Origin of the sequence: Marinobacter sp. F3R08, assembly GCF_018860425.1 — a bacterium.
Lineage (GTDB): Bacteria > Pseudomonadota > Gammaproteobacteria > Pseudomonadales > Oleiphilaceae > Marinobacter.
Window position 1 is genome coordinate 1 of sequence record NZ_JAHKPI010000008.1, and the last position, 57671, is coordinate 57671.

Genomic DNA, 57671 nt, shown 5'->3' on the forward strand with positions numbered 1-57671 from the left:
TCCATTAACCAGGTTGCCGGTTTTATTGCCAGAACGGTGCCGACGACCACCAGACCAACAGGAAGCGTTGCATACTCAGGCGCAGGCGCGAGCATGCGCCCCTGAATGCTACCGATAAAAACAATAAAAGGCGCCGTGCACATCGCCAGCGCCTGCGCGGCGACCAGGACCCAGACATTAAGGGGCATGGGCTACTTTTTCCTGTAGATGATACCCGGATGGCACTGAACCATCTCATAGAGGTGAGGTAAACCGTTGAGCGACTCGGAGGCACCAAGCACAAGGTACCCGTCAGGATTCAGCGCGGTGTTCATCCGGGTCAGGATATCTTTCTTGAGATCTGCAGAGAAATAGATGAGAACGTTGCGACACATCACGATATCGAATCTGCCAGGCATGTAACGCTCAAGCAGATTCAGTTCCTTGAACTCGACCATACTTTTGATCTGCGGCTTGATTTGCCAGCCACCGTTAAGAGACGGCGTGAAGAACTGTTTCTGCCGTTCTGGCGACAGCCCGCGACCAATGGCAAGCATTTCATATTCGCCCTTGCGAGCCACTTCAAGAACGCTTTTGGAAATATCTGTGGCAGTAATTTTCACATCACGGAGCTTCCCGGGCTTGGTCCGTCGAAACTCTTCCACAATCATGGCAATGGAGTATGGTTCCTGACCGGTTGAGCACGCTGCAGACCAGATCCGGAGAGGCTGATTCGATTTGCGTTCTGCGAATTCAGGAAGCAGTTTTTCCTGGAGAATCCGAAAGGGGTGATTATCACGGAACCACAGAGTTTCATTGGTTGTCATCGCATCAATGACAACTTCTCGAAGCCCACCCCGCCCGGACCGCCTGAGGCGCTCGAGAAGCTCACCCAAGGTGTTCAGGTTATTCTCTTCAAGAATCCTGCGCAGCCGGCTCTTGACCAGATACTGCTTGTTTTCGCCCAGTAGAATCCCACACGCATCCTGCAGGAACGACTTGAAGGCTACATATTCCTGTGGCGTTATTTCCGCTTTCATTAGGCCTCTATTCTGAGTGAATTTTTACGCAGCCTCATCAACCCTGGTCGATGATTTCCATGACCCGCTCTGCCAGCTCATCCGGACTGAATTTCGCCATAAAGTCGTCTGCCCCGACCTTCTTCACCATGGCCTGGTTGAAGACACCACTGAGCGAGGTGTGAAGCATGACAAACATATCGGCGAAGGCCGGGTCACCTTTCACCTTCGTGACCAGGGTATACCCATCCATTTCAGGCATTTCAACATCAGAAATGATCAATGAGAAGTGGTCTTTTGCCCGAGAGCCGTCAGCAGTTACTTCCTTCAGATATTCGAACGCCTGCTTGCCATCATTCTTTAGAACAACTTCCATGCCTATCGCGGTGAGACACCGCTCTATCTGGCGCCGCGCAACGGACGAATCATCAACCACCAACACCGGGAGATGGCCGGGAACCCGATCAGCACTCTTGCTCAGAACCGCCTCGGTAACCTCTTCCCCCAGCGGAGAAACTTCTGAAAGAACCTTCTCTACATCAATGATTTCTATAAGCTTATCATCAATCTTTGTTACAGCAGTAAGATAAACGTCCTTTCCGGCACCTTTTGGTGGCGGCAGGATTTCTTCCCAATTCATATTCATGATCCGCTCAACACCCGTAACCAGAAAACCCTGCGTTTTACGGTTGTACTCGGTGATGATTACGAAACTGGTAGCCAGCGCTTCCTGCGGTATGCCGGGCATTCCGATTGCCATGCTTAAATCGATAATCGGTATTGTCTCACCCCGGCTATGAGCGACACCCCTGACTACGGGTCGACTGTTCGGCAAGGAGGAAAGTTTCGGGCACTGCAGTACCTCTTTGACCTTGAAGACGTTTATTCCGTATATCTGCCGACCTCTAAGGCGGAACAGTAGGAGTTCCAGGCGGTTCTTTCCAACCAACTGTGTACGCTGGTTAACGCTGTCCAATACCCCTGCCATCTAAAGCTCTCCTGCCTTGCCGGATTAACGCCGGCATATATCTTGCTGTTAGCTAGTGAAACGCCTGATTGACGGAATCCCGTCGCCTCAGTCGCGTATTAGCCAGGTTATCGGCCAGTAGAACCGATCCCTTAGCCAGTTGCGGGCTTTTGTGCCCTGTTTCTGACAGCATAGGACAAACTGACACGTATGCGTATCATCAATTTAGCTCTACTAATACTATTGTCAGGTGTGAGCGGCCCGCTGGTGGCTGCGACCACCGCTGCACAGATTCAGAAAGCCACCCTGGTTTTTTTACAGAATTTCGCCTCTGAACAAGCTAACGAAGGCTATACGGTTTCCTTTGAACCCAGCTCCATTGATAACCGGCTTGCCCTTGCCCAATGCGATCAGCCACTTGGAGTGGAATTCAGCGGTGATCCCTGGAAGAGCACCAACCCCTCAATGCTGGTGACCTGTGAAGGCGCTCGCCCCTGGCGGATGTTTGTCACTGCCTCCGTATCTATCCACGGGCCAGCCCTGGTAGCAGCGCGACCACTGGCTCGGGGAGAACGAATTACCGAAGCACTACTGACTCGGCAGTCTGTTGAGATCAATGCGTCCCGACGCGGCGTCCTTACCTCGACCGACGAGGCCATTGGCATGCAGGTAAGGCGTTCGGTCAACACCGGCTCACTGATCACTCCGGACATGCTTTCTGCACCGAATGCGGTCGAACGAGGCGACCATGTTATCATTACCGCCAAAACCGGCGGATTTTCAGTAAGTTCCCGAGGCAGAGCGCTAGCAAATGCGAGTGTCGGCCAGCAGGTTCTTGTGAAAAATCTGCGCTCGTCGCGGACCATAAAAGCCAGTGTTGTCGCACCTGGCCATGTTGAAATCCCGATGTGAGACCGGCTCGGAATAACCTTGCCGGAGCGGCAATTTTCTGCCGCACTCCCGATCGTCAGAACAGACAAAAAATTTTCTAAAGGTTTTCTCGGCGCCGCCGTTAAGAAGACATAAACTCGAGTAAGCGCCGCCCTCGCGTGGCGCAACAGGCAAGCAGGTAACGATATGTCAGTTGACTTAAATGGAATTGGCCCCGGCCAGGTCAACAACCAGAGAACCACGGCCGATAAGAGCTCCGGCACCCAGAACACCCGCCCGGCAACTAATGAGCAGGCGAAAACCCAGTCTCAGGGTGCCCGAGGTGAAAACGTCAGTCTGAGCAATCAGGCAAAGAACCTTAAGCAGCTTGAGCAGAAACTTGGTGACTATCCGGAAATGGATGACGACCGCATTGAGCAGATTCGCTCAGCTTTGGAAAACGGCACTTACAAGATCGACGCCGAGAAACTGGCCCAGAAAATGCTTGAGATGGATGAAAGCATTTTCGGGTGAGTAGACTATGGCCGCAATTGATGATTTGAAGACCCTTCTTCTCCAGGATATCAGCCAGCTTGAAACACTGGCTGAAATTCTCGGCAGGGAGAAATCCTGCCTGGCAAATTCCGACCTTCGCCAACTGGAAATTCTGACCAAAGAAAAGAATGACCTGCTGGACGCCGTTCGGGAACGCGCCAAACAAAAAATCCGTACGTTGGTTCAGATGGGCTACCGCCCTGAAAGCGGTGAGCCTTCCCGCTTTATTCGCGCAGCGGGCTTTTCCGAGCTCTTCGGCCTTTGGCAAGAAGCCGAACAGAACCTGCGCACCTGCCAGACACTGAACCAAACCAACGGCCGGGTAATCAGCCATCTGCAAAAGCGCCTTTCGACGCTAACCGATATCTTCCGTGGTGCCACTGGTCATCAAAAGCTATACGGTGCCAAGGGGCAGCAGACTACGGTATCGGGCAGCACGGTGCTTGCCAGCGCCTGACGTACGATCAGCCTGCCTGCAACGTTACCGGGTGTATATGGTCATCTGTGAGTCCGGGTGGAAACGGATATCGTGAATACTCACGTTACCCATTGACGCCCCCTGACTCCCGGTAACCCGAATATTGTCCATCCGGATTTCCTCGATACGTTCCGGAAACGCCAGCATGAGAGCCCCGTCTTCCCTTACCCGATAGCGAGGCTCGCCCTCCCGATAGTGCACACCTGAGACCGAAAAGTCCGAGTCGAGAAAGTTAAGAATTGGCACGAAGATGTTCGCGCTCAACTTCAGCCCCTCAGTGACGCCCGCGTCCTGTTCCCCGACGTCGGCTGCGTTGCCAGCCAGGCCACTGACAATACCGATACGCCGCAGCAGAGTCGGGTCTCCCTGGCCAGATATAGCCGCCAACTCCGTCTCATTCAAGGGCGCAAGCCCTCCTCTCTCATACAGTTCTCCAGACTCCAGTGCCGACTGTGATGCCTCGGCGGGGTTGCTCGCCGCAAACGTAACCATCGGTTGGAATGGCAATGTCACCATCGTGACGAGGGCTGCAGCATTTCGATACCGGGATTGATGCTTGAGAACCCGGGAGAGTTCCTTTTCGCTGATCCACCCGGCCTGGATGAATACCTCACCCAGGCGTTGCCCGGTATCTCGCTGAAGCCTCAGCCCCTCATCCAGCTGCCGTTCAGACAAATAGCCACGATTAACAAGCAGTCGCCCAAGGCGTGATTTCTCTTCAAATCCCTGACGGATTCTCACCCAATATCTCCTTTTGAACAGTGAAAACCGTACAACCCGGCCCGGTCTGTGTGATTCATGGCTTCCAGTACTCTGAAGGTTAGACGATGACAACAAAATCTGCGTGTATACAGTCCCCGTTTTAGCACTACCTTCTGTTAAAATCTGGCACCTGGTACAAAATTCGCTGAATTATCTCAGGTACAACACCTGCGAATAACACAGAGAGCGGCTACAAATGACAAACATGTTTTCCCCCCTGAAATCAGTGACACCACTATTGATAATGGCGCTCAGCGTCCTGTTGGCGGCTAACAACGCTATGGCCCAGAGCAGTGGACAGAGCGACGACGAATCGCTTCCGACAGTCCGTATGGTCACCAGCGAAGGTGCCATCGAACTCCAGCTTCGCCCGGACGTTGCGCCCGACACTGTTGCCAATTTTCTGCAGTACGCCAGAGATGGTTTCTTTGATGGCACCCTTTTCCACCGTGTAATCCCCGGATTCATGATTCAGGGCGGTGGCTTCACCGAGGATCTCTCCCGTAAACCAACTCGCGCCCCCATCCGCAATGAAGCCAAAGAAACGCTGCCGAACCTGCGCGGTACCATTGCCATGGCCCGGACCAGTGCACCGGATTCCGCAACGTCCCAGTTCTTTATTAATCTCTCTGACAACGGATTCCTGAATGCCGGTGTCCGAGGTCCCGGCTACGCAGTATTTGGTAAGGTCACCCAGGGCATGGGTGTTGTAGATGCCATTGCCGGAAAGCCAACAACCCGGAAACAGGGCATGGCCGATGTACCGGTTGAACCTGTGATCATCGAAACCGTCACCGTGGTCGAATCCAAAGACTGACACCATGAACCGGCCACACCTTTCGCCCCGAATCGAGCCTGCTGAGCTGGCATGGAACGATGGCGTCCCCGAATCGATCCGGTTTGGTGATGTCTATTTCAGTCGTGACAATGGCCTGGAGGAAACCCGGCACGTTTTTCTAGGGCACAACCAGCTGCCGGAACGATTCTCTGAGGTTCCTGAAGGCGGAAGCTTCGTCATTGCCGAAAACGGCTTCGGGACCGGCCTGAACTTTCTCGCAGCCTGGCAGGCCTGGCAGAGCCAGGCCCCGACTCATGCGGCTACCCTGCACTTTGTCTCCGTTGAGCGCTTTCCCCTGACCCGTGAGGACCTTACGCGGGCCCTGGCGTTATGGCCGGAGCTGAAAGCGCTGGCTGACGAACTGCTCCAGCATTACCCACCACTGGTGCACGGGGTGCACCGATTGGTCCTGAACGGAGGCCGGGTCCGGCTGACGCTGTTTTTCGGCGACATCAATGACGCATGGCAGTCCCTGGACTTTAAGGCAGACGCCTGGTTTCTGGATGGATTCGCTCCCTCATGCAACCCGGACATGTGGCTGGAAAACACCATTAACCAGGTCCGCTCCCACAGCAAACCGGGTACAACGCTGGCGACATTCACCTCGGTTGGCCGAATTCGTCGTGCTCTGATTGAGGTCGGATTCCGTATGGAAAAAACCTCTGGATACGGTCGTAAACGGGAAATGCTGAAAGGCATTCTCGAAGCAAAGGATCCACTCCGGCCCCAGAGCCCTGATACCATTGCCATCATAGGTGCGGGCATTGCGGGCTGCAGCCTGGCCCGAAATCTGGCAGATCGCGGCTACCCCGTGGTATTGATTGACTCCTCCTCTCCAGGAGCCGGTGCTTCCGGTAACCTGCAGGGCGCCCTGTATGTGAAGCTGGGGGTGGAGTTCAACGACCAGACCGAGCTGGCCCTTACATCGCTGACATTTGCTCAGCACTATTACAGCAAATGGGGCGATCAATACTGGCACCCAACCGGCTTGCTTCAGCTTGCTCACAGTCCCCAGGAAGCCGATCGGCAGGCGAGATTCCTCCAGCGCAACGACTACCCTGAAGACATTCTCTATCCCGTAAATCGGGAGCTCGCCGGGAGGCTTTCAGGTGTGCCCACACAATCTGGCGGGCTGTGGTTTCCCCGCAGTGGCTGGTTAGAACCCGGCAACCTTTGCCGCGAGCTGGCAGAACATCCGCTGATTACAACGCAATTCGATATGAGCGTCGAAAGTCTGAAAGCTTGCAGCGGGAAATGGCGTATCTGCGCCCAAGAAGGCGCCACTATCACGGCCGACCGGGTAGCCATATGCGCCGGCCATGCAAGTCCGGAACTGATCCCGACAGAGCGTCGCTTCCGGCTGAAAGCAATACGGGGCCAGGTGACCCATCTTCCCCAATCGACCCTCATCAACCCGAAGGCGGTGATCTGTGGTAACCGCTATCTAAATCCGGCCCTTGACGACATTGCTGTGACCGGTGCCACCTTTGATCTCCACGATAATAACCCGTCGATTACAGCCGAAAGCCATAACGAAAATATCCACGAAATCAGTTCGATGCTGCCCTCGCTGTTTTCCGCCAGCATCGGTGAGGTTCAGAACGAAGATCTCGATGGCCGCGTTGCATTTCGTTGCACCACCCATGACTACCAGCCCGCTGCGGGGCCGGTTTTCAAGACTGCGATGTCAGGTCTGGATGGGCTTTACCTTTTGACGGGCCTAGGCAGTAAAGGTCTGACGTACGCTCCGCTGCTGGCCGAATACCTAGCCGATCAACTTACCGGACAGCCAGCCTGCCTTCCCTGGAATCTGGTGAGACGTCTGGAACCCCAACGTCTGCACCAGACCGACGTGGCAATATCGTAATAATCTTCTCCTGAAGTTTCCGGTCAGACAGCCGATAACCGGTAAAACGGCGACACAGTCATGGAGAGAGTCAATGTCCATTTTTGTCAGCGAACCCGGCCGCCCGGTCGGAACCAGGCTACCGGAGGCATTCCGGGCACGGCCTGTGGGAGACGTGACCGAGCTGGCAGAAACCCAGTCGATCAACCCGGGCCGAAGCGAAGCAACGGACGCGGAGTTTCAGCAGGCAGCCAATGCGGGGCGATATAAGGCACTGGAAGAGTACGGTGCCGCGCCAGCCGGAGAACGCCGGGAAGACCGCCCTTACCTGCCCGTATCCAGTATTGCATCGCCTACGCTATATTCCGTTCCAGCCTCCGCAACCATCTCCGAAGCATTGGCCGAAATGGATGAACGCCAGGTCCACCATCTGGTGATTTTGACGGAGGATAACGTTGCCGGTCTTGTCGATCTGCGCTGGCTTTTGGGCTGGCTTCACGAGCAGGAGGGCAATGCCTTGAATCAGAGTCTGGTTCACATTGAGCTTCCCGCCTTCCTCACTGCGTCCCCCGAGACAGATGCCCATCAGCTTGCAAGACTGATGCTCGCCCATCAGCTCAATGCCGCGCTGGTGGTGGATGCCAAAGGTCTGGCCGCCGGGATTGTGACCAGCACCGACTTCTTGCGACTCTACGCCAATGCCGGTCGACAGGAAGGAACGGTCTAACACGCCGCTGATCAGTTCAGGGGTGTTAGCAACCGACCTTCCGGGCTGAACAGAAGCACGTACCAATCATTGCCCTTTCTGGTTAATGCCGGGATTTCATCATCGCGGTAATTCTCCAGAACCAGTATCTCCGAATCGTCGGCCGCCAACTGGTAGCGCCAATCGTTTCTGAAGCCAGTGTCTTCACTGTCCGTTTCAACTTCCGAATTCAGCGATACCCGGGCCACTATGCCCTGGGTCATTCCGGACACAACACCGCCACTGGCAAAGTCTCCGTTTGTGGTACCTGCCACAATCATGTCACCGTCAAAGTCGGTCAGCCCCTGAAGGGTTTCCGTGGATTGATCGCTCTCATCATTGAGGGAAAACGCCTTGCTGACGGTACCTGAAGAGGAATACTCCAGAAGAATCCCGGCGCTGCTGGATAATGGCTCCCGCTCCAGCACAGGCGCTTCGCCTTCCTGCTCCAGCACCGAGTACAACCCCTCACTCGCCCCTATCAGCCAGAGAGAGGTCTCCTGAAACAGCCCGCCGGAGATCCGCTCGTCACCGGTAGTACCGACCTGATAAATCCCGAGGTCGCTGGTTGCACTGGCGACGTTGAAGAAAAAAGCATCAATGCCACCCAGAACCTCAGCCCCGTCCACCGAGCCTTTCGCGGAACCGAACAGTCCCGGTCCAGAGGAACTCGCACTGCCTCCGGCGACACTGTCATCAGCAGCCGAACCAGCCTGTCGGGTCCAGGCGATAACAGGTTGCCGGCTATTGCCATTCAGCTCGGTATCGATGCGTTGCAAAAAACTGTCTTTACCCCCCGAGGCGTGCTGCTGATCAAACGCACCTTCAGTCTCACCGGCCACAACAACATAGCCGGTGTCCTGGTTGATTCCGGCCCAGCGCACCTGATCATTGGCATCTGTTCCGGATCGCAACGTCCAGGATGGAACGTACTCTCCGTCATTGCTTGCCGTGTCAAACCAGTACAGCGATATCACTGCATCCTGGCCACCTAATGCCGTTGTCCCTTCAACCGGTTGAGCCGTGCTATAGGCAACTACAAATTCAAAACGGTTAACCTTTGCCCCGTCCTGCGTCACCTTACGCTGTACAACACCAATAACCGGATCCGGAGCCAGCACACCAGTACTGGCTGAGGGTACCGGCACCTGCTGGAGCTGGGCTCCCCGTTGATCGAAGATACGCACGAGTATCCTGTTGTTATCCAGCGTGTCGCGCCCGACAACAAACAACCGGCCGTCGTGCCCCAGCGCCATGTCTGTTGCAACAAAGCCATCGCCATTGCTCAGTGCAAGAGGCGATGTCAATTCGTTGATACTGATCCGGATCAGGTGCTCAGTTTCGGCTCTGGCGTATTGCTCACGGCCAGCCTGAAAACGCTCGTTAATGCCCAGCAACACGAACTGGTCACTGAAGGCCGGGTTGGCGTAACCGCCAGCGGGTACTCTGATGCGGAATGGAACGTCATTGGCGTCTGCAGGAAAAACCAGTTCGTCAGCCTCAATCCAGTTTCCGTCTTCCTTACGCTCAATAACAAACTCCGACCCCAGTCTCGCGGTAGACTCCCCGGAATGGCTGAGTTTGGCATAAACTTCCCGGTCTCTATCGCCCGAAAGGCTCGCAACGTACTCCCTCACGTCACCGACATTCAGGGTATCCCTGACTCCACCCTTAAGGGTTCTCAGTGACAGCACGGGCTCGTTATCCTGAATTGAGAGGCCGGAAACTACCCCTCCATTGCCACTGCCGAGTCCAGCCAGACCAGAGCGCACCTCGGTGAGCGCCAACCGGAGCGATTCCACCGGCTCGGGGAAACTGTCATCAACGATCTCGAGCGGGAGGTAGCACTCAGTAATGCCCGGCTCGAGTGTAATAACGCCCCGGGTATAAAAGCCCTCCTGATCAAGCTCATAACTGATGTAGTCCAATTCATTCTGACCGCTCTCATCCCGGGGTGCCGGACTGTTGCTGCCGAGCCCCACAATGTCCTTACCCAGAACCACATCACCTGCATTGGAAGTACTGTGATCGCAGTTCTGGTGCGGCGGAGTGAAGCCAACGTCGCAATGCGACGGGTTGTAGTCTGACAGAAGCTCAAAGGCAACAGAGACTCGCGTCACCGAGGGTTGATCCAGTAGAACCTTTACGAAAACCCGTCGGGTCGGGAGGGTCAGTTCCGTGCTACCCGACACAGAGCCGTCTTCGTCATAAGTGTTGACGGTAAAGCGGTGTTCGCCCTCAACTTCGAGGTCAGGCAAGGCGCACTGTTGCCGGTTGGTGGCAGCAATTTCCGGGCTGTCACCTTCCGTGAACAACTCAGCCTCCAGAGAGAGAACGTTGTATTTTACATCGATATTGAAGGGCTGAACGCCGGCCATCCGGGTATCGGTTGTAACCAGATTGATATCTTCGTTTTTCCCCAGGTCAGCCTCGCCCCGATCTCCTCCGGTAAGGCCGGGAACGCCGCGCATGATCACACCCTGGCGCGCCTTGTTGCTGGTATCTTCAAGCGCCAGCCAGGACGGCGCGTTGGTCAGCGAGTAATCAAGGATCTCCTCACCACCATAGGCTCCGAAATTGTAAGAATATTCAACGCCAAGATAGGCAAACACCGGGGGTACGCCGAGAATGGTGGGCTGATCCGGATCTTTTTCCGTCTTACAGGCTGAGAGCCCGAGTGAGAGCAAGACCAGTACAGTAAAATAGCGAACAGGATGAATGCGGAAGTAACAATCGGCGCCCATGAAAAAATCCGTTTCAATCGTTGTTGTTTTGGAAGCGTTCGCCCGGTCGGAGCAGAAACACCGGGCGATTTACACACCGTTACAGAACAACGCCATGGTAGCCAATTTGATACGCAGGGGATCTGCGCGAGTTCTCAGATTCTATTAGCCCGCCTCCATGCCATGCTCTTTCAACAAAGCAACCAGGCCGGCTTCATCCAGAACAGCAACTTCCAATTGCTCGGCTTTTGCCAGCTTGGAACCGGCAGCCTCCCCTGCAACTACGCAGGAAGTCTTCTTTGAGACACTTCCGGCCACTTTGGCACCGAGGGCCTCCAGCTTCTCCCTGGCTTCGTCACGGGTCATTCCGGCCAGTGTACCGGTCAGTACCCAGGTCTGACCTTTCAGGGGCTTATCTCCCTTCTGGATCTGCTCTTCCTGCCATTCCACACCCGCCTCGCGCAGGGCATCCAGGGTTTCACGATTATGGGTCTGCTCGAAAAAGCTCTTGATATGGCCAGCGACGATCGGCCCGACATCAGTCACGGTCTGCAGCGTCGCCTCATCAGCCTCGGCAACGGCCTCGAGAGTCCCGAAGTGCGCTGCCAGACTCTTCGCGGTAGCCTCCCCGACTTCGCGAATACCAAGGGCATACAGGAAACGCCAGAGGACCGGTTTTCTGGCCCGGTCAATGGCGGCAACCAGGTTAGCTGCCGACTTTGCGCCCATGCGATCGAGCTTTACGAGATCGTCCGTTGTCAGTCGATACAGGTCGGCTACGGTTTGTAGCATGCCCTGATCCACCATGATGTCGATCCATTTGTCCCCCAGGCCTTCAATATCCAGAGCTTTCCGGGAAGCGTAATGGCGGATCGCCTCTTTTCGCTGGGCCGGGCAGAACAGGCCTCCCGAACAACGGGCAACAGCCTCCCCATCAATCTGGATCACATCCGAATCGCAGACCGGACAGCGGGTGGGCATGTCGACTTTTCTGGCACCCGCAGGGCGCTTTTCCGGAACCACCTTGACCACCTGTGGTATCACATCTCCGGCACGGCGGACAAAAACCGTATCGCCAATATGTACATCAAGGCGGTGAATCTCGTCCATGTTGTGAAGAGTTGCATTGCTGACAGTAACGCCGCCTACGAAAACGGGCTTCAGCCTGGCCACGGGCGTAACGGCGCCGGTGCGACCAACCTGGAACTCGACATCCTCGATAACCGTAAGCTCCTCTTGTGCCGGAAACTTATGAGCAATCGCCCATCGTGGCGCACGGGAGACGAACCCAAGGGCATTCTGCTGATCGAGGCGATCTACCTTGAACACAATGCCATCAATCTCATAAGGCAGGGTGTCCCGTTTCATCATCAACTCGCTGTAGGCCTCAAGGCACTCCTGCACCCCTTTCGCCTTGCGCATTTCCGGATTGATCCTGAATCCCCAGCGTTGAACCCTCTGGAGGCCCTCCCACTGGGTATCAGGCAGGAGGCTCTCATCCGTCACTGCCACACTGTAGGCACACATTTCCAACGGACGTCTCGCCGTCACCGTGGACTTCTTCTGCCTGAGGCTGCCAGCCGCCGCGTTACGTGGATTGACGAATGTTTTCTCGCCACGCTCTGACAACCGACGGTTGAGCTTCTCGAACCCGTCTTTAGGCATATACACTTCACCACGGACTTCAACCAGATCGGGCACGTCATCTCCGCGGAGCTTGAGGGGCACCGAGGGAATCGTCCGGATGTTGGCGGTTATATCCTCTCCGGAGTAGCCATCCCCCCGCGTAGCGGCCGTGGTCAATACACCGTTTTCGTAATGCAGACTGACGGCCAGGCCGTCCAGCTTGGGCTCGCACACGTAGTCCACGTCTTCACTGATACCGAGCCGATCCCTGACCCGACGATCAAAATCACGCAGCTCGTCTTCACTGAACGCATTATCCAGCGACAACATAGGCAGCCGGTGAACCACCGCTTCGAAACTGGTTTCCGCAGAACTGCCAACGCGCTGTGTAGGCGATGTTTCAGAGGCCAGCTCGGGAAAATCAGCTTCCAGAGCCTGCAATTCCCGGAACAGCCTGTCGTATTCAGCGTCCGGGACACGGGGGTCATCCAGCACGTAATACCGATAGTTGTGATCATCGATCACTGAACGGAGTTCTTCTACACGCTGAATACTCTCGGGCGTGGCTTTACTCATGGACTGGCACTCTCGTCTCTTAAAAAAATGCCCGGAATAAACCGGGCATCGGGCCATCTTATACCGCCGGGTTTCAGACTTTCTGGGATCGCTGCTTCCGCTCGAACTCCCGGATCCTCTGGCGGCAGTGCTCAATCGTTTGGGGGGTCATCACACTCCTGCGCTCATCTTTCAATTCGCCACCCAGGTTGCGAACGACGCACTGGGCGGTCTCGAGCATGAAGTCAAACGCCTGCATCGAATTGTTGGGCCCCGGCATACTCATGAAAAAGCTGATCCCCGGCGTAGTGAGGGCGGGCATGTCGTCCGGTTTGAAAGTGCCCGGCTCCACGGCATTGGCGACACTGAACTGAACCGGGCTGGTGGTGTCGGATACCTCGTGACGATGGTAAATATCCATGTCCCCGTGTTCCAGACCGCAAGCGTCGAACAGTTTCTTCAGCGCCGGCCCCATGAAGTCCTCGCCGCTCTTTGCCAGGACGTTGATAACAATTACTTCCCTCGCCTCAGGTCGATTAGAGCCCGCCAGAGGCTGACCACTGACTGGTCGAGAGGGTTGGCGTCGAGCCGTATCCTCTTCCACTTCGGACGTGACGGTCGGAGGAACGGCATCCGCTTCATCTTCGACCGCTCCCCAACCCGACTCCATTTCGGTCTCATCAGAATCAAGGCTGGACAAGCCGAAATCAGGCTCCGAGTGCACAGGTTCTTCATGACGCTCATCCCGTGGTTCCGGCTGCTCTGCCTGTGGATCCGGTTTCCCGGAATCGGCAGCGGCAGTCACCGGGCGAGTCGGCTTTGGCTTCAGAGCCCCGAATCGTCTGGGCTTTTCGGACTTTACATAGCCCCGCTCTTCGAGGGTGTCGCGGGAAATGGTCCGCGCGCCACCATTGGGCAACTCTGGATTGTATTCGTCATCAAGTGGCGAATTCTCAAGTTCGTCAGCACCCATACCAGAGGAAATCTCCATGGATTCCTTTCGGGCACGACGCATCCGTCGAACACCATCAATGATAATGCCGATAATAACCAGGGTACCGATGGCAATTAACCATTCCCTAAGTGACATAGTGCTGCTGTCCTGTTTGCAGATCCCGTAACGATGCTACTCTAAGAAAAGCCCGTGTTGAATACAACGCACACCCGGGCCAGATGGCGTTTTTGTCATGCTTGGCCATTTTCTGGACAGCCTCAAGCCTCGGCGAGTGCTGCTGCCTCATCCACGTCGACCGACACCAGGCGCGAACAACCCGGTTCATGCATCGTTACCCCCATCAGCTGATCCGCCATTTCCATGGCGATCTTGTTGTGAGTAATGTAGATGAACTGCACCTGCTTTGACATTTCCTTGACCATATTGGCGTAGCGGCCCACATTGGCATCATCGAGTGGTGCATCCACCTCGTCCAGCATACAGAAAGGTGCAGGGTTGAGCTGGAAAATCGAAAACACCAGAGCAATCGCGGTAAGGGCCTTTTCACCACCTGATAACAGGTGAATGGTGCTATTTTTCTTGCCTGGCGGCCGCGCCATAATAGCAACACCGGTTTCCAAAAGATCCTCACCGGTCAGCTCGAGGTAAGCATTGCCGCCCCCGAACACCTTCGGGAACAATGCCTGAAGGCCTCCATTCACCTGGTCAAATGTCTCCTTGAAGCGCTGCCTGGTTTCCCTGTCTATCTTCCGTATGGCGTTATCCAGCGTCTCCAGAGCTTCCATCAGGTCTTCATGCTGAGAGTCCAGATAAGTTTTACGCTCACTCTGAACCTGGTATTCCTCAATGGCTGCCAGGTTGATGGCACCCAGACGCTGTATTCGATTACCGATGCGCTCCAGCTCGTCGGCCCATTCTTTCTCGTTCGCCCCCTCAGGAAGCTGCGGCAGAATGTCTTGCAGCTTTACGTCCAGTTCCTTGAGCTGTTCCACATGGTTGCCTGAACGGATCTCCAGCGCCTGGGATTCCATTTTCAGTTTTTCCAGCCTGGACCTGACGTCCTGAATCCGGTGGTCCGTGCCGCTTCTGCCCTGTTCTTTCTCCCGGACCTCCCGGTCGATTTCTTCCAGAGAATCGCGAGCGGTCGAGAGCTTTTGCTCCTCCGCCAGTCGCCGGTCCAGCAACCCTTCAAGTTGCATCTGGAGATCTTCAACGGGTTCCTCCGCGCTTTCCCGGGACTCCCTCAGAATCTCCAGGCGCTCATCGATGCGTTCCTTCTGCATCTGCATCCGGTCAATGGTCTGCCTTAAACCGTCTCGCTGACTGTTCAGCGTCTGGAGCTGAAGCTGCAACTGATGCGCGTGATCCCGATCGTGCCGGGCTTCCTGCCGCAGTCTGTCGAGGTTCTCACGCAGGCTGTCACGTTGCTCGAGCAGCCGCTCTTTCTCTTCATCGCTTTCTTCGGTAGACGCCAGCGCTTGCTGCCATTCTTCCCTTGCATCCTGAAGGCTCTCTTTCTGTCCCTCAAGATTTTCAGAGACGTCGTTGATGTCGTCTTTGATTCGTTGCAGACGGGCATCAATCTGCTCAGCTCGCGCGCGCAGACCACTCACCCGGGAAGACAGGGTACCCAGCTCACGGTCTGCCTCGCTCAGACGAACCTGCGCCTCGTCTCTGGTGGATTCGGAGCGCTCGGCACGTTCCTTGAGCTCATCCAGTTGCTCGCTGGCCACCTCCAGTGCTTCCTCAGCTTCGGTCAGTTGAGCATTCAGTTCGGTGACTCTTTTCTGGCGTTCAATCACCCCGATCTGACCTGCGTCCGAATCCGGCATCAACACCCAGTCCCGTGATACCCAGACGCCCTCGGGAGTTATCAGACTCTGCCCCTCCGGAAGGCCGGAACGCATAAGCATCGCGTCAGACACAGTCTCGACGACATCAATCCCCCGAAGCAACGACGCTATTCCCGGAACTCCCGAAACCTTGGCCCCAAGACCGGTGTCTTCAGTGTTTGCGTGCGCTCGGCTCTCAACAACCGCCAGCCCCTTTGGCGCTTCTCTCATGGCCGATGACAGTTGATCAATTTCCGGAAGGCAAAGGCCCTGGGTAAAACGTCCGATTACCTGTTCAACGGCAAATTCCCAGCCATCGGCTATCTGTAGCTGACTGGCTACCCGGGGCATGTCGTTTAACGCGTTCTGTGACAACCAGGATTGCAGGACGTCATCCCCGCCACCCATCTGCTCATCCAGCAGAGATTGCTGGGACTCCAGAGACGCGCGAAGGCTCTGAACCCTTTGACGCGCTTCAGAGGCTGTCTGTTCAGCCTCTCGCTGACGCTGCCTGGCTTCATAGAGCTCGTCCTGAACCATCGTAATGCGCTCAGTCGCTTCGTCACGCTGGAGTTCAAGAGTTTCCTGCTGTTCCAGCAACTCTTCGAGCTCAGCACGGTCCATCTGGCCTTCCAGTAATTCCTGTTCATCCTGAAGTTTGCGCTGCCGAGCCAGCAATTGCTCAATGGCGTCCTCAAGAGAACGTATCCTGGACTGGGACAATTCTGCCTGGCGACGGGCATCCGACGAGCGGGCACTGAAATCTTCCCACCGGTGCTGCCAGTCACCCATTGCATCTTCGGCCTGTTGCAGAGTTTCAGTCGATTCCTCTGCACGTATTGCCAGCGCTTCCTGCTCGGGCTCGATCATGTCGAGCTCTTCCTGGATAGCTGCCAGCTTATCCTCGTCCTGCTCCAGCTCTCGGGCCAGTTCTCGCTGATTGGCCATGGCCTGGTCCAGCTCGGCTGCCATCTGCCGACTGCGCTCACGCTGGTGCTCAAGACTCTGCTCAATACGGGCGATATCGGCACCGGCTTCGTAATAGCGGGCCTGAGCCCGGTTGAAATGCTCCGTACGCTCCTGGTGATTGTCTCTGAGAGACTCCAGGGAGGTCTCCAGGCTTACACGTTCGGTCAGGTATTTCTCGAGCTCAAGTTCGGTATCCCGAATTTTCCCCCGCCAGGCCTGCAGGTCATTATCCAATGACTGCCAGCGAAGCACCGTCAATTCAGCTTTCTTCTGGCGCTCTTCCTGTTTGTAGGCTTTGTACTTTTCCGCGGCGGCCGCCTGACGTTCCAGATGCTGTAATTGCCGCCCCAGCTCCTCGCGCAAATCGGTCAGCCGCTCGAGGTTCTCCTGAGTGCGTCGGATACGATTTTCCGTTTCACGGCGCCGTTCCTTGTATTTGGATATACCGGCGGCTTCCTCGATATAGATCCGAAGTTCTTCTGGTTTAGCCTCAATCAACCGGGAAATCATGCCCTGCTCGATAATGGCGTAACTACGAGGACCCAGCCCGGTGCCCAGGAAAAGATCCGTAATATCCCGTCGCCGGCACTTGGAGCCATTGAGAAAATACTCGGACTGCCCTTCTCTTGATACCCGACGGCGAACGGAAATCTCGTTAAAACTGACAAACTCACCGGGTGCTGAGCCATCACTGTTATCAAACACCAGTTCAATCGAAGCCTGACCCACTGGCTTGCGCGCACTGGAACCGTTGAAGATAACGTCGGTCATGGATTCGCCACGCAGATACTTTGCAGAGCTTTCCCCCATGACCCATCGAACCGCGTCGATAATGTTGGACTTGCCACAGCCATTGGGGCCGACAACGGATGTCATATTGGTAGGAAACGGAACCGTGGTCGGATCGACGAAGGATTTGAAGCCAGACAGTTTGATGGACTTCAGCCGCATATCAGGCGCTCACTTCCTGGCGTAGAATCGTCAATACCTGCTCTCGCTGGTGCTCCCCGAATGCGCGGATAACAGCCTGCAAACGTTCAGGTTCGTCATTAACGGCAGCATCCGCCAATTGCCGGAAAAAGGTTGCTGTCTCGGCGACCTCTTCCCGAAAGTGTTCTAGCGCTACGAAATAAGTACGACTGATGGCCGGTCGGAAGTTCTCAAGTGTTTCTTCCAGAAACGGGTTCTCAACCAGACCGTAGGCGTAGCGCATAACACCGAATCCGGCATCAATGACCTGTTCAGCCGCATCTGCACTGGTGGCATTAAGGGCATCAATCACCGCCTGCAGTTCACGGACCTGACTCATAACGCCCTCGAGCTCCTTTCCGGACCAGCGCTCAAGAACCTTGCGTCCAAGCATGCAAAGCAGATCAATGTAAATGTCATAAAGACTATTGACGCTCTCAGGTGTAAGGCTGGAGACGACGGCTCCTCGTCGCGGGAATATCTCGATCAGGTGCCGTCGCTTGAGAATCAGTAGCGCTTCGCGCACTGAACCACGGCTGACGTTCAATTCTCCCGACACCTTCAGTTCCTGAATGCGTTCGCCGGGTTTGAGATCCCGTGTAATGATCCTCTGCCCCAGATGCTGGGCTATTTGTTCAGACAGACTTTCCGGGGCCTGAAACCTCATAACGTTAGTCACTCATTCCTGAAGACGGCACGATTTCAAACGCAGAAGTTTAACACAGGGAATCTGTAGCCCCATCCCCTTGTCTGACATTTTGACCGCCACCCGACCTGTGCCGGCAAATCAGTGCCGTTTTTTTGACGGAGATCCGAAGATCACCAACCCAAAATCTCAGATCCGACTGCAAACCAGGCGCCTATCCGCTGTTTTAAATGGCTTTTCTTAACCAGGCACGGTTTCTGCTTATCACAAGAAAAGCACTGTAACCTTCTGCGACAGAGTGAGCTTTAGTGAAAAACATACCGTCGATTCAACACTCTCCTTCCCAGCCCCAGAAACTGGCTGCGCTGCGCCAGGCACATCAGGACTGGACCAACACTCCGGATGTACTCACCCGGCTAACCCGCCGCCTGTCCACTACTCTTTCTCTGGAACAACAGCTGGCCATTCTGGCTGATGAGCTGGTCGCTATCGTGCCCTTTACTGCGCTTAACTATCGGCATCAGATCGGTAAGCAGGATTTCGTCTACACCACTGGCATGGGTGGCCCTCACCGTTGCGAGTACCGGCTGAGCCTTGAAGGCGTCTCTTACGGGACGCTGGTACTGCATCGTCGCCAGCGCTTTTCGGAACAGGAACTCGAGGGGGTAGAGATGATTCTCAGTGCGGCGATTTGCTCACTTCGTAACGCCTGCCGGTATGCTTCTATCGAACAGGCATCGCTGACCGACTCACTCACAGGCATTCCCAACAAGCGCGCCCTGGACGACGCTCTCCAGCGTTCCAGCCTCCTGTGCGAACGTCACGGCGGGCCATACTCGCTCGTACTTTGCGATCTGGATCACTTCAAGATGGTCAATGATGCCCACGGCCATGTGGTGGGAGACCATCTTTTGCAGATGGCTGCAGCGGAGATCGAGAATTCAATTCGCACCTCCGATACGGTGTACAGGTTCGGTGGGGAGGAGTTTGCCATCATGCTGCCGCATACGTCAGAGCAGGATGCCAGGGATGTAGCAGAAAGGGTCCGCAATGCGATCGCAGCCATCCGGGTAGATGGCGGAGAGAAGGAATTGACGGTAACCACCAGCTGCGGTGTGGCCACCTTTTTACCGAACGAATCACCCGAAGCCTGGTTAGCGAGAGCGGACGAAGCGCTTTATGATGCGAAACACCAGGGTCGCAACTGCACCCGGGTGTTTCCCACCATTTCTTGACCATCAGTTTCTGGGAGTTTTATTCCTGCTTCGTTCGTTCTTTGAAGCTCGGCCCGCGGGCTTGGCTGGCCTGGAGTCACTGACAGCCCACTTCCTGCTGGGCGTTTTCTTGCCTCCACGGCCAGGACTTTTGCGGCTTTGGCGATCGTGGGCGGCTTTTTCGTCTGGCGTTTTCTGTGGAATATCGACCTTCTCCAGCCCGACAGTCCGACTGAGGGTATCCACTGCCTTCTGGTCCAGCTCCTCCCATTTGCCAACGATTAACCTGCTCGGCAGAAATATTGGCCCGTAGCGCACTCTCTTCAGACGACTGACCCGAACACCCTGGGACTCCCACAAGCGTCGCACTTCCCGATTCCGGCCCTCCAGCAACGTTACGTGGAACCAGCGATTCATTCCGCTGCCGCCGGCGGGAGAGATATCGGTAAACTTCGCCATGCCATCTTCCAGAAGCACGCCCTGGAGCAACCGCTCAATCATGGCATCGTCTACTTCCCCAAAGATACGAACTGCGTATTCCCGGTCGATCTGATTGGACGGATGCATTAACCGGTTGGCCAGCTCCCCGTCCGTGGTAAAAAGCACCAGCCCCGTAGTGTTGATATCAAGCCGACCTATCGAAATCCAGCGGTGCTCTTTCAAGCGTGGCAGCCGATCAAACACCGTCGGCCGTCCTTCAGGATCTTTCCGCGTATTAACCTCGCCTTCTGGCTTGTTGTAAATCAACACGCGCCGCATCACTTCAGCCGCGCCGGACACCTCAAGACGCCTGCCATCGAGTTCAAAGCGATCTTCTACCGTTGCTTTTTGTCCTGGCGCCGCCGGTTCACCGTTTACTGTAAGACGGCCTGCTTCCATCCAGCCCTCAATCTCCCGGCGTGAACCGATACCCGCCCTGGCGAGCAATTTCTGAATACGCTCAGGTTCGCCCTGACTAATGTTTTTCTGGGCTGGTCTGGCTGGTTTTCTGGGGCGATCTGCCGCCATGAATTCAATCCTTAATCTCTGACTGACACCCGAATGGTCTCAGTGAAGTGTCTCGTTCGAAGCTTCGTCGTCACTCTCGGCAGCCTTCGAATCGAATTCGATCTCTGCCTGCATGTTCTTTTCAATCTCCCGGCCAATCTCCTCAAGATCACGAACTTCATTCAAGGGCGGCAACTGATCCAGGCCCGTGAGGTTGAAGTAATCCAGGAACTGCCTGGTTGTCGCATACATAGCCGGTCGACCGGGGACATCTCGATGTCCTACTACACGTACCCACTCTCGCTCAAGCAGCGTACGAATGATATTGCTGCTTACCGTAACACCCCGGATATCCTCGATCTCACCCCGGGTGATGGGCTGCCGATAAGCTATGAGCGCCAGCGTCTCCAGCAACGCCCGAGAATACCGTTGCGGTTTTTCCTCAAACAGGCGGCCAACCCAGGGAGAAAATTCCTCGCGTACCTGGATACGGTAACCACTGGCCACCTTTTTCAATTCGAAACCACGACCTTCACACGCGGCTTCCAGAAGCATCATTACGTGCTCCATAACCTGCCGTGCAGGCCGCTCATCTTCACCAAACAACTCCCGGAGCTGGTCGAGAGATAGCGGTTTCCCTGCAGCCAGCAGAGCCGCTTCGGCAATAGCCTGGATTCTCAGCAGGTGCTCTTCGTTCATAGCGTCTAATCCGTGTTCCCGTGCTTTTCTCTGGCGAAAATTCTAATTGGTGGCCCTTGCCCGAACGTGAATCGGGCCCAGAACGTCCGCCTGGACAACCTCGATCAGTTGTTCCTTCACCAGCTCAAGTGTTGCGAGGAAGGATACGACAACCCCGAGACGCCCCTCCTCCACTGTGAACAGACTCTCAAAAGTAACGAAATGATCATCCTGGAGCACCGAAAGGATCGCGGACATGCGCTCTCGCGTAGACAACCTTTCCCGCTCCACATGATGACTGGTAAACAGATCCGCCCTCTGCAACACACCCTGAAGAGCCAGCAGCATTTCTCGCAGATCGACATCCGGATGAGGCTGACTGGACGGCATCTTCGGAAGAGCACCGGAAGCCGTATAGTTGTCCCGCTCCAGGCGCGGCAGACTATCGATATCTTCCGCCGCCTGTTTGAAACGTTCATATTGCTGAAGCCGGCGAATCAACTCGGCCCGGGGATCTGTTTCTTCCTCGTCATCACTTTCCTGGCGCGGCAATAACATTCTGGATTTGATCTCCGCCAGGGTCGCCGCCATCACCAGGTACTCAGCGGCCAGTTCGAAGCGCATGGCCTCAACGGCACCGATATAATCCATGTACTGACGGGTAATCTCACTGACATCAATATCCAGAATATTCATATTCTGGCGCCGGATGAGATAAAGCAGAAGATCCAGAGGTCCTTCAAAGGCTTCCAGGAAAACCGCCAGGGCGTCTGGTGGAATATAGAGGTCTTTCGGAAGATCCACCACCGGCTTACCGGAAACCCGGGCAAGCGGAGACTGCTCGAGCTCTGTCTCCGGACTGTCCGGTGCTACCTGGTCAGTGGATTCTTCCGTCATAACCTATCCCTCCGGTTCGGCACGATGCGTGCCCGACGCCGGTTTCTGGAGACTCAGCGGTAATGAAGCCCCATGGCTGCCCGGACTTCATCGAGGGTATCTCTGGCGGCATCACGGGCTTGCTCACGCCCCTCCTGCAGGATGGAGTGAACCAGGTCCGGATTCCCTTCATATTCACGCGCACGCTCATGGAGCGGACGCTGCTCCTCAACAATGGCATCAATCAGTGGCTTCTTGCAGTCCAGGCAGCCGATGCCCGCACTACGACAGCCATTCTGAACCCATTCCTGTGTATCGGCATCGGAGTAGATTTTATGCATGCCCCACACCGGACATTTTTCAGGCTCACCCGGATCCGTCCGGCGGACGCGTTGCGGGTCGGTCTGCATGGTGCGAACCTTCTGGGCAACACTGTCTGGTTCTTCACGCAGGCCGATATAGTTGTTGTAGGATTTGGACATTTTCTGACCGTCCAGACCTGGCAACTTGGATTCCGGCGTCAACAACGGCTGGGGTTCCGGCAGAATGACTTTGCCGCCGCCCTCTATGTAGCCATACAGGCGTTCACGGTCACCCAGGGAGATATTCTGCTGCTCTTTCAACAACGCCCTGGCCGTTTCCAGAGCATCCATATCTCCTTCTTCCTGATAGCGCTTCTTCAGGTTCCGATACAATTTGGCGTTTTTCTTGCCCATCTTCACGATGGCACCTTCCGCCTGCTCTTCAAACCCTGGCTCACGACCGTAGATGTGGTTGAAGCGGCGAGCGATTTCCCGGGTAATCTCGACATGAGAAACCTGATCGGCACCAACCGGAACTTTTCCGGCCCGGTAAATCAGGATATCGGCGCTTTGAAGCAGCGGGTAGCCCAAGAAACCATAGGTCGCCAGATCCTTCTCGCGCAGCTTTTCCTGCTGATCTTTGAAGGTGGGGATCCGTTCCAGCCAACCAAGAGGCGTGATCATAGACAACAGCAGGTGCAGCTCTGCATGTTCGGGCACCTGGGACTGAATAAACATGGTCGATGACCCGGGATTCACGCCCGCAGCCAGCCAGTCGATGACCATGTCCCAGACGCTTTGCTCGATGCCTGAGGGGTCATCATAGTTCGTGGTCAGGGCATGCCAGTCTGCCACGAAAAAGAAGCACTCGAATTCGTGCTGGAGTTTCACCCAGTTTTTCAGCACACCATGATAGTGGCCAAGGTGAAGCTTGCCGGTCGGACGCATTCCGGACAAAACCCTTTGCTGGGAATCTACAGAACTCAAAGCACGAACTCCTTATTTGGTATTGGATTCGCCATCATAGTTCAGGCGACCCGGCATTATAAATAAAAAACCCCCGCTCTGCAGGGCAGAAACGGGGGTTTTTACTGAAAGAAGGCCAACTTACCAGCCGGTAACTTCCTTCAGAGCCTGACCAATCTCGGCCAGACTGCGTACAGTACGCACACCAGCGTCTTCCAGAGCAGCAAACTTCTCATCTGCTGTACCCTTACCACCGGAGATAATCGCACCAGCGTGGCCCATACGCTTGCCAGGAGGCGCCGTAACACCAGCGATGTAGGAAACCACCGGCTTGGTGACGTTCTCCTTGATATAGGCAGCGGCTTCTTCTTCAGCAGTACCGCCAATCTCACCAATCATCACAATGGCTTCAGTTTCAGGATCTTCCTGAAGCAGTGCCAGGATATCGATGAAGTTGGAGCCCGGGATCGGGTCACCACCGATACCGATGCAGGTGGACTGACCGTAGCCGAAGTCAGTGGTCTGTTTGACCGCTTCGTAAGTCAGAGTACCTGAACGGGACACGATACCAACTTTACCTTTCTTGTGGATATGACCAGGCATGATGCCGATCTTGCACTCGTCCGGAGTGATCACACCCGGGCAGTTGGGACCGATCATGCGCACGCCTTTACTATCCACATATTCTTTGGCGTACAGCATGTCGATGGTGGGGATACCTTCAGTGATACATACGATCAGCTGAACACCGGCATCCGCCGCCTCGATGATGGCATCTTTACAGAACGGCGCCGGAACATAGATAACAGTGGCTTCAGCACCGGTTGCTTCAACTGCATCACGGACGGTGTTGAAAACCGGCAGGCCCAGGTGCTCAGTGCCGCCTTTACCAGGACTAACACCACCAACCATCTTGGTGCCGTAGGCAATAGCCTGCTCTGAGTGGAAGGTGCCCTGCGCGCCGGTAAAGCCCTGACAGATTACCTTGGTGTCTTTGTTAATCAGGATGCTCATTATTTACCCCCTGCGGCTTTAACAACTTGCTCTGCCGCATTCGACAGACTGGTGGCGGCAATGATGTTCAGGCCGCTGTCGGCGAGTACCTGAGTACCCTTCTCAGCGTTGTTGCCTTCCAGGCGAACCACAACAGGAACTTTCACGCCTACTTCTTTAACGGCACCAATGATGCCCTCTGCGATCATGTCGCAACGAACGATACCGCCGAAGATGTTGACCAGAACCGCCTTAACATTGGAGTCAGACAGAATGATCTTGAACGCCTCGGAGACACGCTCTTTGGTTGCACCGCCCCCAACGTCCAGGAAGTTAGCGGGTTGTCCGCCGGACAGCTTGATGATGTCCATGGTGCCCATAGCCAGGCCAGCGCCATTAACCATGCAGCCAATGTTGCCTTCCAGAGCCACGTAGTTCAGCTCCCACTTGGCCGCTTCGGCTTCCCGGGAATCTTCCTGGGAGGGATCATGCATCTCATGAATCTTCTTCTGACGGTAAAGCGCGTTGCCATCAACACCAACTTTGGCGTCGAGGCAGTGCAGATCACCAGCAGGGGTAATAACCAGCGGGTTGATCTCTACCAGTGCCAGATCGCACTCTTCAAACAGCTTGGCCAGACCAATGAAGATTTTGGTGAACTGACCAATCTGCTTGCCTTCCAACCCAAGCTTGAACGCAAGCTCACGGCCCTGGTATGGCTGAGCCCCGACCAGCGGATCGATTTCGGCCTTCAGGATCTTTTCAGGTGTCTCTTCGGCAACCTTCTCGATCTCCACACCGCCTTCGGTAGACGCCATGAATACAACACGACGGGTACCACGATCGACAACCGCACCCAGGTACAGTTCCTGATCGATATCGGTCAGGGACTCAACCAGGATCTTGCTGACCGGCTGACCATTCTCGTCGGTCTGGTAGGTCACCAGGTTCTTGCCGAGCCAGTTCTCTGCGAACTCGCGGATCTCTTCCTTGTTCTTGACCAGCTTTACACCGCCAGCCTTACCACGGCCACCTGCGTGAACCTGGGCTTTGACTACCCATGCGTCTCCGCCGATTTCTCCGGCAGCGTCGACTGCTTCTTTAGGAGTATCACAGGCAATGCCTTTGGATACTGGCAGGCCGTATTCAGCGAAAAGCTGTTTGCCCTGATATTCATGCAAATTCATAGTAAATATCCCGAATTAAAAAATTCCTGGTTTGCGTTACTTCTTCTTGCGGCGGTTGGCGATATGGATCGCGCCACCACCGACGGCCAAAGCTGCCTCATGCACGGACTCGGACAGAGTCGGATGTGCAAAGCAGGTCAGAGCCAGATCTTCAGCGCTGGAGCCGAATTCCATGGCGATGACACCCTGGGCAACGATTTCAGAAGCCTGGGGACCAACCACATGGAAACCGACGATGCGATCGGTCTTCGCATCAGCGATGATCTTGACCATACCCGATGCCGAGTTTGCAGCCATGGCACGACCATTGGCAGCAAACGGGAAGGTGCCTACATTGTACTCTTCACCCTCTGCTTTCAGCTGCTCTTCAGTTTTGCCAACCCAGGCAACTTCTGGTGCGGTGTAGATCACGTTCGGGATGCAGTCGTAGTTAACCTGCGGCTTGTGCCCGGCAATACGCTCCGCAACCATCACACCTTCTTCCGACGCCTTGTGGGCCAGCATCGGTCCACGTACCACATCACCAATCGCCCAGACACCTGGTGCTTCGGTTTTGCAGTTGTCATCAACGAAGATGAAACCACGCTCATCCATCTGGACGCCGGAGTCTTCAGACAGCAGGTTGTCGGTGTAAGGCCGACGTCCAACGGCGACAATCAGTTTGTCAAACTTGGCTTCGTGCTTACCTTTGGAATCTTCATAGTTTACGTTTACCAGCTTGCGCTTAACTTCCGCGCCGGTCATACGTGCACCCATTACAATGTTCAGTCCCTGCTTCTGGAACTGCTTCATTGCATCCTTCGCAACCTGCTGATCTACAGCCGGCAGGAAGGTGTCCTGAGCTTCCAGAACGGTCACTTCGGCACCAAGACGGGCCCACACACTGCCCAGCTCAAGACCGATAACACCGGCGCCAATAACACCCAGGCGCTTGGGCACCTCGGTGAACTCAAGGGCACCCTCTGAATCTACGATGTACTCACCATCAAACGGTGCAGGCGGGATCTGGATCGGCTTGGAGCCGGTCGCCAGAATCACGTTTTCCGCTTCGTAAGTCGTGGCTTTGCCATCCTTGTCGGTCACTTCCACCTTGCGATTAGCGAGGAGCTTGCCGTGACCATGGATAGAAGTAACACCATTCGACTTGAACAGCCCGGCAATACCACCGGTCAGCTGTTTCACAATGCCGCTCTTACGTTCCATCATCTTGCCGATGTCCATTTTGACATCCTTGGCAATGATGCCCTGCATCGCGTAGTCGTGACCGGCTTCCTCGTACTTGTGAGAAATCTCCAGCAGCGCCTTGGAGGGAATGCATCCGACGTTCAGGCAGGTACCACCAAGTACCTGTGCTTTGCCGTCCTCAGCGGTCCAGGATTCGACACACGCGGTCTTCAGACCAAGTTGGGCAGCTTTGATGGCGGCCACGTAGCCACCGGGGCCTGCACCAATGACAATGACGTCGTACTTATCAGACATAGTTAATCCCGTTTTCCGATTCGTTAAGTGTCGGTTCAGACGTCCAGCAGAATACGTGCCGGGTCTTCAAGCATTTCCTTGATAGCAACCAGGAACTGCACCGCCTCCTTGCCATCAATCATCCGGTGATCATAAGAAAGTGCCAGGTACATCATCGGCAGTACTTCCACTTTGCCGTTCACCGCCATTGGGCGCTCCTGGATCTTGTGCATACCCAGAATGGCTGTCTGAGGCGGGTTCAGGATCGGGGTGGAAATCAGCGAACCGAAGATACCGCCGTTAGTGATGGTGAAAGTACCACCGGTCATATCTTCAATGGCCAGCTTGCCCTCTTTCGCCTTGGTGCCGTACTCGACAATCTTTTTCTCGATATCGGCCAGACCCATAGCGTCAGAATCGCGAAGCACCGGAACCACCAGGCCACGATCTGTAGACACGGCCACACCAATGTCCTGGTAGCCATGGTAGACCATATCGTTTCCATCGATGGATGCATTCACCGCAGGGAAACGCTTGAGCGCTTCGGTCGCCGCCTTGGTGAAGAAGGACATGAAGCCCAGCTTGATACCATGACGCTTCACGAAGCTATCCTGGTACTGCTTGCGCATCTCCATAATCGGCGCCATGTTGACTTCGTTGAACGTAGTCAGCATGGCCGCAGTTTGCTGAGCGTCGACCAGACGCTTGGCGATACTGGCCCGCAAGCGGGTCATCGGAACGCGCTTCTCGGGGCGCTCGCCCTGGCTGACGTTCACCTCGGGCAAACCTGCGGTAGGTTTGCCTGCTGACGCGCCACCAGAGGACTTGGCACTGTCCACGTGATTCTGAACGTCTTCCTTGGTGACACGACCGTCTTTGCCGGTACCCTTGACCGCATTGGGATCGACGTTGTTTTCCTCAGCCAGTTTGCGCGCTGCCGGGCTAAGAATGGCGTCGCCAGACGGTGCCTCGCTCTTGGCCTCCTCCTTGGGAGCCTCTTCTTTCTTGCTCTCAGCAGGCTTACTCGAGCCCGCTGCGCCTTCCTTGAATTTGCCGATCAGTTCACCGCTTTCAACGATATCGCCTTCGTTCTTGACGATTTCTTCAATAACACCATCCGCCGGTGCGACAACCTCAAGAACGACTTTGTCGGTTTCGATGTCGACAATCAGCTCATCGCGTGCACAGGCTTCACCCGGCTGCTTGTGCCAGGTCGCAACAGTACCCTCTGCGACCGACTCCGGGAAAACGGGGGCTTTAATCTCAGTAGACATTACAGATCCTTAGTTCGGTAGCTCGTCAAATTTCAAATGCGTCGTTAACCAGTTTCTTCTGCTCTTCGATGTGGACCGACATGTGTCCACAGGCAGGAGCAGCCGAAGGGTCCCGACCGGCATATTGAAGGTTCAACTTGGGGTTCTTACGGTACAGCGCATTGCGCATATGATGCTGACTGCAGTACCACGCACCCTGATTCATTGGTTCTTCCTGACACCAGACAACATGCTTGAGCTTGCTGTATTTGCTCAGGAGCTCATCAAGGTCATCCCCCGGGAACGGGTACAGCTGTTCGATCCGGACGATGGCGACATCGTCACGCTCATCGGTTTTCTTCTTCTCGAGAAGATCGAAGTACACCTTGCCGCTGCACATGATCAGGCGCGTTACCTTTTTCGGATCTGACAGCTCCTTCTCCGGCAATACCGTTTTGAACGTGCCGCTGGTCAGATCTTCCAGATCGGATGTCGCTTCCTTGTGACGGAGCAGACTCTTCGGGGTAATCGCAACCAGAGGCTTACGCAGAGGCCGCTTGACCTGACGACGAAGCATGTGGAAGACCTGGGACGGGGTTGTTGGCACACACACCTGAATGTTGTGCTCAGCCGACAGCTGCAGGAACCGCTCCAGACGGGCTGAACTGTGCTCTGGCCCCTGCCCTTCATACCCATGGGGAAGCAACAGGGTCAGACCACAGAGGCGCCCCCACTTGTGCTCACCACTGGTCAGGAACTGGTCGATCACAACCTGGGCGCCGTTGGCAAAGTCACCAAATTGCGCTTCCCAAACCACAAGGCCGTCTGGCGCAGTAGTGGAGTAACCGTATTCAAAGGCCATGACCGCTTCTTCAGACAGCAGCGAATCGTAGATCTCGAATTTCGGCTGATCTTCAGAGAGTTGCGCAAGCGCGATGTGGGTAGCTCCGTCCTTCTGGTTATGAAGAACCGCGTGACGGTGAGAGAAGGTGCCGCGACCAATATCCTGGCCAGTCAAACGAATCGGATGTCCTTCGTTCAACAGGGTCGCGTATGCCATTACCTCGCCGTATCCCCAGTTGATCGGCAAAGCGCCTGCCGTCATCTTTTCACGGTCGGCAACAATCTTGGACACCTGCCGCTGCACACTGAAGCCTTCCGGAACCGAGGTCAGCTGCTTGCCAAGTTTCTGAATGGTTTTCAGAGCCACACTGGACTTGCACTTGGCAGTCCACTCATGACCAAGGTACGGCGTCCAATCGACATAGAGCTCTTTATTTGGCTCTTTCACCAGAGACTTGACCACGTGTTCGCCGTTATCCAGCGCGTCACGGTAGTCATTTTCCATCTGCTTGGCTTCGTCTTCGCTAATAACACCTGCTTCCATCAACGCGTCTGCGTACAGGTTACGGGTTGTCTTCAGCTTGCGGATTTTCTCGTACATGACCGGCTGCGTTGCCGCAGGCTCATCGGCCTCGTTATGGCCGCGACGGCGGTAGCAAACCAGATCGATCACCACGTCGTTCTTGAATTCGTTGCGGTAGTCCAGGGCCATCTGGGTCACGAACATCACCGCTTCCGGGTCGTCTGCATTCACGTGCAGAATCGGCGCCTGGATCATCTTGGCGACGTCTGTACAGTATTCCGTAGACCTCGCGTCTTCCTGCTTGCTGGTGGTGAAGCCAACCTGGTTGTTGATGACGATATGAATGGTGCCGCCAACCCCGAAACCACGGGTCTGTGACATCTGGAAGGTTTCCATCACCACGCCCTGACCGGCAAACGCCGCGTCACCATGCATGATGATCGGAACCACCTTACTACCTTCATCGTCGTTACGGCGGGTCTGACGAGCCCGAACCGAACCCTCAACCACCGGAGACACAATTTCCAGGTGCGACGGGTTAAACGCCATCGCCAGATGCACCTCACCACCAGGCGTCATCACATTAGATGAGAAGCCCTGATGGTATTTCACATCACCGGATCCGGAATCAGCCAGCTTTTTGCCTTCGAACTCATCAAAGAGTTCTTTCGGATTCTTGCCCAGGGTATTGACCAGAACGTTAAGTCGGCCACGGTGAGCCATACCCAAAACAATTTCCTTTGCACCGTAGGAACCGGCACGCTGGATCAGTTCATCCAGGCAGGGAATCAGGCTTTCGCCACCTTCAAGGCCAAAACGCTTGACGCCCGGATAGCGGGAACCAAGGTACTTTTCAAGGCCTTCGGCAGCGGTCAGACGCTCAAGAACATGTTTGCGGGTAGCTTCTTCGTAAGCCGGTCGCGAGCGAACCGGTTCCATACGCTGCTGGAACCATCTCTTGATGCGGGTATCGACGACGTGCATGTATTCCGCGCCGATGCTCTCACAATAGGTCTGACGCAACCCTTCAATAATATCGCCCAGCTTCATGGTCTCGGAACCGAGGTTCAGAGAACCGGTCTGAAACTCAAGATCCAGATCAGAATCCTTCAATTCATGAAATGAAGGGTCCAGATCTTCAACCCTGGGTCGCTGCCATACACCAAGCGGATCGAGCTTCGCCTCCTGATGGCCGCGGAAACGATAGGCATTGATTAACTGAAGGACACGAATCTGTTTCTTATCGGCGTCAGACGTCGCGCTGGCAGGTACGCCGCCGCTGGAAAGAAAACGCTGATTTCGGGAGATGTGCTCAAACTGTTCACGAATGGAAGAGTGGACAACATCCCGGCCATGATGGCCATCAACACTCGGAAGCTTGTCAAAATAGCTTCGCCACTCTTCGGGAACGGCATTCGGGTCTGTCAGGTAGGTTTCAAAAAGCTGTTCAACATAGGCAAGATTTCCACCCTGAAGGTGGGAAGTCTGCCATAACTGCTCCATTATGCTTTCGTGCATCTTGAATAGCTCACCTTGGGCTGGTGCGGGGAGCCCGGTATGGTCGGCCAGGGGTATATCTCAGTCAATACGGGTTTTTACGGGATCGACTTTGGCCACCACACCCGACATGGATGTTTTCCATTCCCCGGTGGTTTTTATACTCAGCAAAAAAGGGAGAAAACTTTATAAGTTCCCGCCACGGCTTGCGTAGTGTGCACCCGCGTAAGACTTTTGACTATAAGCCTTTGGTTGAAGGCCCCGCAATATTGCGAGGCCTTCCGGGTACTGACCTGATCAGAACAGTATAGCGTCTGTTGCGAAACTTGCTGCTTATGTAGCCCGCTGCAGCAAAAGATTCCGAATGTGACCGATAGCCCTTGTGGGGTTCAGACCTTTCGGGCAGACACTAACACAGTTCATGATGCCCCGGCAGCGGAATACGCTGAACGGGTCATCGAGTTCGGCAAGGCGCTCAGCCTGAGCCGTATCACGGCTATCTGCCAGGAAGCGATACGCCTGTAGCAGACCCGCAGGACCGATAAACTTGTCCGGATTCCACCAGAAAGACGGACATGAGGTAGAGCAGCACGCACAGAGAATGCACTCGTACAGGCCGTCCAGCTTTTCCCGGTCTTCCGGAGACTGCAGCCGCTCAATTGCCGGAGCGGGCTTGTCGTTGATCAAATACGGCATGATCTTTTCGTACTGTCTGTAGAAAAGACTCATATCGACAACCAGATCACGAATCACCGGCAGGCCCGGAAGCGGACGCAGGACAAGCTTATCGTCTTTCACAACCTGAGAAACAGGAGTGATACACGCAAGTCCGTTCTTGCCGTTCATATTCATGCCGTCAGAGCCACAGACCCCCTCACGGCAAGAGCGGCGATACGCCATTGAAGGATCCTGCTCCTTGATGAGGTTGAGCACATCAAGAACCATGAGATCTTTGCCTTCCGGAATCTCGACATCCACGTCCTGCATGTAAGGCGCGTTGTCGGCTTCCGGATTATAACGATAAAGGCTTACTAACATTTTCAGAATCTCCCTTAGTAAGTCCGGACCTTCGGCTCAAACCTGTCTACTGTCTTGGGCGCAAAGTTCACGTCGCGCTTACCCACTCGTTTGTCCAGCGGGAAGTACATGGAGTGCTTCAGCCAGTTCTCATCGTCACGCTCGGTAAAATCGTTCCGGGCGTGCGCACCGCGACTTTCCTTACGCTCGAAAGCAGAAATCGCTGTAGCCAAAGCCACTTCGTACAGATTATCCAGCTCAAGGGCTTCGATACGGGCGGTATTAAAGGCATTACTGGTATCCGCCAGCTTGGTGTTGCGAACACGCTCACCAATCGACTCCAGCTTCTTGAGACCTTCTTCCATGCTATTGCCGTCACGGAATACACCGAAATACAGCTGCATGCAGTTCTGAAGGTCTTTACGCACCTCTGCAACACTCTCACCTTCGGACGCATTGTTGAGGCGATCAAGACGAGCCATGGCACGCTTGATGTCCTCATCGCTGGCGCCGTCTACCTCGAAGCCGCCGCGCAACTGCTCCTCAATGTGCAAGCCTGCCGCACGACCGAAGACCACAAGATCCAACAAAGAGTTACCACCCAGACGGTTAGCACCGTGCACCGAAACGCACGCGGCCTCGCCACAGGCAAACAGACCCGGAATCGGCTTATCTTCACCGTTCTCGTCCTGGGTCAGGGCCTGGCCGCCAACGTTGGTCGGGATGCCGCCCATCATGTAATGGCAGGTCGGCACAACCGGGATCGGCTCTTTTACCGGATCCACATGCGCAAACGTTCGGGACAATTCACAGATACCCGGCAGACGCAGGTTGAGAGTTTCCTCACCCAAGTGGTCGAGCTTCAGCAGTACATGGTCCTTATCAGGCCCACAACCACGTCCCTCGAGAATTTCGATAACCATGGAACGGGCAACAACGTCCCGACCAGCGAGATCCTTCGCGTTCGGAGCATAACGCTCCATGAACCGCTCACCGTCCGCATTGATCAGGTAACCACCCTCGCCCCGACAACCTTCGGTAACCAGCGTGCCGGCACCGTAGATTCCCGTTGGATGGAATTGCCACATTTCCATATCCTGCATCGGGAATCCGGCACGCAGCGCCATCCCGATGCCATCGCCCGTATTAATCAGGGCATTGGTGGTCGATGCATAGATACGCCCCGCCCCACCGGTGGCCAGAACGGTTGCCTTGGATTTGATGTAGGCAACTTCACCTGTTTCAACTTCAATAGCAACAACACCAACAACCTCGTCTTTGCTGTTCTTGACGAGATCGACCGCGTACCACTCGTTCAGGAACGTCGTGCCGCCCTTGATGTTGGCCTGATAAAGGGTGTGAAGCAGCGCATGACCGGTCCGGTCTGCGGCCGCGCACGTACGCGCCGCCTGTGTTGGGTTATCCGGACCCTTGGACTGACCACCGAACGGCCGCTGATAGATACGACCTTGCTCAGTACGGGAAAATGGCAGCCCCATGTGCTCAAGCTCGAACACCGCCTGAGGACCTACGGAACACATATACTCAACAGCGTCCTGGTCGGCGATGTAGTCCGAACCCTTTACTGTGTCATACATGTGCCAGCGCCAATCATCGTTCGGATCAGCACTTGCGATTGCACAGGTAATACCACCCTGCGCCGAGACCGTATGGGAGCGCGTAGGAAACACCTTGGTGATGCATGCGGTATTGATTCCGGACTCGGTCAGCTGCAAAGCCGCACGCATTCCGGAACCGCCTCCGCCGATTACAATCGCATCAAAGGACATGGTCTTAATATTAGCCATCGATCAAAGCCCCCAAATAATTTGAATACCCCAGACCACGTACACAAAAACCGTCAGGATAACTACTGCCTGGGCCAGCATTCGTTGTCCTGCAGACTTGATGTAGTCCGTAGAAACTGTCCACAGCCCGACCCATGCATGCCCTGCAATCGACAACAGCGCCAGCAAGGTGAAGATCTTGAACCAGGCTTGATCAAACAAGGCTGACCAGGACTGATAGTCGACATCTGTAGAGATGAAAAAGCCGAGCAAAAACAGCGTGTACAGAGCTAGTACGTACGCAGAAACTCGCTGGATGATCCAATCCTGGATACCATTACGGCCGATGTTAGTAACACTATTCATGCCCATACCCAAACTCCTGCCAAAAGGATGAGAATGACGGAAACCGCAATTGTGATCTTCGACGCAAGGCGGCCGCTCTCGAGCTCTTCACCAATACCCATATCCATGAGCAGGTGCTTGATACCCGCAACCAGGTGGTACAACAGAGCAGACAAGATGCCCCAGGTAATCAGCTTGGCAAGGAAGCTGTCCAGCAGTTCACTGACACGACTGAAGCCCTCTTCCCCAGACAGGGAAAGCTGAAGTCCGTAAAGCATGAACGCAACACCAACAAAAATGATGATGCCGCTGATGCGATGCAATATGGACGTAATGGCTGGCAGCGGAAAATGAAACTTGCCGAGATCGAGATTTACTGGTCGTTTGCTATTCACAGCGCTCTCACACTCTCTCTTGGTTCCGCGGGACCGGTAAACCGGATGCGGATAGTTGGTATGTTAGGATCGGCATGCCTGCACGGAACCGGCACGCGATTGGTTCAGAAGGGACAAAACCTTACTGGCAACCCGCTATTGACGGGCAGCGCGAAAGGTTTATCCCAGATTCCGGGCTACGGATTATAAGGAGTAGGCTAATCAATTACAAACCTGCAACGCCGCTCAGACCGCGCAAAACCGAGGCCCGGGCAAGCCATAAGGATGATTGACAAATCGTTTTCTTGCTCCAAAAGGCCAATATTCGGGATATCCCTCATTTACAACGAATGTCAAATTCGCAGTTTTCCGGAGTATTCCATTGACAAAAAAAGCCAACGCCCTATATTTTGCCGCCAGTTTTGCGATAATACGCGCCTTCTAGCGCATCTATAACTGTAGATAAGCTGTCAAAGCTGATAAATAGGAGAGCACCATGACCGACAGGAAAGCCACGCTCTCGGTGGGGGACAAATCCATTGAGCTACCGGTTTATTCAGGCACCGTCGGCCCTGACGTTATCGACGTACGAGGCCTAGTCCAGGAAGGCGTTTTCACATACGATCCAGGATTCGTATCCACCGCAGCCTGCGAATCGGCCATTACATACATCGACGGCGCGAATGGCGTCCTTCTCCACCGCGGCTACCCGATAGAACAACTGGCCGACGAGTCCGACTACCTCGAAGTCTGCTACCTCCTTCTTCACGGTGAACTTCCAACCGCGGCAGAAAACAAGCGGTTCCATGACACCATCAAGAACCACACCATGCTGCACGACCAGATGAGAAACTTTTTCCAGGGTTTCCGTCGTGACGCACACCCGATGGCCATCATGTGTGGCGTTGTAGGCGCCCTGTCCGCGTTCTACCACGATCAGATGGATGTCACCAACCAGGAGCAGCGGGAAATCACGGCTCACCGCCTGATTGCGAAGATGCCCACCATCGCCGCCTGGTGTTACAAGTACAGCATCGGCCAGCCATTCATGTACCCGCGCAATGATCTCTCATACGCAGAGAACTTCCTGCACATGATGTTTGGCGTTCCCTGCGAGGAATACAAGCCAAACCCGATCCTGGCAAAGGCCATGGACAAGATCTTCATTCTGCACGCGGATCATGAACAGAACGCCTCGACCTCCACGGTTCGTCTGGCCGGCTCTACCGGGGCCAATCCATACGCCTGCATTGCCTCCGGCATCGCAGCGCTCTGGGGCCCGGCACATGGCGGCGCCAACGAAGCCGTACTGGATATGCTTGCGGAGATCGGCGACGAATCCAATATCGAAAAATTCATCGCCAAGGCAAAAGACAAAGACGATCCGTTCCGCCTGATGGGCTTCGGTCACCGGGTCTACAAGAACTTCGATCCGCGAGCCAAGGTTATGGCAGAAACCGCTCACGAAGTATTGACAGAGCTGGGCCTGGAGAACGACCCGCTGCTGAAGATCGCCCAGCGCCTGGAGAAAATTGCGCTGGAAGACGAATACTTTGTCGAGCGCAAGCTTTACCCGAACGTCGATTTCTACTCGGGCCTGATCCTCAAGGCAATCGGCATCCCGACCTCGATGTTCACCGTCATCTTCGCCCTGTCGCGTACCATTGGCTGGTTCTCGCACTGGAACGAGATGGTCAGCGGCGATTATCGAATTGGTCGTCCGCGCCAGCTGTACACAGGTTCGGAGTCCCGGGACTACCCGACCAAATAAATCCGGCTCGCCGGATGAAAGACAAAAAGGCCGCTGTTTCAGCGGCCTTTTTTATTCCATCCAGCCCTGCCCTTCTGTGTTAAGTTAACCCGACAAAGACATGAGAGGAGACAACAATGACAAAAGCAGCGTTCATAGGCCTTGGCGTCATGGGCTACCCGATGGCCGGCCACCTGGCCAACGCCGGACTCAGCGTCAAGGTCTGGAACCGGACCTCTGCCAAATCCGAACAATGGACCAGAGACTTCACCGGAACCAGTTGCACCACGATTGCAGAAGCCGTCAAGGATGCGGATATCGTGCTGACCTGCGTTGGTGCTGATACCGATCTGAAAGCCGTGTATGAAGGCGCTGAAGGCATTCTGGCCAACGCTCCCGAGGGTACCGTCCTTGTCGACCATACCACCGCCTCTGCCGGCATCGCGGAATACCTGGCTGATGCAGCGCTCAAGAACAACATGGGTTTTGTCGACGCTCCGGTTTCAGGGGGGCAGCAGGGCGCTGAGAACGGCAAACTGACCATCATGTGCGGAGGCTCCGAACAGGATTACGCCAAAGCCGAACCGGTCATGAAACACTACGCCCGGGCACTGAACCTGATGGGCCCTGCCGGCAGCGGACAGAAAACCAAGATGGTCAACCAGATTGCCATTGCCGGCCTTGTACAGGGGCTCTCAGAGGCGCTGCACTTCGCTGAGCAGGCAGAACTAGATGTAACGAAAGTAGTGGATGTAATCTCCAAGGGGGCCGCTCAGTCCTGGCAGATGGAAAACCGCTCAGGAACCATGATCGAAGGAGAGTTTGAACACGGATTCGCAGTTGACTGGATGCGAAAGGATCTGGGCATCTGCCTTGATGAAGCACGTAAGGTAAACGCGTCTTTGCCCGTGACAGCGCTGGTGGATCAGTTCTACGCCGATGTGCAGTCTATGGGCGGTCAACGCTGGGACACTTCATCGCTCATCCAGAGATTAAGAAAGTTCCGGTAATTTGCCGAACAGGGCGTCAGAAGTCGCAATGCTTCTGACGCCTGCCTGACACATCCGACCCGTTACTTTTTCTTATCCTGTGGTTGCCACTTCCCATTCACATACCACGCGGACCAGCCGGTCGCTTTGCCCTCTTTCTCGGACATCACGTACTGTTCCTTACTCTTACGGCTGAAACGAATCACTGTCGGATTACCCTCAGGATCCCGTTCAGGCGCCTCCATCAGATAGTCGTACTTGGGATCAATTTCCTTGCGATGAGGCTTTATCTCCATCACCAGTGGCGGCCGCGTTTCCCGGTTCTTGGGAAACTTACTGGCGGCCAGAAACAGCCCTGAGGCCCCGTCCCTGAGGACATAGGTATCATCAACCTTCTGGCATTGGAGCTCTGGCATCGCCACCGGATCCATCTTGGGCGGCGCAGGCTCTCCACTCTTCAGCAACTTACGAGTATTTTTGCACTCGGTATTGGTGCAACCGAAATACTTCCCGAACCGCCCGGTTTTCAGCTGCATCTCAGACCCGCATTTATCACACTCAAGCGTCGGGCCATCGTAGCCCTTGATCCGGAAGGTACCTTTTTCAACCTCGTAACCCGAGCAGTCAGGATTGTTGCCGCAAACATGCAACTTGCGGGTTTCATCCACCAGATAGCTGTCCATAGCGGTGCCACACTTTGAACACCGGCGCTTCTTCCGCAACAGACGACTTTCACCCTCACCCTCGACATCGTCATCGGCGCTGACAACCTCATCGCCGGACACCAGATTGATCGTGGTCTTGCAACGCTCTTTGGGCGGCAGCGAATAGCCCGAGCAACCCAGGAATACCCCGGTGCTGGCCACCCGGATCTGCATATTCCGACCACAAGTCGGGCACGGAATGTCGGTTTCCGTCGGGGTATTGGCCCGCATGCCACCATCTTCCGAGCTTTCCGCTTTTTCAAGCTGCTGCCGGAACCGGCCATAAAAATCATTCAGAACTTTTTTCCACTCGACATCGCCTTCAGCAATTTCATCGAGCTCGTCTTCCATCTTCGCGGTGAAGTCGAAGTCCATCAGATTCGGGAATGATTCTGACAAACGTTCGGTAACAATCTCACCCATTTTCTCAGCGTAGAATCGGCGGTTCTGCAAACGCACGTAGCCGCGATCCTGAATCGTTGAGATGATCGAAGCATAGGTCGAAGGCCGGCCGATACCCTGCTTTTCCAGCTCTTTCACGAGACTTGCCTCGGTGTACCTTGGCGACGGTTTGGTGAAGTGCTGGCTGGGGTCGAGCTTTTTCAGATCAAGAGTTTCATCGACCTTGATATCCGGAAGCGCAATGTCTTCATCTTTCTTGGCAGCTTGTGGCGCCGCCTTCAGGAAGCCTTCGAATTTGATGATACGGCCCCGGGTACGCAACTCATAATCGCCGTTAGCGACCACGATAGAGGTACTCAGGAACTCCGCATCGGACATTTGACAGGCAATAAACTGACGCCAGATCAGGTCGTAGAGTTTCTCAGCATCCTTCTCAAGACCACTGATATCCGCCGGGCGACGACTTACTTCCGTCGGCCTGATAGCTTCGTGAGCTTCCTGCGCACCCTCTTTACTGCCGTATACCCGAGGTGCCTCAGGCAGATACTTGTCTCCAAATTGTTTCTGGATGAAAGTTCTGCAACTGGCAATCGCATCCTGACTCAGATTCGTGGAGTCAGTACGCATATAGGTAATAAAACCTGCCTCATAGAGCCGCTGGGCAAGCATCATGGTTTTCTTGACACTGAACCCCATGCGGTTACTGGCGGCCTGCTGCAAGGTGGAGGTGATAAAGGGGGCGGACGGACGCGAGCGCGTCGGCTTGTCTTCCCGCCTGGCAACCTTGAACACACCCGCCTTCAGGCGATCGACGTGCTCGCTACTTTGTTGCTCGCTTACCGGCCGGTAAGGTTTGTCGTTGTGACGCGTGACCTCAAAACGGACCGGATGATCAGCCTTGACCGATGCAAGATCAGCATGGAGCTGCCAGTACTCTTCCGGAATGAACTTCCGGATTTCCCGTTCCCGTTCCACAATCAGCCGAACCGCAACTGACTGAACCCGGCCTGCAGAAAGGCCACGCGCAAGCTTGGCCCAAAGCAGAGGTGACACCATGTAACCTACAACACGGTCCAGGAACCGCCTGGCCTGCTGAGCATTTACGCGATTATTATCGAGATTCCCGGGGTCTTTGAACGCTTCCTGAATGGCTCGCTTGGTGATTTCATTGAACACCACACGCCGATACTTTTCAGGCTCTCCGCCGATTGTCTGCTGGAGGTGCCAGGCAATGGCCTCCCCCTCACGGTCCAAATCCGTCGCCAGATAGATGTGGTCTGCGGATTTGGCCAGGCGCTTCAGTTCGCTGACCACCTTTTCCTTCCCGGGCAGGATCTCGTAACGCGCGCTCCAGTCCTGGTCAGGATCGACACCCATACGGGAAACCAACTGCTCCCGCGCTTTGCGCTTTTTATGCGCGGCCTTTTCTTCCGGGCTCATTTTCCGGGTCGCAGCAGCCTGCCTGGCACGCTCTTTGGGATCGGACTGGGATCCACTGCCACTGACGGGAAGATCACGAATGTGCCCAACGCTCGATTTGACGATGAAGTCAGAGCCCAGGTACTTGTTAATGGTCTTCGCTTTCGCTGGTGACTCGACAATTACGAGACTTTTACCCATATCGGAGATCTGTATCCTTGGCGATAAATCGGTCAATAAATCAGCAAACCGCAAACTCGCTGTAAAATCAGTCGGCTAGAAAACACATATACGCCGCCATTGTGTATAGGCTCACTGTTTTACAGGGTCAAGAATAGCAAGACAACCCATTCTTTCGTTTCAATCCTGCTTTTTTTTGCATTCGGGAACCCTGTTCAGGCAACTCGCTGGAACAGAAAGGCCCGGCATTTGCCGGGCCTTCTTAAAGCGCGCACTGCGAATCCGCCTACCGGCTCACAGACGCTCCCAGACCGTTGCAATGCCCTGGCCCAGGCCGATACACATGGTGGAAACACCAAGCTTACCGCCTTTAGCCTGCATCACATTCAGCAGGGTTGTTGAGATACGTGCGCCCGAGCAGCCCAGCGGATGGCCCAGAGCAATCGCGCCGCCGTTCAGGTTCACTTTCTCTTCTACAACACCCAGCAGTTTCAGGTCTTTCAGTACCGGCAAAGACTGGCCTGCAAAGGCCTCATTCAACTCCCAGAAGTCGATATCCTCAACCTTCAGACCGGCTCGCTTCAGGGCCTTCTTGGTGGCAGGAACCGGACCATAGCCCATGATCGCGGGATCACAGCCAGCAACGGCCATGCTGCGGATCTTGGCGATGGGCTTCAGACCCAGAGCTTCGGCGCGTTCTGCAGACATCAGTACCATCGCAGCCGCACCATCGGTCAGCTGGGAAGATGTACCGGCAGTTACGGTACCGTTTTTAGGATCGAAAGCAGGCCTGAGCTGGCCCAGAGATTCGGCCGTGGTCTCAGGACGAATGGTTTCGTCGTGCTCGATCAGCACTTTAAAGCCATTCTCGTCGTGACCTTCAATTGGCACGATTTCGTTCTTGAAACGACCTTCAAGAGTTGCTTCGTGGGCCAGGCGGTGAGACCGGGCACCGAACTCATCTTGCTGCTCGCGGGTGATGCCGTGCATCTTGGCCAGCATTTCCGCGGTAAGACCCATCATGTTGGAGGCCTTCGCAGTGTACTTGGAGGCAGCCGGGTTGTGGTCGAAACCTTCAGTCATGGGTACATGCCCCATGTGCTCAACACCGCCCACGACAAACACATCACCGTTGCCAGTCATGATGGCCTGGGCCGCAGTGTGAATCGCACTCATGGCAGAACCACACAAACGGTTCACGGTTTGCGCCGCAGACTCGTGCGGAATGCGGGTCAGCAGGGAAATCTGACGCGCTACGTTGAAGCCCTGCTCCTTGGTCTGGTTTACACAGCCCCAGATAACATCTTCAACTTCTTTCGGGTCGAGCTTCGGGTTGCGCTCAAACAGTGCTTCAATCAGATTGGCGGACAGGGTTTCTGCTCGCACATTCCGGAAACAACCGTTTTTGGCACGACCCATCGGAGTCCGCACGCAATCGACGACGACAACGTCTCTCGGATTAAGGCTCATAGATCTTTCTCCGTTCGGAAATCTCGTTCAGGGTTAGCCAAAGAACTTTTTGCCAGTCTTGGCCATTTCACGCAGCTTCTCGGTCGGCTGATAAAGAGGACCAAGGTCTGCAAACTTGTCTGCCAGCTCGACGAACTTGTCTACACCCATGTCGTCGATATAGCGCAGGGCACCACCACGGAACGGCGGGAAGCCGATACCGAAAATCAGGCCCATATCAGCATCTGCCGGATCTTCGACAATGCCGTCTTCCAGGCAGCGAACGGTTTCCAGACACAGTGGAATCATCATACGGGCGATAATCTCTTCCTCGTCGAAGTCCTTCTGGCCATTAACAACAGGTTCGATCAGCTTGTAGGTTTCCTCGTCTACAACCTTCTTTTTCTTGCCTTTGCGATCCAGTTCGTACTTATAGAAACCGAAGTCGTTCTTCTGGCCGTACCGGTTGTTCTCGAACATCACATCAATGGCAGACTTGTTCTCGTCTTTCATGCGATCCGGGAAGCCGTCAGCCATAACGGCATTGGCGTGCTTGGCGGTGTCCATACCAACCACGTCGAGGAGATAGGCTGGGCCCATAGGCCAACCAAACTTCTCCATTACCTTGTCTACTTTCTGGAAGTCAGCGCCGTCACGAACCAGCCCGGCAAAACCGCCAAAGTATGGGAACAAAACACGGTTGACCAAGAAGCCCGGACAGTCGTTTACAACGATCGGGGTCTTGCCCATGGCTTTGGCGTAGGCAACGGTGGTCGCAATAGCGCGATCACTGGTCTTCTCGCCACGGATAACCTCAACCAGCGGCATCATGTGCACCGGGTTGAAGAAATGCATACCACAGAAATTTTCCGGTCGTTTGAGATTCTTGGCCAGAAGATCGATAGAAATGGTCGAGGTATTGGACGTCAGGATGGCGTCCTCACGAACCGCATCTTCGGTTTCGCGCAGAACCGCATCTTTCACCTTGGGATTTTCAACAACCGCCTCAACGACGAGGTCGACATTTTTGAAATCGCCATAGTTCAGGGTCGGAGTGATGCTGTTGAGTACATCCGCCATCTGATCAGGCTTCATCTTGCCTTTCGCAACACGCTTGGCCAGAAGATTCTTGGCTTCCTTCAGACCCAGGGCGATACCGTCCTGGTTGATGTCCTTCATGATGATCGGCGTACCTTTCAGAGCCGACTGGAATGCAACACCACCACCCATGATACCGGCACCGAGAACCGCGGCCAGGTTTACGTCACTGGCTTCTTTCTCCCAGGCCTTGGCTTTCTTTTTGAGTTCCTGATCATTCAGGAACAGGCCAACCAGACACGCGGCAACGTTGGTCTTGGCCATTTTAGCGAAGCCCTTGGCCTCAACTTCGATGGCCTTGTCACGCGTCATGCCGGCATGCTTCTGCATGACCTTGATGGCCTCAACCGGAGCCGGGTAGTTCTTGCCTGCCTTACCGGCAACGAACGCCTTGGAGATCTCGAATGCCATCATGCTTTCCATGGCATTGAGCTTGATCTTGCCTTTCTTTTCTTCGCGACGGGCTTCGTGGTCGAGTTTACCCTCGTTGCACTGATTAATGATGGCAACAGCTGCTTCAACCAGCTTATCGGACTTCACTACCGCATCAACCGCACCGACTTTAAGAGCGACGTTTGCACGGTTTTCCGTACCACCGCTAATCCACTCAACGGCATTGTCGACACCCACCAGACGGGACAGGCGCACAGTTCCGCCGAAGCCCGGGAAAATGCCCAGCTTCACTTCAGGAAGACCGACCTTGGCTTTCTCATCCATCACCCGGTAATCGGTCGACAGGCACATTTCGAAACCACCACCCAGCGCTATACCATTAATGGCGGTAACGGTTGGGAATGGCAGATCTTCAACAGCGTTGAAGACTTCATTGGCCTTGAGATTGTTGGCTACCAGATCCTCTTCCGAACCAGCAAAGAGTTCGGTGAATTCGGTAATGTCGGCACCAACAATAAAGCTGTCCTTGGAACTGGTAACAACCAGGCCCTTCAGATTGTTCTGCGCTTTCAGTGCGTCAGTCGCGGCGCGGAGCTCTTCAATAGTGAGACGGTTGAACTTGTTGACTGACTCGCCCTGCAAGTCGAAGTTCAACTGAGCGATCCCGCCTTCGATCTCTTTAACCGTGATGGCTTTACCTTCGTAAATCATCAACTGATCTCCAGTCTGTGTTTGGAACTGCTTCCAACCGGGCGGCATATTCGATTCACCAGCGCGGCTGTTTGTGCAGCGAGATTTCGGTCACTGCCCGATCATTCGATTCAAAAATTCATACAGTCGTTTGAATCGAGAGCGGACACGATGAAAAAAAACAGCGCATTTGTCAATTTGTTTCTTTCAGAAGGGCTGCAAAATTGCCTCAAATGCCGGGCGCAACCAAAGAAAAATGAAGTGAAGATGTTGTATTTCAGTGGGCTGGAAGCCACTGCGTGGAAAAAACGGAATTTTGTCACGCAAATTTCATAGTTGTTGACATTTGCGGGCACCAAGGCCACCAAAACTGCTTGATTGGCTGACGCAGTTACTTTACCTTCGATCTACGACTTTGGTCCACAATAATAAAATTGCATCACGGAGAACCATCCGATGAAAGACGTAAACCTGCGGATATACTCTCTCGTAGCCGCGCTTCTTCTTCTCACCCTCGCCTCCATGGGTGCCCGCGCCAAAGACAGTGCCGACGGTTTTCTCTCAGATCTTCATAATTTCAGGGTCAGTAACTACATGGCTCTGGACGCCTATTACCGATTCAGCGGCACCGGGGCCACAGACACCCTGAACGAAATTGTGAAGAGTATCAATGCAGCCAACGAGTCCATGAATTCCGTTGCTGGCAGCGATTCCGGGGTGCTGTCTGCCGACGAGGTCGAGGGATTAAACCGCGAATTCGAAGAATTCAAGAATCTGATGCGAGATAACATTAACGATGTGCGCAATCTGGGTTATCCGGATTTGCGTCTCGTGTCCGATATGGCCAACCAGGCGCTGACCATGAACGAAAAGGCCACTGAATTATACCGAGCAGCCCAGGAAAGCGCCCAGACCCAAACCAATCCCAGAGTCGAAGCTGCACGATCGGCTGCCGTCGTCATGGCCCAGATGATGGCCAAGTACTCGGTCAGAACCAACTCCTCAGCTACCCAGACTTTCCAGGGCTCGTCTATCGAAACCCCACTGGACGAACAGGCCCGGCAGCTGGATCAATTGTTGGCATCGGTTATTCAAGGGCAAGGAACACCGGCGCTTGAGGCGCAGCTGAACGATATCTCTTCCAAGTGGCAGTTCATCCGCGGGTCATACATAAATTACAATGAAAACAATGTGGGCTTTGTGATCGATCGCTACTCCAAGGGAATCCTCAAAGGACTAACGGCAACCATCGAACTTATGCAGAGTAACGCCTGACCCCTACCCCCTTTTTCTGGCAGGCTTAATTACCTGCCAGAAAAGTACTTTCTGCGTCCGTTTTTGATACCCGTCAGTTTCCCGCTACACTTTCCCGAGCCGATTTAAGGTACTATCCTGAGTACATTATCCCGTGCGAAGGAGCGAAACGATGTCTGCCTACAAAAAAATGCTGGTTGCCATTGATCTCACCGAGGAAGCCCCTCAGGTTCTGGACAAGGCAAAGGCCATCAGTGAGGCACACAATGCCGAACTGATGCTGGTCCACGTGGTTGAGCCCGTCGGGTATGCCTATGGTGGCGATATACCAATGGATCTGACCGAACTTCAGGATCAACTCGACAAAGCGGCCCGCGAACAGCTGGGTACCTATGGCGACCAATACGGCGTGGATAAGACCAACCAGGTGGTTACAGTTGGGCGTCCGGAATCAGAAATTCACAGACTTGCCAAAGAGCAGAGCGTAGATCTGGTCATTGTCGGCAGCCACGGCCGCAAGGGTTTCCAGCTTTTGCTGGGCTCGACCGCCAATGGTGTTCTGCACGGTACGGAATGCGATGTTCTGGCTGTCCGAATTGAATAACTGTAACTAGAAAAGACGTGGGCTTTGAGCACCCCGAATGTCCACGGAGAAAAGGGGCTATCAGGCCCCTTCCCCACCCATTTTTGCCTCAAGTTTGCGCAGCTGGCTTTCCAGCGAGAAGCTGACGCTTGAAGCCATTGAGAAAAAGTTCAAGAGCGCCTTCAAGTTGCTGTCCCCCTTGCAGACTGAGTGAATACGCTGCCATAAAGCCTGATTCACCAACTGTAGCCTTTGATTTCTCTCAACAAGCCCCTTCAGATCCCAGTCCGGAGTCTGGTGACTCCGTTTGGCGAAGTATTGCTGTAACAGATAATGGGAAACGCTTCGCATGATAAATTCGTCGGTATTCGCGAAAGGCAGATGATGCACGGCCATTGGCTTGAGCTCGGCAAGAACCGGACACCCGCTGGTTGCCATCTTGAGCCCAAGCAAAGACCTCAACGCCTCTTCGAGCGCCGTTTGTTTGAAGTAACTTCGACAGTCGTCTGTTACCTTAACCTCAACTTTCTGATAGGCATCTTCATTCTGAAACGCCTCAACCACGGGCAATATTTCCGTTGCCGCGGGACAGTAGTGTGATTCCGAAGCCTTTAACGGACAGTTGTTACATTGGCAATGCTCCAGCTTCGTCCATGAAGGAAGCGTACCGGGTGGCCGCGAAGGCTTGTCCGTCACCTTGAATTCGGCTGTGCGACCGTCCTGAAATCTGAAATCGTAGCGTACATTCATTGGTTTGCCTGTTCTTCCAGCTCCATCCACCGCTCTATGACCTGCTCCAAACGTCTTTCCTTTTCTGTCAACGCGTCCAGAGTGCCCGAGACCTCATCTGGCAAACCTGAGTAAAAGTCAGCTCGGGAAATCGTTTTCTGGAGGTCATCGACTTCCTGCTCAAGTGCCTCAATCTGTGCCGGCAATTGTTCCAACTCCAGCTTGAGCTTGTAGCTCAGCTTCACAGGTTTGGGCTTTTCAGCCTGTGCGGCCACGCCCCCTTTTTCTGCGGCCTTTCCGGTTTCACCTTGAGTTTTCCTGGATTTATCCTGCTTGTCCGGACGATTTCCAGTCGCTTCAGATGGGAAGCAACCGCCCTGTCGGCGCCAGTCTGTGTAGCCACCGACGAACTCGCGGACTTTGCCCGAGCCATCCAGGAAAACCGTTTCAGTGACCACATTATCAAGAAATTCACGATCGTGACTGATCACTATCACAGTGCCGGAAAACTCCGCCAACTGTTCTTCCAGTAACTCCAGGGTTTCAACATCCAGATCGTTGGTCGGCTCATCGAGCACCAGGATATTCGCGGGCTTGCTAAACAGTTTGGCCAAAAGCAGTCGGGCTCGTTCACCACCGGAGAACACGCTTACCGGAGATCTGGCCCGCTCCGGCGTAAACAGAAACTCCTGCAAATAACCAAGCACATGCTTACTCTGGCCATTGATGTCGATGAACTCCCGGCCTTCGGAAAGGTTATCCAGTGCGTTCCTCGTCAGATCCAGTTCGCCACGCAACTGGTCGAAATACGCCACCTGCAGATTGGTTCCAAGACGAATAGAACCCTCGGTCGGATCCAGATCCCCCAATAACAACCGAACAAGGGTGGTCTTGCCAGTGCCGTTCTCTCCAACAAGTCCAATCTTGTCCCCACGCAGGACGGTAAGATTCATATCTCGGATCACTGATGTGCCATCGGGATAGGCAAATCCGGCATTCCCGGTTTCAACCACCAGTTTTCCTGAGCGTGCTGCGTCTTCCACCGCAAAACTTGCGGTTCCACCCCGTACGCGACGCTGGCGATGTTCCTCACGCATGGCTTTCAGGGCCCGAACACGCCCCATATTGCGGGTCCTGCGGGCCTTGATGCCCTGGCGAATCCAGGCCTCTTCCTGCTTGAGCCGCTTATCGAACAACGCATTTTGTCGTTCTTCTTCTTCCAGCGCTTTTTCTTTAAGGTCGAGATAGCGATCGTAACTCGCAGCAAAGCTCACCAACTTGCCCCGGTCGAGCTCAACAATCCGCGTCGCCATGCGTCTAATAAAAGCGCGGTCATGGCTGACAAACAGCATGGCGCCACGAAACTGACCCAGCGCCTCCTCCAGCCAGGCAATTGCGGGTACATCCAGATGGTTTGTCGGTTCGTCCAGCAACAGAATATCGGGATCGGCAACCAGCGCTTTGGCGAGCAGGACCCGGCGTTGCCAACCACCGGACAGGGTATTCAGGGCCTGATCCTGATCAACACCGTATTGACCAAGAATCGTCGTGACCTTCTGGTCCAGACGCCAGCCGTCAAGCGCTTCCAGACGTTCCTGAACTTTCATCAACCGGTCGAGACTGGCCTCATCGGCCTGCTGCGACAGCTGATGGAATTCCGCCAACAGCTTGCCGGTTTCCGGGAACGCGCCCGCCACTACCTCATAGGCCGTGCGGGTATCCTCAGAGGGCAGGTTCTGCGGAAGCACGGCGAGCACGGCCCCGTCGTCCAGTCGAACCACACCACCATCGGGAATCACCTCCCCACTGACAATTTTGAGCAGCGTCGACTTGCCCTCTCCGTTTCGTCCCAGCAAACACACGCGCTCCCCGGCATCGATAACCAATGAGGCCTGATCCAGCAGAGGGTGCATTCCATAAGCCAGTGAAACTGAGTCCAGCGTTAGCAATGGCACGTTAGGTTTTACTCCGATTTGTTAACTATAACGGGATCACCCACCCGAATAATTCCCGGTGATTCATGAAGGGCGTTCTGCCCGAATATCACACCATCCTGGGTCCTGCGATAGCTTGAGAGAGTCCTCAGAGGCTGTAGCGCAGCATCTTTTTGGCCCGTTGACGGATCCACAGTGGTCATAACACAGCGGGAACAGGGCTTTACGATGCTCAGATCATTGTGGCCGATCTGCAAACTCTGCCAATGATCTTCCTCCCAGGGTCCTGCTCCCTCAACCACGATGTTGGGACGAAATCTTCGCATTTCCACGGGCACATCAAGCCGAGTGTTCAGCTCTTTCAGCGAAGCGACGTTGGTCACAAGGAAAGGAAAGCCGTCGGCAAAGCCAACCCGGCGGTACTCATCGACCCGACTCGCATCAACGCGACGAAAGGAGCTGTCCGGCATAAAGACGAAACGAACAGGAATCCCGCAAAAACGACTAAGCGCATCACTGGCCTCCGGCAAGCCAACCAGGGTCTGAACCCAATCTCGCCAGACCAAAACCCGAAGCTCTTCACTCGAGGCTGTCAGGGAAAATTCACCTTCACCCGGGATGTTAACAGTTACCTGCTCCCCTTCAAGGCGGGTCACAATACGGGCGAGTTCCGGATGCTCCCGCTGGGTGACAAACCGGCGCTCATCATCAACGATCATCCAGCGCCGATCCCCGACTGGCCCGAAATCATCGGTCTTGAAGTCGGCAACCTCTATTCCGGACAGAGATTTTACGGGATAAACAAACAGTGAATGAACCTTCATGACAGGCAGTCTCCCCAAGAGAGTCAGGATGCGCAACAGGGCTCTGAGTATACCTGACCACACAGCGTGACGCCGAGTTTGTAGATGCCCGGACACAAAAAAACCCGGACCTTCTCAGGACCGGGTTTCTTAAAATCTGGAGCGGGAAACGAGATTCGAACTCGCGACCCCAACCTTGGCAAGGTTGTGCTCTACCAACTGAGCTATTCCCGCAAAGCTGAACGGCTATTGCCGACAACGGAGGCGTATTCTACGTATCCCGACGAAACCGTCAACCACTTTTTTTCATTTTTTTCCTCTCAAAGGTCTTGTCATCCCACATCAGCAAAACCGAACACTGCAACCAATCCTGATCCGGGGATTACTTGAACAACCAAGAGCCTTCATGTTCGGGAACGCCGAGTGCCTTACTGACCGAACCGGCGCCCACCTTCAAGATAATCCTTTTCTTCCGGTGACGATGTTCGACCCAACACCTTATTGCGGTGAGGGAAACGACCGTACGTCTGGATAATAGCCTGGTGATCCCTGGCAGATTGAAGAAAGCTGCCCATAAAATCGGAAACCAATCCTTGCGTCGACCGCGCAACCTGCTCATAACATTCCACAGACATGTCCTGATCTGCCATAAGCTCAGAATGTTGCAAGGGCATGTAAAGGAACGCCCTGTGCACGGGTGGGAGCAGCATATCCTGCCCTTTCTGCATCGCTTGCCGACAGAGTTTTCTGGCCTGACGGTCCTGATCAAAGGCCATAGCAGTGCCACGAAATATATTCCGCGAAAATTGGTCAAGAATGATGATCTCCGCAAGCATTCCACCAGCCTCATCCCGCCAGTGATCCACCCCCTGCTCAGATGCAAACAACACCATGGACAGAAAACGCCGACGGATTTCCTGGTCGAACTTGCGATCAGACCTGAACCATTTGTTTCTATGCTCGCTATCGGGCAAACCATCCTGGTCCAATTCACCAAACCAGAAATCCAGAATCTCTTTCCAATCGAACATTCACTGTCACCCTGTTACTTTAGGTTTTGTCCCGCCTCCGACCGAGGCCAGCATTACGAACTTACGACAGGCTCTATTAATTTGACTACCTCAGGAGCGGCAATGAACAGCCCCCGCATTATTCTGTTGGCACATGGAAGCAGTGACAAGCGTTGGCGTACAACCTTCGAAGAACTGGCTGCACCGACCCTTGCCTCTGTTGACGGTGCCCGGGTTGCCTACATGGAACTTGCGGAACCATCCATGGATACGGTCATCAGGGAAGGCGTCACGGAAGGCATAACCGAGTTTACGATCATTCCTTTGTTTCTCGCCGCCGGGCGGCATCTACGCAAGGATGTTCCGGAGATGATCAAAGAGCTCGAGCAAAGCCATGGCGCAAGCATTCAACTGACAGGCCCGATTGGAGAGAGCCCTCTTCTGGGGCAGGCGATCCGGGATATTGTCAGAGACCAACTGGAAGAAACAACGCCTTGAGTCGGGCCATTTAGCACAGATTCATCGGCCAGTGAGCAACAGGAGCACACCTTATGTCGAAAAGGATTCTGATTACCGGAGGTACCGGATTTATCGGCCATGTTCTGTGTCGTGAGCTGCTGACACGCGGATACGAACTTACCGTTTTCAGCCGACAACCTGCAGAGACCGTCAAATCGAGCTGTGGTCGGGTGGAAACGGTCTGCGACCTCCAACAGCTTCGCTCCAGTCCAGGCTACGATGCCGTCATCAATCTTGCGGGTGAAGGTATTGCAGACAAACGCTGGACCGAGTCCCGAAAACAAATATTACGTGACAGTCGGATAGGCGTGACAGAATCACTCGTTGAGATTATTTGCAGTTGGGAACGCCTCCCAGAGGTCCTGATTTCCGGTTCAGCTGTCGGCTTCTACGGGGACCAGGGAAACGCAACGGTAACCGAAAATACCCCCCCAAACGATGAATTTACCCACCAGCTTTGTCGAGACTGGGAGAACGCCACCAAACCTTTGGCAGACACTGGCGTCAGGTTGTGTTTTTCCCGGACGGGGTTGGTAGCGGGTCCGGGCGGGGGCTTTCTCGAACGAATGATTCTACCTTTCAAGCTGGGGCTTGGCGGGCGACTGGGTCCCGGAACGCAATACATGCCCTGGGTTCACCGCGATGACGTCGTCCAGGCTCTTATCTGGATGATGGAAACTCAAAGTGCCAAAGGCCCGTTTAATGTTGTCAGCCCCAACCCGGCAACCAACGCAGAATTTACCCGAGCGCTGGGCAAGGTGTTGCTCCGCCCGACTCTATGTCCTGTGCCTGCATCAATCTTGAAGGTCGCTCTGGGCGAAATGGCGCGCCTGCTACTCACAGGGCAGAAAGCGATACCAGCCAAACTGACAAATGAAGGCTTTACGTTCCAGTATCCCGATTTGGAGCGGGCCCTTTCCCATTCGCTTGCTGGTAGAGCTGGCCGATGAAACAACCGCTGCCGGAACAATCTTTTCAGCCCGAATGGATTGCCCACACCAGAAACTTCCAAAGCTCATGAGGGCAAAGTGGGGCCCATTATTTTTTTTACAAAAGACGTTGACACTGCCCCGACGCTCTCTTAATATACGCGCCACCTCGACGAGGCAAAGTGTTGAAAACGTTGCGTCCCCTTCGTCTAGTGGCCTAGGACTCCGCCCTTTCACGGCGGCAACAGGGGTTCGAACCCCCTAGGGGACGCCAATTTTTTTCACTTTGATGTGCAGAAAGAAGTCAATTTCTTGCAGACACCGTCAGATCGGTTTTTGACCGCTCCCCTCCTCTTTTTTCCCTTGATACGTGTGGTTTTTGCTGTCTTTCATGACAAAGATGCCCACGCCAACGAAAAATCCGATTATCAGAAGTACTGTCACAATACCCGCGATTACAACGGCATCCATATACATTATGCTTCTCCTTCCAGCGATTAACTTGACTGGATTCAGCTTACGCACGGCATGCCAGCGGTGTATTGATCCAGGTCAACCTCGTTGCCAAGACCGATGTACGCATAAATACTGAAATGCATTATGTTTCCTTCTATTTTTCCTGCATTTGCAAGGTAATTTGAAGAAACAACTGCTATAGTCGAAATCAAAGGAATTGTCCGATCTCCTAACCGGTCTGGGTGGCTGAAGTTCAAGACATGCCAAAACTGTCGACGCGTCTTCAACGTTTTCGAACAGGCTCGCCCCTGTCCTTCAGGCTGTTGGCCTGGATTCTCCTGTTCAGCTCCGCCTTTACACTCGTGGCGTCTGCTATCCAGATCTACTCCGATTATCGAAAAGACCTTTCTCAGATCGATAACAGAATGCAGGTAGTCGAAGCTGGTTACGCATCCAGTCTCGCCCGAAGTCTCTGGGCCCTTGATCAGAAACTGCTGCAGACCCAACTGGAAGGCATCCTCAGCCTGCCTGATGTTATTCATCTTCGGCTGAGAATCGAACCCGATTCCGAACTCGTTATGGGTGATATCCCGCGGGAAGCAAAAACCACCTCTCACAGCTTTAGCCTGGTTCATCAGGGCGATGAAGTGTTCAGGCTGGGCGAGCTGACGGTAACCGCTGATCTGGACCGGGTATACGATGAGCTCAGGCGGAAGGTGGGAGTCATTCTCCTGACCCAGTTCCTGAAGACATTTTTTGTTTCGATCCTGATCATCTGGATTTTTCAGCATTTCGTTGCACGCCATCTGACGACCATGGCGAATTACGCCCGTGATTTTTCACTGGAAACTGCTTCCAGGCCGCTCACTCTGGACAGACCCAACTCGGCATCAAACCGCAACGACGAGCTCAGCCGGGTCACCGACGCCATCAATCAGATGCGCGAGCGACTTAATGCCGATATGCAGCAGCAACAAAAGGATGCCGCTGATATTCGCAAATTTTCCAAGGCTATAGAGCAAAGCCCCTCCTCTGTTCTGATTTGCGACCGGCAGTGGCGCATTGAATTCGCCAACCAGAAGTTCACTCAATTGACCGGGTACGAAGCGGCATCGATTATTGGTAAACACCCCGGCGCCCTCGGAGACAACGATATTGAAAACCGGGAAAGCCGACATCTCTGGCAATCGATCCGCTTGCAGGTACAGAGGGTCGGTGTCTGGCAAGGAGAGGTAAACAGCGTGCGCAAGAACGGCGAACGTTTCTGGGAGCAGTTTATTGTTACTCCCATAAAGGACGAGTCCGCCGGCACCACGGGTTACCTTATTCTGGGCGAAGACATCAGCATCCGGAAACGTTATGAGCAGCAACTCTTGCGTCAGGCCAACTACGACATTCTCACCGGCCTGCCTAACCGAATGCTGGCACTGGATCGGCTCAAACTTGCACTCGCCCAGGCACGCCGCGAAAGCACGCTGGTAGGCGTAATGTTCCTTGATCTCGACAATTTCAAGCACATAAACGACACCCTCGGCCACGACGCAGGCGACAATCTGCTTATTGAAGCGGCTCGCCGGATTTCCAGCTGCCTTCGCGGGACCAGCACCGTGGCGCGACTGGGGGGTGATGAGTTTCTGGTTATCCTGCCCGGCCTTACCGGTCCGGAAGCCTCATCACAAGTGGCAGAGCGTATTTTGAAAACCTTCTCTCCGCCCTACATTCTCAACGGTCAAGAGGTGTTCGTAACCACCAGTATCGGGATTGCAGTCTTCCCGACGGACTCTGACAACAGCGGCACGCTGCTGCAGCACGCCGACGCCGCCATGTACCAGGCCAAGCATAAGGGCAAGAGCTCGTTCGCCCATTTCACACCAGAAATGACGGAAGTGTCCCACGAACGCCTGAAAATGGAGTCCAGCATGCGCAGGGCTCTGGAGCTGAAGGAATTCGAACTGTATTTCCAGCCCATCGTGAATACCGACTCCGGTACGCTGTGCTCTGTTGAGGCTCTTTTACGCTGGAATAACCCGGTCATGGGCATGGTGATGCCCGACCGCTTTATTCCGCTGGCCGAAGAAACCGGACTGATTACCCCTATCGGAGAATGGGTTCTTGAGGAGGCTTGTCGCGCAGCCATGAGATGGAAACAGGCCAGCGGAAAAGACATTGGCATTTCTGTGAATGTATCACCTCGGCAGTTCCGCGACCCAGGCTTTACAGAGGCCGTCATGAACGCCCTTTCCACCAGTGGACTGGCACCGGAACAACTGGAACTTGAAATCACCGAGCGATTGATTCTCGACAACTCTATTGAAACCGCCGAAATACTGCGCCAGCTCGACAAAAACGGAATCCGGCTGTCCGTAGACGATTTCGGTACAGGATACTCAGCCCTCAGCTACCTGAAAAGCTACCCGTTCGACACGCTTAAAATTGACAAGTCCTTCGTTCAGGATGTCATGAGGGAGCCTGAGGATGCCTCACTGGTTCGAGCCATTATCAATATGGCTCACAGCCTCGGCCTGAGGGTGATTGCTGAAGGGGTCGAGGAAGAAGCGCAGACTCACTTCCTCAAGACGGAGAAGTGCGACTTCTCCCAGGGTTACTTCTACAGCCGCCCCCTGCCGGCGTCGGATTTTGACACCTGGCTCGCCAGCAATCACCGGGTATAAACCGAAACCTACGGGGGCATGGAAGGCGGCTTACCGATGCCGGGGCAGCATCGCTCTCCCCGGGATCAGCGCTTCAGACTCTTCTGACGCTTTTTCTTGGGCCGGCGACCCTGCTTCTCGTCATTGTCCTTTTTGACCTTCTGACGCGGCGTCAACCGGTCCACTTTACCAGCGAAGGGGTTTTCGCCTGATTTAAACTCGAAACGTATCGGAGAACCCGTGACCTTGAGAACCTTACGGAAGGTATTCTCAAGATAACGCTTGTAGGCGCCTGGCAGTGAATCCACCTGATTACCGTGTACGACAATCACCGGCGGGTTTGAGCCGCCCTGATGGGCGTACCGTAGTTTGATTCTGCGTCCGTGCACCATTGGCGGCTGATGTTGGGCAATCGCATCCTGCAATATAGCGGTCAGGCGATTGGTTGGCCATTTTGCCATGGCGGACTCGTAACAGGCCGCTACAGACTCATACATCACGCCAACTCCTGAGCCGTGAAGCGCAGAAATATAGTGTTTATCGGCGTAATCCAGAAAATCGAGTCGGCGCTGAACCTGCTCCTTCACGCGCGCGCGATCCTCGGGATCCATGCCATCCCACTTGTTCACTGCGATAACCAGTGAACGCCCGGCGTCCAGAACAAAACCTATCAGGTGAAGATCCTGATCTACCAACCCTTCCCTGGCATCAATAACCAGAATCACCACATGGGCGTCATCGATCGCCTTGAGCGTTTTGATAATGGAAAACTTTTCAACCACTTCGCTGACATTCTTGCGGCGACGAACACCGGCGGTATCTATCAGCGTGTACTGATGCCCTTGCCGCTCGTAGGGGATATAGACACTATCCCGGGTGGTACCGGGCATGTCATAAACCACCACCCGGTCTTCCCCCAGCATTCGATTTACCAGGGTTGATTTCCCGACATTTGGCCGTCCGACAACACCAATGCGGATACCTGGATAGCGATCTGCCCTATCCTCCTCTTCACGCTCTTCTTCAGATGGCAGAAGGATTTCCACCATCGACCGGATACCCCGGTTGTGGGAGGCAGCGATCAGGAACGTGGATTCGAAGCCAAGGCTGTAAAAATCAGACGCAGCAATATCCGGATCCTGTCCGTCGGTCTTGTTCACAACAAGGTGAGCTTGCTTACCTGAACGACGGAGGCTGTCCGCGATCAGTTCGTCACCGGCGGTCAGCCCTGCACGGCCGTCCACCAGGAACAGAACAATATCTGCTTCCTCAACAGCCTGCATGGACTGCCGGGCCATTTCCAGATCCAGGCCCTGCTCGTCACCGGTAAGGCCGCCGGTATCAATAACGATGAAGCGCTGGCCCTCATAGCTGCCCTCACCGTATTTGCGATCACGGGTTAAACCCGGAAAATCCGCAACCAGGGCATCCCTGGAACGGGTCATCTGATTAAACAGCGTCGATTTGCCGACGTTAGGACGGCCGACAAGGGCAATTACTGGGGTCATAATACGGAATCAATCCTGCGGGTTAACCTGAAATACGGCCATCTTCCCGCTGTTGCCAAAAACCAGCAGGTTACCATTGGCAAGGCGCTGTGCCGGTACGCGGATACCCTCATCGTCAAACTCCAGTTGCCCGACCAGCCTTCCATCCTCCCGGTCAATGGCGTGCAGGTAGCCTTCGAAATCACCTACCACCAGATAGTCTTGATAAACCATCGGCTGGGTGAGTTGGCGCCATGCAAGACGGTCCTGGGTCCACATATCCCGACGATCCGAGCCTCTCAGAGCAACAATGTCTCCATTGGCTGAAGCAAGATAGATCTGCCCGTCACCGATCATCGGTGAGTAAAGGCTCGATGCCTTCTTACTCCATATCTCCTGGCCCGTTCGGATATCAACAAGGGCAAGTTTGCCCTGATAGCCAACCACCATAACGGCCGTATCGATCACAAGGGGCTGCCCTGTCACGTCTACTAACCGCTCAAGTTCTGTACGGCCCTGGGCTTGGCCCACCTCATACTGCCACATGGGTTGCCCTGAAGCTGCTGCCAGTGCGATCAGTTTGCCACTGGCAAAGGATGTGATAACAACATCACCACCGACCAGGGGAGGCGCAGCTGCCCGTATGGACAGAACGGGAACGGTACCATCGTACTGCCATAACTTTTCGCCATTGGTGACGCTGAAACCCAATACTTTGCCATCCGTCGTCTGGGCGACCACAAGGGAACCATTAGACTGTGGTGCCGATAGCACCTCCGTTGGCAATGCCTGGCGCCAAACCTCGGAGCCATCCTCCCGGGACAGGGCTACCAGGTCTGCATTTTCGGTGGTCAGGTAAAGATACTGCCCATCACCACCCAGACCGGAAAAGATGCGATCTCCGAATTCCGATTCCCAGATGACCTTACCCGAATCCGATGCCACGGCGTAAAGCTCACCGTCTGCTGAAGCGGCGTAAATAATATCTCCGGCATTCAATGGTGCCAGGTAGAGAAACTCACCGTCATGGCCATCACCTACGGACATGCTCCAGACTCTTTCAAAGTCAGCGGACACGTTAATGTCAGGAACCGGAGCAGGTTGTTCAAACGTGTCCGTGCTGCTGCAGCCACCGAGTACACCAAGGAGAACGAGTCCCAGAAACAGTCCGCGTTTTGAGAACCTGTCTCGGAAAACGGGCATCAGGCATCCTCCCCGACGCCGAGGTCTGCCAGTTTCAGTTCCAGAACACCGCTACGACCTTGCTGACCCTGTTCTCGAGCAGTCAAATACGCTTCAAGGGCAGCTTCACGGTCGCCCTTCGCCAGCAAGATATCGCCCCGGAGCTCGGAGTACATGGCATCGAATGAATCGGCAGAACCAGCGCCATCGATGGTGGCCAGGGCCTCATCGTACAGACCTGCAGAAAACTGGGCACGCGCCAGACGGTTGCGGACCACAAGCGCCAGTGCCTCAAGTTCACCGGTCTTTTCCAGAGCCCACTCAAGAGAGTCAACCGCAGCTTGAGCATCTCCATCCTGCATCAACTGCTGACGGGCGAGAATCAGGTTGCCGTATACCGCATAGGCACTGTCCGAGTAATCATCC

General features: G+C 54.6%; 45 protein-coding genes, 2 tRNA genes and 2 pseudogenes (1 of these 49 running past the window's edge). 15 read left to right on the top strand and 34 right to left on the bottom strand.

Annotated features, from left to right (window positions below; all coding sequences use genetic code 11):
- From KO499_RS01765 to KO499_RS01775, 3 genes and pseudogenes are all read right to left on the bottom strand, one after another.
- A pseudogene (locus KO499_RS01765) lies at window positions 1–188 on the bottom strand (MFS transporter); the annotation flags it as partial.
- A 3-nt stretch (window positions 189–191) separates the two neighbouring features.
- Complete coding sequence (locus tag KO499_RS01770; RefSeq protein ID WP_215982010.1) at window positions 192–1019, bottom strand: CheR family methyltransferase; 828 nt, start codon at window positions 1017–1019, stop codon at window positions 192–194.
- 37 nt (window positions 1020–1056) lie between these two features.
- Window positions 1057–1986 (bottom strand): chemotaxis protein CheV, encoded by a 930-nt coding sequence (locus KO499_RS01775; protein WP_215982011.1) that lies wholly within the window; start codon window positions 1984–1986, stop codon window positions 1057–1059.
- 189 nt (window positions 1987–2175) lie between these two features.
- Here KO499_RS01775 and flgA point away from each other — a divergent pair, with 189 nt between their 5' ends.
- The 3 genes from flgA (at window position 2176) to KO499_RS01790 (ending at window position 3847) form a co-directional block, all read left to right on the top strand.
- Window positions 2176–2877, top strand: a complete 702-nt coding sequence (flgA, locus tag KO499_RS01780) for a flagellar basal body P-ring formation chaperone FlgA (protein WP_215982012.1) — start codon at window positions 2176–2178, stop codon at window positions 2875–2877.
- Window positions 2878–3042: 165 nt separating this feature from the next.
- On the top strand, window positions 3043–3369 hold the full coding sequence (gene flgM / locus KO499_RS01785) for a flagellar biosynthesis anti-sigma factor FlgM (RefSeq protein WP_215982013.1): 327 nt from the start codon (window positions 3043–3045) through the stop codon (window positions 3367–3369).
- Between the two features lie 7 nt (window positions 3370–3376).
- A complete protein-coding gene (locus KO499_RS01790; RefSeq protein ID WP_215982014.1) occupies window positions 3377–3847 on the top strand; it encodes a flagella synthesis protein FlgN in 471 nt (156 codons plus the stop codon).
- 24 nt (window positions 3848–3871) lie between these two features.
- Here KO499_RS01790 and KO499_RS01795 read toward each other — a convergent pair whose 3' ends face one another.
- Complete coding sequence (locus KO499_RS01795) at window positions 3872–4609, bottom strand: pilus assembly protein PilB (RefSeq protein WP_215982015.1); 738 nt, start codon at window positions 4607–4609, stop codon at window positions 3872–3874.
- Between the two features lie 217 nt (window positions 4610–4826).
- On the opposite strand from KO499_RS01795, the gene KO499_RS01800 reads away from it, so the two are divergent.
- The 3 genes from KO499_RS01800 to KO499_RS01810 all read left to right on the top strand — a co-directional run bounded on the left by KO499_RS01800 (window position 4827) and on the right by KO499_RS01810 (window position 8041).
- Window positions 4827–5447 carry a peptidylprolyl isomerase gene (locus KO499_RS01800; RefSeq protein WP_215982016.1) on the top strand — a complete coding sequence of 207 codons (621 nt, stop codon included), beginning with the start codon at window positions 4827–4829 and terminating at the stop codon, window positions 5445–5447.
- A gap of 4 nt (window positions 5448–5451) precedes the next feature.
- Window positions 5452–7335 (top strand): bifunctional tRNA (5-methylaminomethyl-2-thiouridine)(34)-methyltransferase MnmD/FAD-dependent 5-carboxymethylaminomethyl-2-thiouridine(34) oxidoreductase MnmC, encoded by a 1884-nt coding sequence (gene mnmC / locus KO499_RS01805; protein ID WP_215982017.1) that lies wholly within the window; start codon window positions 5452–5454, stop codon window positions 7333–7335.
- Window positions 7336–7408: 73 nt separating this feature from the next.
- Window positions 7409–8041 carry a CBS domain-containing protein gene (locus KO499_RS01810; protein WP_215982018.1) on the top strand — a complete coding sequence of 211 codons (633 nt, stop codon included), beginning with the start codon at window positions 7409–7411 and terminating at the stop codon, window positions 8039–8041.
- An 11-nt stretch (window positions 8042–8052) separates the two neighbouring features.
- Here the strand turns inward: KO499_RS01810 and KO499_RS01815 are convergent, their stop codons facing one another.
- The 5 genes from KO499_RS01815 to KO499_RS01835 all read right to left on the bottom strand — a co-directional run bounded on the left by KO499_RS01815 (window position 8053) and on the right by KO499_RS01835 (window position 18355).
- Window positions 8053–10803 (bottom strand): hypothetical protein, encoded by a 2751-nt coding sequence (locus KO499_RS01815; RefSeq protein ID WP_215982019.1) that lies wholly within the window; start codon window positions 10801–10803, stop codon window positions 8053–8055.
- 144 nt (window positions 10804–10947) lie between these two features.
- Entirely contained in the window at window positions 10948–12984 is a 2037-nt protein-coding gene (gene ligA / locus KO499_RS01820; protein ID WP_215982020.1) for an NAD-dependent DNA ligase LigA, read from the bottom strand.
- Window positions 12985–13057: 73 nt separating this feature from the next.
- Window positions 13058–14053 carry a cell division protein ZipA gene (gene zipA, locus KO499_RS01825; protein WP_215982021.1) on the bottom strand — a complete coding sequence of 332 codons (996 nt, stop codon included), beginning with the start codon at window positions 14051–14053 and terminating at the stop codon, window positions 13058–13060.
- Window positions 14054–14175: 122 nt separating this feature from the next.
- Window positions 14176–17670, bottom strand: coding sequence for a chromosome segregation protein SMC (gene smc, locus KO499_RS01830; protein WP_215982022.1), 3495 nt, complete (start codon window positions 17668–17670; stop codon window positions 14176–14178).
- 1 nt (window position 17671) lies between these two features.
- On the bottom strand, window positions 17672–18355 hold the full coding sequence (locus KO499_RS01835) for a GntR family transcriptional regulator (protein ID WP_215982023.1): 684 nt from the start codon (window positions 18353–18355) through the stop codon (window positions 17672–17674).
- A 287-nt stretch (window positions 18356–18642) separates the two neighbouring features.
- Between KO499_RS01835 and KO499_RS01840 the strand changes: the two genes are divergently transcribed.
- Window positions 18643–19569, top strand: coding sequence for a GGDEF domain-containing protein (locus KO499_RS01840; protein WP_215982024.1), 927 nt, complete (start codon window positions 18643–18645; stop codon window positions 19567–19569).
- 3 nt (window positions 19570–19572) lie between these two features.
- On the opposite strand, the gene rluB is transcribed toward KO499_RS01840, so the two are convergent.
- From rluB to sdhC, 13 genes are all read right to left on the bottom strand, one after another.
- Window positions 19573–20556, bottom strand: a complete 984-nt coding sequence (gene rluB / locus KO499_RS01845) for a 23S rRNA pseudouridine(2605) synthase RluB (RefSeq protein WP_215982025.1) — start codon at window positions 20554–20556, stop codon at window positions 19573–19575.
- Between the two features lie 39 nt (window positions 20557–20595).
- Entirely contained in the window at window positions 20596–21234 is a 639-nt protein-coding gene (scpB, locus tag KO499_RS01850) for an SMC-Scp complex subunit ScpB (RefSeq protein WP_215982026.1), read from the bottom strand.
- A 42-nt stretch (window positions 21235–21276) separates the two neighbouring features.
- A complete protein-coding gene (locus tag KO499_RS01855) occupies window positions 21277–22110 on the bottom strand; it encodes a segregation and condensation protein A (RefSeq protein WP_215982027.1) in 834 nt (277 codons plus the stop codon).
- A gap of 53 nt (window positions 22111–22163) precedes the next feature.
- Window positions 22164–23378 carry a tryptophan--tRNA ligase gene (locus KO499_RS01860; protein WP_215982028.1) on the bottom strand — a complete coding sequence of 405 codons (1215 nt, stop codon included), beginning with the start codon at window positions 23376–23378 and terminating at the stop codon, window positions 22164–22166.
- Between the two features lie 120 nt (window positions 23379–23498).
- Complete coding sequence (gene sucD / locus KO499_RS01865; RefSeq protein WP_215982029.1) at window positions 23499–24371, bottom strand: succinate--CoA ligase subunit alpha; 873 nt, start codon at window positions 24369–24371, stop codon at window positions 23499–23501.
- Window positions 24371–25537, bottom strand: coding sequence for an ADP-forming succinate--CoA ligase subunit beta (gene sucC / locus KO499_RS01870; protein WP_215982030.1), 1167 nt, complete (start codon window positions 25535–25537; stop codon window positions 24371–24373). Before sucC ends, sucD begins: the two co-directional genes overlap by 1 nt.
- A 36-nt stretch (window positions 25538–25573) precedes the next feature.
- Window positions 25574–27016 carry a dihydrolipoyl dehydrogenase gene (lpdA, locus tag KO499_RS01875; RefSeq protein WP_215982031.1) on the bottom strand — a complete coding sequence of 481 codons (1443 nt, stop codon included), beginning with the start codon at window positions 27014–27016 and terminating at the stop codon, window positions 25574–25576.
- 35 nt (window positions 27017–27051) lie between these two features.
- Window positions 27052–28269 carry a 2-oxoglutarate dehydrogenase complex dihydrolipoyllysine-residue succinyltransferase gene (odhB, locus tag KO499_RS01880; RefSeq protein WP_215982032.1) on the bottom strand — a complete coding sequence of 406 codons (1218 nt, stop codon included), beginning with the start codon at window positions 28267–28269 and terminating at the stop codon, window positions 27052–27054.
- A 25-nt stretch (window positions 28270–28294) separates the two neighbouring features.
- Window positions 28295–31132, bottom strand: a complete 2838-nt coding sequence (locus tag KO499_RS01885) for a 2-oxoglutarate dehydrogenase E1 component (protein ID WP_215982033.1) — start codon at window positions 31130–31132, stop codon at window positions 28295–28297.
- A gap of 312 nt (window positions 31133–31444) precedes the next feature.
- Window positions 31445–32149 (bottom strand): succinate dehydrogenase iron-sulfur subunit, encoded by a 705-nt coding sequence (locus tag KO499_RS01890; protein WP_228339723.1) that lies wholly within the window; start codon window positions 32147–32149, stop codon window positions 31445–31447.
- Window positions 32150–32163: 14 nt separating this feature from the next.
- The gene (gene sdhA, locus KO499_RS01895; RefSeq protein ID WP_215982034.1) at window positions 32164–33936 is read right to left on the bottom strand and encodes a succinate dehydrogenase flavoprotein subunit; all 1773 of its coding nucleotides are present in this window, start codon (window positions 33934–33936) and stop codon (window positions 32164–32166) included.
- Window positions 33937–33939: 3 nt separating this feature from the next.
- The gene (gene sdhD / locus KO499_RS01900; RefSeq protein WP_215982035.1) at window positions 33940–34287 is read right to left on the bottom strand and encodes a succinate dehydrogenase, hydrophobic membrane anchor protein; all 348 of its coding nucleotides are present in this window, start codon (window positions 34285–34287) and stop codon (window positions 33940–33942) included.
- Complete coding sequence (gene sdhC / locus KO499_RS01905) at window positions 34278–34655, bottom strand: succinate dehydrogenase, cytochrome b556 subunit (protein WP_215982036.1); 378 nt, start codon at window positions 34653–34655, stop codon at window positions 34278–34280. Before sdhC ends, sdhD begins: the two co-directional genes overlap by 10 nt.
- A 475-nt stretch (window positions 34656–35130) precedes the next feature.
- Here sdhC and gltA point away from each other — a divergent pair, with 475 nt between their 5' ends.
- Entirely contained in the window at window positions 35131–36405 is a 1275-nt protein-coding gene (gltA, locus tag KO499_RS01910) for a citrate synthase (RefSeq protein ID WP_215982037.1), read from the top strand.
- Between the two features lie 116 nt (window positions 36406–36521).
- Window positions 36522–37394 (top strand): NAD(P)-dependent oxidoreductase, encoded by an 873-nt coding sequence (locus KO499_RS01915; protein ID WP_215982038.1) that lies wholly within the window; start codon window positions 36522–36524, stop codon window positions 37392–37394.
- 62 nt (window positions 37395–37456) lie between these two features.
- Here the strand turns inward: KO499_RS01915 and topA are convergent, their stop codons facing one another.
- The 3 genes from topA to fadB form a co-directional block, all read right to left on the bottom strand.
- Window positions 37457–40099, bottom strand: coding sequence for a type I DNA topoisomerase (gene topA, locus KO499_RS01920; RefSeq protein WP_215982039.1), 2643 nt, complete (start codon window positions 40097–40099; stop codon window positions 37457–37459).
- 273 nt (window positions 40100–40372) lie between these two features.
- The gene (gene fadA / locus KO499_RS01925) at window positions 40373–41548 is read right to left on the bottom strand and encodes an acetyl-CoA C-acyltransferase FadA (protein WP_215982040.1); all 1176 of its coding nucleotides are present in this window, start codon (window positions 41546–41548) and stop codon (window positions 40373–40375) included.
- Window positions 41549–41581: 33 nt separating this feature from the next.
- Complete coding sequence (gene fadB / locus KO499_RS01930) at window positions 41582–43729, bottom strand: fatty acid oxidation complex subunit alpha FadB (RefSeq protein ID WP_215982041.1); 2148 nt, start codon at window positions 43727–43729, stop codon at window positions 41582–41584.
- A gap of 435 nt (window positions 43730–44164) precedes the next feature.
- Here fadB and KO499_RS01935 point away from each other — a divergent pair, with 435 nt between their 5' ends.
- Both KO499_RS01935 and KO499_RS01940 read left to right on the top strand, forming a co-directional pair.
- Entirely contained in the window at window positions 44165–44983 is an 819-nt protein-coding gene (locus KO499_RS01935; RefSeq protein WP_215982042.1) for a hypothetical protein, read from the top strand.
- A gap of 151 nt (window positions 44984–45134) precedes the next feature.
- Window positions 45135–45566, top strand: a complete 432-nt coding sequence (locus tag KO499_RS01940; protein WP_215982043.1) for a universal stress protein — start codon at window positions 45135–45137, stop codon at window positions 45564–45566.
- A 60-nt stretch (window positions 45567–45626) separates the two neighbouring features.
- Here KO499_RS01940 and KO499_RS01945 read toward each other — a convergent pair whose 3' ends face one another.
- The 5 genes from KO499_RS01945 to KO499_RS01965 all read right to left on the bottom strand — a co-directional run bounded on the left by KO499_RS01945 (window position 45627) and on the right by KO499_RS01965 (window position 50042).
- The gene (locus KO499_RS01945) at window positions 45627–46295 is read right to left on the bottom strand and encodes a DUF6901 family protein (RefSeq protein WP_215982044.1); all 669 of its coding nucleotides are present in this window, start codon (window positions 46293–46295) and stop codon (window positions 45627–45629) included.
- Window positions 46292–48229 carry an ATP-binding cassette domain-containing protein gene (locus KO499_RS01950; protein ID WP_215982045.1) on the bottom strand — a complete coding sequence of 646 codons (1938 nt, stop codon included), beginning with the start codon at window positions 48227–48229 and terminating at the stop codon, window positions 46292–46294. Before KO499_RS01950 ends, KO499_RS01945 begins: the two co-directional genes overlap by 4 nt.
- Window positions 48230–48237: 8 nt before the next feature.
- Window positions 48238–49032 (bottom strand): MOSC domain-containing protein, encoded by a 795-nt coding sequence (locus tag KO499_RS01955; RefSeq protein WP_215982046.1) that lies wholly within the window; start codon window positions 49030–49032, stop codon window positions 48238–48240.
- Window positions 49033–49169: 137 nt separating this feature from the next.
- A tRNA-Gly gene (locus KO499_RS01960) sits at window positions 49170–49245 on the bottom strand.
- A 194-nt stretch (window positions 49246–49439) separates the two neighbouring features.
- A complete protein-coding gene (locus KO499_RS01965; RefSeq protein ID WP_215982047.1) occupies window positions 49440–50042 on the bottom strand; it encodes a DUF924 family protein in 603 nt (200 codons plus the stop codon).
- Between the two features lie 102 nt (window positions 50043–50144).
- Here KO499_RS01965 and KO499_RS01970 point away from each other — a divergent pair, with 102 nt between their 5' ends.
- The 3 genes from KO499_RS01970 to KO499_RS01980 all read left to right on the top strand — a co-directional run bounded on the left by KO499_RS01970 (window position 50145) and on the right by KO499_RS01980 (window position 51743).
- Window positions 50145–50519, top strand: a complete 375-nt coding sequence (locus KO499_RS01970; protein ID WP_215982048.1) for a sirohydrochlorin chelatase — start codon at window positions 50145–50147, stop codon at window positions 50517–50519.
- A gap of 53 nt (window positions 50520–50572) precedes the next feature.
- Entirely contained in the window at window positions 50573–51490 is a 918-nt protein-coding gene (locus KO499_RS01975; RefSeq protein WP_215982049.1) for a TIGR01777 family oxidoreductase, read from the top strand.
- Window positions 51491–51667: 177 nt separating this feature from the next.
- Window positions 51668–51743 (top strand) — tRNA-Glu (locus KO499_RS01980).
- Between the two features lie 107 nt (window positions 51744–51850).
- Here the strand turns inward: KO499_RS01980 and ccoM are convergent.
- A pseudogene (gene ccoM, locus KO499_RS19875) lies at window positions 51851–51946 on the bottom strand (cytochrome c oxidase subunit CcoM); the annotation flags it as partial.
- Window positions 51947–52185: 239 nt separating this feature from the next.
- On the opposite strand from ccoM, the gene KO499_RS01990 reads away from it, so the two are divergent.
- Window positions 52186–54597, top strand: coding sequence for an EAL domain-containing protein (locus KO499_RS01990; RefSeq protein ID WP_215982050.1), 2412 nt, complete (start codon window positions 52186–52188; stop codon window positions 54595–54597).
- Window positions 54598–54662: 65 nt separating this feature from the next.
- Here the strand turns inward: KO499_RS01990 and der are convergent, their stop codons facing one another.
- The 3 genes in view from der to KO499_RS02005 are tightly spaced (at most 9 nt apart) and all read right to left on the bottom strand, a layout consistent with a single transcriptional unit that may run on beyond the window.
- Complete coding sequence (gene der / locus KO499_RS01995) at window positions 54663–56084, bottom strand: ribosome biogenesis GTPase Der (RefSeq protein ID WP_215982051.1); 1422 nt, start codon at window positions 56082–56084, stop codon at window positions 54663–54665.
- Between the two features lie 9 nt (window positions 56085–56093).
- Window positions 56094–57266: an outer membrane protein assembly factor BamB gene (gene bamB / locus KO499_RS02000; RefSeq protein ID WP_215982052.1), complete on the bottom strand. Its 1173-nt coding sequence runs from the start codon at window positions 57264–57266 to the stop codon at window positions 56094–56096.
- Window positions 57266–57671, bottom strand: partial view of a YfgM family protein gene (locus KO499_RS02005; protein ID WP_215982053.1) — the 3' portion only. The gene runs 251 nt beyond the window's last position; 406 of the gene's 657 nt are visible here — the last part of the coding sequence; its start codon lies beyond the right edge, outside the window; it ends in the stop codon at window positions 57266–57268. The genes bamB and KO499_RS02005 overlap by 1 nt, the downstream gene beginning before the upstream one ends.

Coding starts and splice junctions, on each gene's coding strand:
- KO499_RS01770 (WP_215982010.1), bottom strand. CDS start 1,019: ATGAAAGCGGAAATAACGCCACAGGAATATGTAGCCTTCAAGTCGTTC.
- KO499_RS01775 (WP_215982011.1), bottom strand. CDS start 1,986: ATGGCAGGGGTATTGGACAGCGTTAACCAGCGTACACAGTTGGTTGGA.
- flgA (WP_215982012.1), top strand. CDS start 2,176: ATGCGTATCATCAATTTAGCTCTACTAATACTATTGTCAGGTGTGAGC.
- flgM (WP_215982013.1), top strand. CDS start 3,043: ATGTCAGTTGACTTAAATGGAATTGGCCCCGGCCAGGTCAACAACCAG.
- KO499_RS01790 (WP_215982014.1), top strand. CDS start 3,377: ATGGCCGCAATTGATGATTTGAAGACCCTTCTTCTCCAGGATATCAGC.
- KO499_RS01800 (WP_215982016.1), top strand. CDS start 4,827: ATGACAAACATGTTTTCCCCCCTGAAATCAGTGACACCACTATTGATA.
- mnmC (WP_215982017.1), top strand. CDS start 5,452: ATGAACCGGCCACACCTTTCGCCCCGAATCGAGCCTGCTGAGCTGGCA.
- KO499_RS01810 (WP_215982018.1), top strand. CDS start 7,409: ATGTCCATTTTTGTCAGCGAACCCGGCCGCCCGGTCGGAACCAGGCTA.
- KO499_RS01815 (WP_215982019.1), bottom strand. CDS start 10,803: ATGGGCGCCGATTGTTACTTCCGCATTCATCCTGTTCGCTATTTTACT.
- ligA (WP_215982020.1), bottom strand. CDS start 12,984: ATGAGTAAAGCCACGCCCGAGAGTATTCAGCGTGTAGAAGAACTCCGT.
- zipA (WP_215982021.1), bottom strand. CDS start 14,053: ATGTCACTTAGGGAATGGTTAATTGCCATCGGTACCCTGGTTATTATC.
- smc (WP_215982022.1), bottom strand. CDS start 17,670: ATGCGGCTGAAGTCCATCAAACTGTCTGGCTTCAAATCCTTCGTCGAT.
- KO499_RS01835 (WP_215982023.1), bottom strand. CDS start 18,355: ATGAGGTTTCAGGCCCCGGAAAGTCTGTCTGAACAAATAGCCCAGCAT.
- rluB (WP_215982025.1), bottom strand. CDS start 20,556: ATGGCGGCAGATCGCCCCAGAAAACCAGCCAGACCAGCCCAGAAAAAC.
- scpB (WP_215982026.1), bottom strand. CDS start 21,234: ATGAACGAAGAGCACCTGCTGAGAATCCAGGCTATTGCCGAAGCGGCT.
- KO499_RS01855 (WP_215982027.1), bottom strand. CDS start 22,110: ATGACGGAAGAATCCACTGACCAGGTAGCACCGGACAGTCCGGAGACA.
- sucD (WP_215982029.1), bottom strand. CDS start 24,371: ATGAGCATCCTGATTAACAAAGACACCAAGGTAATCTGTCAGGGCTTT.
- sucC (WP_215982030.1), bottom strand. CDS start 25,537: ATGAATTTGCATGAATATCAGGGCAAACAGCTTTTCGCTGAATACGGC.
- lpdA (WP_215982031.1), bottom strand. CDS start 27,016: ATGTCTGATAAGTACGACGTCATTGTCATTGGTGCAGGCCCCGGTGGC.
- odhB (WP_215982032.1), bottom strand. CDS start 28,269: ATGTCTACTGAGATTAAAGCCCCCGTTTTCCCGGAGTCGGTCGCAGAG.
- KO499_RS01885 (WP_215982033.1), bottom strand. CDS start 31,132: ATGCACGAAAGCATAATGGAGCAGTTATGGCAGACTTCCCACCTTCAG.
- KO499_RS01890 (WP_228339723.1), bottom strand. CDS start 32,149: ATGTTAGTAAGCCTTTATCGTTATAATCCGGAAGCCGACAACGCGCCT.
- sdhA (WP_215982034.1), bottom strand. CDS start 33,936: ATGGCTAATATTAAGACCATGTCCTTTGATGCGATTGTAATCGGCGGA.
- sdhD (WP_215982035.1), bottom strand. CDS start 34,287: ATGGGCATGAATAGTGTTACTAACATCGGCCGTAATGGTATCCAGGAT.
- gltA (WP_215982037.1), top strand. CDS start 35,131: ATGACCGACAGGAAAGCCACGCTCTCGGTGGGGGACAAATCCATTGAG.
- KO499_RS01915 (WP_215982038.1), top strand. CDS start 36,522: ATGACAAAAGCAGCGTTCATAGGCCTTGGCGTCATGGGCTACCCGATG.
- topA (WP_215982039.1), bottom strand. CDS start 40,099: ATGGGTAAAAGTCTCGTAATTGTCGAGTCACCAGCGAAAGCGAAGACC.
- fadA (WP_215982040.1), bottom strand. CDS start 41,548: ATGAGCCTTAATCCGAGAGACGTTGTCGTCGTCGATTGCGTGCGGACT.
- fadB (WP_215982041.1), bottom strand. CDS start 43,729: ATGATTTACGAAGGTAAAGCCATCACGGTTAAAGAGATCGAAGGCGGG.
- KO499_RS01935 (WP_215982042.1), top strand. CDS start 44,165: ATGAAAGACGTAAACCTGCGGATATACTCTCTCGTAGCCGCGCTTCTT.
- KO499_RS01940 (WP_215982043.1), top strand. CDS start 45,135: ATGTCTGCCTACAAAAAAATGCTGGTTGCCATTGATCTCACCGAGGAA.
- KO499_RS01945 (WP_215982044.1), bottom strand. CDS start 46,295: ATGAATGTACGCTACGATTTCAGATTTCAGGACGGTCGCACAGCCGAA.
- KO499_RS01955 (WP_215982046.1), bottom strand. CDS start 49,032: ATGAAGGTTCATTCACTGTTTGTTTATCCCGTAAAATCTCTGTCCGGA.
- KO499_RS01965 (WP_215982047.1), bottom strand. CDS start 50,042: ATGTTCGATTGGAAAGAGATTCTGGATTTCTGGTTTGGTGAATTGGAC.
- KO499_RS01970 (WP_215982048.1), top strand. CDS start 50,145: ATGAACAGCCCCCGCATTATTCTGTTGGCACATGGAAGCAGTGACAAG.
- KO499_RS01975 (WP_215982049.1), top strand. CDS start 50,573: ATGTCGAAAAGGATTCTGATTACCGGAGGTACCGGATTTATCGGCCAT.
- KO499_RS01990 (WP_215982050.1), top strand. CDS start 52,186: ATGCCAAAACTGTCGACGCGTCTTCAACGTTTTCGAACAGGCTCGCCC.
- der (WP_215982051.1), bottom strand. CDS start 56,084: ATGACCCCAGTAATTGCCCTTGTCGGCCGTCCTAACGTCGGCAAATCG.
- bamB (WP_215982052.1), bottom strand. CDS start 57,266: ATGCCCGTTTTCCGAGACAGGTTCTCAAAACGCGGACTGTTTCTGGGA.